At 61.7% G+C, this 54,642-nt stretch carries 57 protein-coding genes and 1 tRNA gene (1 of these 58 only partly in view); 30 read left to right on the forward strand and 28 right to left on the reverse strand.

Annotated elements, in window-relative coordinates:
- Positions 1-218: 218 nt before the first annotated feature.
- The 5 genes from ACGKZZ_RS10045 to ACGKZZ_RS10065 all read right to left on the reverse strand — a co-directional run bounded on the left by ACGKZZ_RS10045 (position 219) and on the right by ACGKZZ_RS10065 (position 5,471).
- Positions 219-974: an ABC transporter ATP-binding protein gene (locus tag ACGKZZ_RS10045; RefSeq protein WP_411223431.1), complete on the reverse strand. Its 756-nt coding sequence runs from the start codon at positions 972-974 to the stop codon at positions 219-221.
- A gap of 25 nt (positions 975-999) precedes the next feature.
- Positions 1,000-1,755 carry an ABC transporter ATP-binding protein gene (locus ACGKZZ_RS10050; protein ID WP_411223432.1) on the reverse strand — a complete coding sequence of 252 codons (756 nt, stop codon included), beginning with the start codon at positions 1,753-1,755 and terminating at the stop codon, positions 1,000-1,002.
- Between the two features lie 12 nt (positions 1,756-1,767).
- On the reverse strand, positions 1,768-2,967 hold the full coding sequence (locus ACGKZZ_RS10055; RefSeq protein WP_411223433.1) for a branched-chain amino acid ABC transporter permease: 1,200 nt from the start codon (positions 2,965-2,967) through the stop codon (positions 1,768-1,770).
- A gap of 4 nt (positions 2,968-2,971) precedes the next feature.
- Positions 2,972-4,003: a branched-chain amino acid ABC transporter permease gene (locus ACGKZZ_RS10060; RefSeq protein ID WP_411223434.1), complete on the reverse strand. Its 1,032-nt coding sequence runs from the start codon at positions 4,001-4,003 to the stop codon at positions 2,972-2,974.
- Positions 4,004-4,106: 103 nt separating this feature from the next.
- Positions 4,107-5,471 (reverse strand): substrate-binding protein, encoded by a 1,365-nt coding sequence (locus tag ACGKZZ_RS10065; RefSeq protein WP_411223435.1) that lies wholly within the window; start codon positions 5,469-5,471, stop codon positions 4,107-4,109.
- A gap of 215 nt (positions 5,472-5,686) precedes the next feature.
- Here ACGKZZ_RS10065 and ACGKZZ_RS10070 point away from each other — a divergent pair, with 215 nt between their 5' ends.
- From ACGKZZ_RS10070 to ACGKZZ_RS10090, 5 genes are all read left to right on the forward strand, one after another.
- On the forward strand, positions 5,687-7,003 hold the full coding sequence (locus tag ACGKZZ_RS10070) for a helix-turn-helix domain-containing protein (RefSeq protein WP_411223436.1): 1,317 nt from the start codon (positions 5,687-5,689) through the stop codon (positions 7,001-7,003).
- Between the two features lie 103 nt (positions 7,004-7,106).
- Positions 7,107-7,475, forward strand: a complete 369-nt coding sequence (locus tag ACGKZZ_RS10075) for a response regulator transcription factor (RefSeq protein WP_411223437.1) — start codon at positions 7,107-7,109, stop codon at positions 7,473-7,475.
- A complete protein-coding gene (locus tag ACGKZZ_RS10080) occupies positions 7,472-7,753 on the forward strand; it encodes a hypothetical protein (protein ID WP_411223438.1) in 282 nt (93 codons plus the stop codon). Before ACGKZZ_RS10075 ends, ACGKZZ_RS10080 begins: the two co-directional genes overlap by 4 nt.
- Positions 7,750-10,437: an ATP-binding protein gene (locus tag ACGKZZ_RS10085; RefSeq protein WP_411223439.1), complete on the forward strand. Its 2,688-nt coding sequence runs from the start codon at positions 7,750-7,752 to the stop codon at positions 10,435-10,437. The genes ACGKZZ_RS10080 and ACGKZZ_RS10085 overlap by 4 nt, the downstream gene beginning before the upstream one ends.
- 87 nt (positions 10,438-10,524) lie before the next feature.
- A complete protein-coding gene (locus tag ACGKZZ_RS10090) occupies positions 10,525-11,553 on the forward strand; it encodes a FliM/FliN family flagellar motor C-terminal domain-containing protein (protein WP_411223440.1) in 1,029 nt (342 codons plus the stop codon).
- A 2-nt stretch (positions 11,554-11,555) separates the two neighbouring features.
- On the opposite strand, the gene ACGKZZ_RS10095 is transcribed toward ACGKZZ_RS10090, so the two are convergent.
- The 4 genes from ACGKZZ_RS10095 to ACGKZZ_RS10110 are packed head-to-tail and all read right to left on the reverse strand — an operon-like array spanning position 11,556 to position 13,726.
- Entirely contained in the window at positions 11,556-11,990 is a 435-nt protein-coding gene (locus tag ACGKZZ_RS10095) for a TIGR01244 family sulfur transferase (protein WP_411223441.1), read from the reverse strand.
- Between the two features lie 9 nt (positions 11,991-11,999).
- On the reverse strand, positions 12,000-12,434 hold the full coding sequence (locus ACGKZZ_RS10100) for a DUF6691 family protein (protein WP_411223442.1): 435 nt from the start codon (positions 12,432-12,434) through the stop codon (positions 12,000-12,002).
- On the reverse strand, positions 12,434-12,859 hold the full coding sequence (locus tag ACGKZZ_RS10105) for a YeeE/YedE family protein (protein WP_411223443.1): 426 nt from the start codon (positions 12,857-12,859) through the stop codon (positions 12,434-12,436). The genes ACGKZZ_RS10100 and ACGKZZ_RS10105 overlap by 1 nt, the downstream gene beginning before the upstream one ends.
- Positions 12,860-12,862: 3 nt before the next feature.
- The gene (locus ACGKZZ_RS10110) at positions 12,863-13,726 is read right to left on the reverse strand and encodes an MBL fold metallo-hydrolase (RefSeq protein WP_411223444.1); all 864 of its coding nucleotides are present in this window, start codon (positions 13,724-13,726) and stop codon (positions 12,863-12,865) included.
- A 104-nt stretch (positions 13,727-13,830) separates the two neighbouring features.
- On the opposite strand from ACGKZZ_RS10110, the gene ACGKZZ_RS10115 reads away from it, so the two are divergent.
- Entirely contained in the window at positions 13,831-14,520 is a 690-nt protein-coding gene (locus tag ACGKZZ_RS10115) for a DUF1045 domain-containing protein (RefSeq protein ID WP_411223445.1), read from the forward strand.
- Here the strand turns inward: ACGKZZ_RS10115 and choV are convergent.
- The 3 genes from choV to choX all read right to left on the reverse strand — a co-directional run bounded on the left by choV (position 14,481) and on the right by choX (position 17,346).
- Positions 14,481-15,527, reverse strand: a complete 1,047-nt coding sequence (gene choV, locus ACGKZZ_RS10120) for a choline ABC transporter ATP-binding protein (RefSeq protein WP_411223446.1) — start codon at positions 15,525-15,527, stop codon at positions 14,481-14,483. The genes ACGKZZ_RS10115 and choV overlap by 40 nt on opposite strands.
- Positions 15,524-16,360, reverse strand: a complete 837-nt coding sequence (gene choW, locus ACGKZZ_RS10125; RefSeq protein WP_411223447.1) for a choline ABC transporter permease subunit — start codon at positions 16,358-16,360, stop codon at positions 15,524-15,526. The genes choV and choW overlap by 4 nt, the downstream gene beginning before the upstream one ends.
- Positions 16,361-16,422: 62 nt before the next feature.
- Positions 16,423-17,346, reverse strand: coding sequence for a choline ABC transporter substrate-binding protein (gene choX, locus ACGKZZ_RS10130; protein WP_411223448.1), 924 nt, complete (start codon positions 17,344-17,346; stop codon positions 16,423-16,425).
- 116 nt (positions 17,347-17,462) lie between these two features.
- Between choX and betI the strand changes: the two genes are divergently transcribed.
- The 9 genes from betI (at position 17,463) to mnmH (ending at position 26,834) form a co-directional block, all read left to right on the forward strand.
- Positions 17,463-18,044: a choline-responsive transcriptional repressor BetI gene (gene betI, locus ACGKZZ_RS10135; RefSeq protein ID WP_411223449.1), complete on the forward strand. Its 582-nt coding sequence runs from the start codon at positions 17,463-17,465 to the stop codon at positions 18,042-18,044.
- Positions 18,041-19,498: a betaine-aldehyde dehydrogenase gene (betB, locus tag ACGKZZ_RS10140; RefSeq protein ID WP_411223451.1), complete on the forward strand. Its 1,458-nt coding sequence runs from the start codon at positions 18,041-18,043 to the stop codon at positions 19,496-19,498. Before betI ends, betB begins: the two co-directional genes overlap by 4 nt.
- A 38-nt stretch (positions 19,499-19,536) precedes the next feature.
- A complete protein-coding gene (locus ACGKZZ_RS10145; protein WP_411223452.1) occupies positions 19,537-19,743 on the forward strand; it encodes a DUF6552 family protein in 207 nt (68 codons plus the stop codon).
- A complete protein-coding gene (betA, locus tag ACGKZZ_RS10150) occupies positions 19,736-21,403 on the forward strand; it encodes a choline dehydrogenase (protein WP_411223453.1) in 1,668 nt (555 codons plus the stop codon). The genes ACGKZZ_RS10145 and betA overlap by 8 nt, the downstream gene beginning before the upstream one ends.
- Positions 21,404-21,528: 125 nt before the next feature.
- Positions 21,529-22,131: a paraquat-inducible protein A gene (locus ACGKZZ_RS10155; RefSeq protein WP_411223454.1), complete on the forward strand. Its 603-nt coding sequence runs from the start codon at positions 21,529-21,531 to the stop codon at positions 22,129-22,131.
- On the forward strand, positions 22,098-22,730 hold the full coding sequence (locus ACGKZZ_RS10160) for a paraquat-inducible protein A (RefSeq protein WP_411223455.1): 633 nt from the start codon (positions 22,098-22,100) through the stop codon (positions 22,728-22,730). The genes ACGKZZ_RS10155 and ACGKZZ_RS10160 overlap by 34 nt, the downstream gene beginning before the upstream one ends.
- Positions 22,727-25,180, forward strand: a complete 2,454-nt coding sequence (locus ACGKZZ_RS10165; protein ID WP_411223456.1) for an MlaD family protein — start codon at positions 22,727-22,729, stop codon at positions 25,178-25,180. Before ACGKZZ_RS10160 ends, ACGKZZ_RS10165 begins: the two co-directional genes overlap by 4 nt.
- A 16-nt stretch (positions 25,181-25,196) precedes the next feature.
- Positions 25,197-25,772, forward strand: coding sequence for a membrane integrity-associated transporter subunit PqiC (locus tag ACGKZZ_RS10170; protein WP_411223457.1), 576 nt, complete (start codon positions 25,197-25,199; stop codon positions 25,770-25,772).
- A gap of 6 nt (positions 25,773-25,778) precedes the next feature.
- Positions 25,779-26,834: a tRNA 2-selenouridine(34) synthase MnmH gene (mnmH, locus tag ACGKZZ_RS10175; protein WP_411223458.1), complete on the forward strand. Its 1,056-nt coding sequence runs from the start codon at positions 25,779-25,781 to the stop codon at positions 26,832-26,834.
- Here mnmH and selD read toward each other — a convergent pair.
- Positions 26,816-28,984, reverse strand: a complete 2,169-nt coding sequence (gene selD / locus ACGKZZ_RS10180; RefSeq protein WP_411223459.1) for a selenide, water dikinase SelD — start codon at positions 28,982-28,984, stop codon at positions 26,816-26,818. The genes mnmH and selD overlap by 19 nt on opposite strands.
- A gap of 205 nt (positions 28,985-29,189) precedes the next feature.
- Between selD and ACGKZZ_RS10185 the strand changes: the two genes are divergently transcribed.
- The 6 genes from ACGKZZ_RS10185 (at position 29,190) to ACGKZZ_RS10210 (ending at position 37,416) form a co-directional block, all read left to right on the forward strand.
- Positions 29,190-29,921, forward strand: a complete 732-nt coding sequence (locus ACGKZZ_RS10185; protein WP_411223460.1) for an SDR family oxidoreductase — start codon at positions 29,190-29,192, stop codon at positions 29,919-29,921.
- Between the two features lie 94 nt (positions 29,922-30,015).
- Positions 30,016-31,044 carry a TRAP transporter substrate-binding protein gene (locus tag ACGKZZ_RS10190; RefSeq protein ID WP_411223461.1) on the forward strand — a complete coding sequence of 343 codons (1,029 nt, stop codon included), beginning with the start codon at positions 30,016-30,018 and terminating at the stop codon, positions 31,042-31,044.
- Between the two features lie 24 nt (positions 31,045-31,068).
- On the forward strand, positions 31,069-31,644 hold the full coding sequence (locus ACGKZZ_RS10195; RefSeq protein WP_411223462.1) for a TRAP transporter small permease: 576 nt from the start codon (positions 31,069-31,071) through the stop codon (positions 31,642-31,644).
- Positions 31,641-33,137 carry a TRAP transporter large permease gene (locus ACGKZZ_RS10200; RefSeq protein ID WP_411223463.1) on the forward strand — a complete coding sequence of 499 codons (1,497 nt, stop codon included), beginning with the start codon at positions 31,641-31,643 and terminating at the stop codon, positions 33,135-33,137. Before ACGKZZ_RS10195 ends, ACGKZZ_RS10200 begins: the two co-directional genes overlap by 4 nt.
- Before the next feature lie 201 nt (positions 33,138-33,338).
- Positions 33,339-34,370, forward strand: a complete 1,032-nt coding sequence (locus ACGKZZ_RS10205) for an efflux RND transporter periplasmic adaptor subunit (RefSeq protein WP_411223464.1) — start codon at positions 33,339-33,341, stop codon at positions 34,368-34,370.
- Positions 34,371-34,380: 10 nt separating this feature from the next.
- Positions 34,381-37,416 (forward strand): efflux RND transporter permease subunit, encoded by a 3,036-nt coding sequence (locus ACGKZZ_RS10210; RefSeq protein ID WP_411223465.1) that lies wholly within the window; start codon positions 34,381-34,383, stop codon positions 37,414-37,416.
- Here ACGKZZ_RS10210 and ACGKZZ_RS10215 read toward each other — a convergent pair.
- A complete protein-coding gene (locus ACGKZZ_RS10215; RefSeq protein ID WP_411223466.1) occupies positions 37,403-38,914 on the reverse strand; it encodes a malonate--CoA ligase in 1,512 nt (503 codons plus the stop codon). The two genes, ACGKZZ_RS10210 and ACGKZZ_RS10215, sit on opposite strands and share 14 nt — an antisense overlap.
- 93 nt (positions 38,915-39,007) lie before the next feature.
- Positions 39,008-39,083, reverse strand: a tRNA-Thr gene (locus ACGKZZ_RS10220).
- A gap of 147 nt (positions 39,084-39,230) precedes the next feature.
- Here ACGKZZ_RS10220 and ACGKZZ_RS10225 point away from each other — a divergent pair.
- Positions 39,231-40,112 carry a hypothetical protein gene (locus ACGKZZ_RS10225; protein ID WP_411223467.1) on the forward strand — a complete coding sequence of 294 codons (882 nt, stop codon included), beginning with the start codon at positions 39,231-39,233 and terminating at the stop codon, positions 40,110-40,112.
- Positions 40,113-40,136: 24 nt separating this feature from the next.
- Here ACGKZZ_RS10225 and ACGKZZ_RS10230 read toward each other — a convergent pair whose 3' ends face one another.
- Complete coding sequence (locus tag ACGKZZ_RS10230; protein ID WP_247080943.1) at positions 40,137-40,397, reverse strand: DUF2312 domain-containing protein; 261 nt, start codon at positions 40,395-40,397, stop codon at positions 40,137-40,139.
- Positions 40,398-40,517: 120 nt separating this feature from the next.
- Between ACGKZZ_RS10230 and ACGKZZ_RS10235 the strand changes: the two genes are divergently transcribed.
- Positions 40,518-40,733: a hypothetical protein gene (locus ACGKZZ_RS10235; protein ID WP_411223468.1), complete on the forward strand. Its 216-nt coding sequence runs from the start codon at positions 40,518-40,520 to the stop codon at positions 40,731-40,733.
- A gap of 20 nt (positions 40,734-40,753) precedes the next feature.
- Here the strand turns inward: ACGKZZ_RS10235 and metF are convergent, their stop codons facing one another.
- A complete protein-coding gene (gene metF, locus ACGKZZ_RS10240) occupies positions 40,754-41,620 on the reverse strand; it encodes a methylenetetrahydrofolate reductase [NAD(P)H] (protein WP_411223469.1) in 867 nt (288 codons plus the stop codon).
- A gap of 95 nt (positions 41,621-41,715) precedes the next feature.
- Between metF and ACGKZZ_RS10245 the strand changes: the two genes are divergently transcribed.
- Together ACGKZZ_RS10245 and ACGKZZ_RS10250 are read left to right on the forward strand one after the other, a co-directional pair.
- A complete protein-coding gene (locus tag ACGKZZ_RS10245; RefSeq protein ID WP_411223470.1) occupies positions 41,716-42,621 on the forward strand; it encodes a LysR family transcriptional regulator in 906 nt (301 codons plus the stop codon).
- Positions 42,622-42,638: 17 nt separating this feature from the next.
- Positions 42,639-42,953: an arsenate reductase family protein gene (locus tag ACGKZZ_RS10250; protein WP_411223471.1), complete on the forward strand. Its 315-nt coding sequence runs from the start codon at positions 42,639-42,641 to the stop codon at positions 42,951-42,953.
- On the opposite strand, the gene ACGKZZ_RS10255 is transcribed toward ACGKZZ_RS10250, so the two are convergent.
- Entirely contained in the window at positions 42,950-44,695 is a 1,746-nt protein-coding gene (locus tag ACGKZZ_RS10255; protein ID WP_411223472.1) for an ABC transporter ATP-binding protein, read from the reverse strand. The genes ACGKZZ_RS10250 and ACGKZZ_RS10255 overlap by 4 nt on opposite strands.
- Positions 44,692-45,408: a tyrosine-protein phosphatase gene (locus ACGKZZ_RS10260; protein WP_411223473.1), complete on the reverse strand. Its 717-nt coding sequence runs from the start codon at positions 45,406-45,408 to the stop codon at positions 44,692-44,694. The genes ACGKZZ_RS10255 and ACGKZZ_RS10260 overlap by 4 nt, the downstream gene beginning before the upstream one ends.
- Positions 45,409-45,553: 145 nt before the next feature.
- On the opposite strand from ACGKZZ_RS10260, the gene ACGKZZ_RS10265 reads away from it, so the two are divergent.
- Positions 45,554-46,750: a pyridoxal-phosphate-dependent aminotransferase family protein gene (locus ACGKZZ_RS10265; RefSeq protein ID WP_411223474.1), complete on the forward strand. Its 1,197-nt coding sequence runs from the start codon at positions 45,554-45,556 to the stop codon at positions 46,748-46,750.
- On the opposite strand, the gene ACGKZZ_RS10270 is transcribed toward ACGKZZ_RS10265, so the two are convergent.
- Together ACGKZZ_RS10270 and ACGKZZ_RS10275 are read right to left on the reverse strand one after the other, a co-directional pair.
- Positions 46,739-46,948 carry a histidinol phosphate aminotransferase gene (locus tag ACGKZZ_RS10270; RefSeq protein WP_411223475.1) on the reverse strand — a complete coding sequence of 70 codons (210 nt, stop codon included), beginning with the start codon at positions 46,946-46,948 and terminating at the stop codon, positions 46,739-46,741. The genes ACGKZZ_RS10265 and ACGKZZ_RS10270 overlap by 12 nt on opposite strands.
- A gap of 112 nt (positions 46,949-47,060) precedes the next feature.
- Positions 47,061-48,167, reverse strand: coding sequence for a pyridoxal phosphate-dependent aminotransferase (locus ACGKZZ_RS10275; RefSeq protein ID WP_411223476.1), 1,107 nt, complete (start codon positions 48,165-48,167; stop codon positions 47,061-47,063).
- 173 nt (positions 48,168-48,340) lie between these two features.
- Between ACGKZZ_RS10275 and ACGKZZ_RS10280 the strand changes: the two genes are divergently transcribed.
- From ACGKZZ_RS10280 to ACGKZZ_RS10290, 3 genes are all read left to right on the forward strand, one after another.
- Positions 48,341-49,627: a lipoprotein-releasing ABC transporter permease subunit gene (locus tag ACGKZZ_RS10280; RefSeq protein ID WP_411223477.1), complete on the forward strand. Its 1,287-nt coding sequence runs from the start codon at positions 48,341-48,343 to the stop codon at positions 49,625-49,627.
- Positions 49,620-50,318 (forward strand): ABC transporter ATP-binding protein, encoded by a 699-nt coding sequence (locus ACGKZZ_RS10285; RefSeq protein WP_411223478.1) that lies wholly within the window; start codon positions 49,620-49,622, stop codon positions 50,316-50,318. Before ACGKZZ_RS10280 ends, ACGKZZ_RS10285 begins: the two co-directional genes overlap by 8 nt.
- Positions 50,319-50,399: 81 nt before the next feature.
- Positions 50,400-51,041, forward strand: coding sequence for a DUF3047 domain-containing protein (locus tag ACGKZZ_RS10290; RefSeq protein ID WP_411223479.1), 642 nt, complete (start codon positions 50,400-50,402; stop codon positions 51,039-51,041).
- A 3-nt stretch (positions 51,042-51,044) separates the two neighbouring features.
- Here the strand turns inward: ACGKZZ_RS10290 and ACGKZZ_RS10295 are convergent, their stop codons facing one another.
- Positions 51,045-51,479: a DMT family transporter gene (locus ACGKZZ_RS10295; RefSeq protein ID WP_411223480.1), complete on the reverse strand. Its 435-nt coding sequence runs from the start codon at positions 51,477-51,479 to the stop codon at positions 51,045-51,047.
- Between the two features lie 149 nt (positions 51,480-51,628).
- On the opposite strand from ACGKZZ_RS10295, the gene ACGKZZ_RS10300 reads away from it, so the two are divergent.
- Positions 51,629-52,051, forward strand: a complete 423-nt coding sequence (locus ACGKZZ_RS10300) for a c-type cytochrome (RefSeq protein WP_411223481.1) — start codon at positions 51,629-51,631, stop codon at positions 52,049-52,051.
- Between the two features lie 46 nt (positions 52,052-52,097).
- On the opposite strand, the gene ACGKZZ_RS10305 is transcribed toward ACGKZZ_RS10300, so the two are convergent.
- From ACGKZZ_RS10305 to ACGKZZ_RS10330, 6 genes are all read right to left on the reverse strand, one after another.
- Positions 52,098-52,292, reverse strand: coding sequence for a PLDc N-terminal domain-containing protein (locus ACGKZZ_RS10305; protein ID WP_411223482.1), 195 nt, complete (start codon positions 52,290-52,292; stop codon positions 52,098-52,100).
- A gap of 35 nt (positions 52,293-52,327) precedes the next feature.
- Entirely contained in the window at positions 52,328-52,540 is a 213-nt protein-coding gene (locus ACGKZZ_RS10310) for a DUF2945 domain-containing protein (protein ID WP_411223483.1), read from the reverse strand.
- 4 nt (positions 52,541-52,544) lie between these two features.
- Positions 52,545-52,808 (reverse strand): Rho termination factor N-terminal domain-containing protein, encoded by a 264-nt coding sequence (locus ACGKZZ_RS10315; RefSeq protein ID WP_411223484.1) that lies wholly within the window; start codon positions 52,806-52,808, stop codon positions 52,545-52,547.
- 10 nt (positions 52,809-52,818) lie between these two features.
- Positions 52,819-53,007, reverse strand: coding sequence for a hypothetical protein (locus tag ACGKZZ_RS10320; protein ID WP_411223485.1), 189 nt, complete (start codon positions 53,005-53,007; stop codon positions 52,819-52,821).
- A gap of 103 nt (positions 53,008-53,110) precedes the next feature.
- A complete protein-coding gene (locus ACGKZZ_RS10325; protein WP_411223486.1) occupies positions 53,111-53,824 on the reverse strand; it encodes a gamma-glutamyl-gamma-aminobutyrate hydrolase family protein in 714 nt (237 codons plus the stop codon).
- Positions 53,809-54,642, reverse strand: partial view of an amidoligase family protein gene (locus ACGKZZ_RS10330; protein ID WP_411223487.1) — the 3' portion only. The gene runs 189 nt beyond the window's last position; 834 of the gene's 1,023 nt are visible here — the last part of the coding sequence; the start codon falls outside the window, past its right edge — the gene reads right to left on this strand; its stop codon occupies positions 53,809-53,811. The genes ACGKZZ_RS10325 and ACGKZZ_RS10330 overlap by 16 nt, the downstream gene beginning before the upstream one ends.

Below are 54,642 nucleotides of genomic sequence, written 5' to 3' on the forward strand. Positions count from 1 at the left end.
GCCGCCTCGGCCCAGAACGCCTCGGGCTCGGACACCGAACGCGCATACATCTCCTCGTACCGCGCCGCATCAACATGCGCGTTCGATACGATGTCCGCCGAAGGTGCATAGGTCTTGTCCGTCATTTCGTGATCCTCCTCTTTGACATAAAGAAAAACCGCCCACGCCTGAAAAGGCAAGGGCGGCTGTGGGCGCGGATCGTGAGCCGACGGTGGATGTCAGATCGCGAGATACTCCGCGCGCAGCGACTCGTTTTCCAGAACTTCGGCGGCGGTGCCGTCAAACACGATGGAGCCGGTGTCGAGGATGATGGCACGGTCGGCCAGTTGCAGCGCGCGGATCGCGTTTTGTTCAACGAGGATGGTGGTCATTCCCTGCTCCTTGATGTGGCGCAGGGTCTTTTCGATCTCGTCCACGATCACCGGAGCCAGCCCTTCATAGGGCTCGTCCAGCAACAGAACCTTGATGTCGCGCGCCAAGGCGCGGGCGATCGACAGCATCTGCTGCTCGCCGCCGGACAGCGTCACACCTTCCTGCTTGCGCCGCTCGCCAAGGCGGGGGAACAGATCGTACAGCCGTTCGATCGACCATCCGATCGGCGGGGCGATTTGTGCCAATTGCAGGTTTTCCTCGACCGTGAGACCGGGAATGATGCAGCGGTCCTCGGGAACGAGACCCAGACCAACCGCCGCGGCCTCGTAGCTTTTCATCCTGTGCAGCGGCTTGTGATCGAGCCAGATTTCGCCGTGATTGACCTGCGGGCTGTCCATCCGGGCAATCGAGCGCAATGTCGTCGTCTTGCCGGCGCCGTTGCGGCCCAGAAGCGCGAGGATTTCGCCTTCATGGACGTTAAAGCTGATGCCCTGCACGATATAGCTTTCACCATAGTAGCTGTGCATGTCCCAGACCGACAGAAAGGCCGGCGCGGTTTCGGCCATGTTGGCGTGTTTGGAAAAGTCGGGTTTGACGTTCATGATTGTGTCCTTTCGCGCGGTCCGGTCATGCGGCTTCGCCGAGATAGGCTTCCTTCACCTTCGGATGGCCCTTGATGTTTTCCGGCGTATCCTCGACCAGCGGCGTGCCCTGGGCCAGAACGGTGATGCGTTCGGCCAGCGAAAACACCACATGCATGTCGTGCTCGATGATCGCGATTGTGATGTTGCGCTTGTCCTTGATCTCTTTGAGCAGATCGATGGTGTTGTTGGTGTCGGCGCGCGCCATGCCCGCTGTCGGTTCGTCCAGCAGCAGGAGCTTGGGGTTCTGCACCAGGCACATCGCCATCTCGAGCCGCCGCTTGTCGCCGCGCGACATCGAGGCAGAATGCATATCCCGCTTGTCGAGCATATTGACGTCTTCCAGCATCTGCTCGGCCTGATCGCGCAACTCGCCTTCACTGACGACCGAGCGGATGCCGTGCAGTGCGAACGACCCGTCGCGCTTGGCAAAGCAGGGGATCATCATGTTTTCCATCACCGTGAGGTCGCTGAAGATCTCGGGCGTCTGAAAGACGCGGGAGATGCCCATCTGGTTGATTTCGAACGGCGTGCGGCCGAGCACGGACTGACCGTCGAACATGACCGACCCGGTGTCGGGAATGAGCTTGCCGACCAGGCAATTGAGCAGGGTCGACTTGCCGGCGCCATTCGGGCCGATGATGGCGTGGCAGGTGTTTTCCGCCACGCTCAGGTTGACGTTTCCCAGCGCCTGTAGCCCGCCGAACCGCTTGTTGACGTCTTTGACTTCAAGAATTCCCATCGGTCCTGATCCTTATTCTGCGGGTTCGGTGGAGGTGGAACTGGTCGCGCCGGTTTTTTTGCGACCGAACAACGTGGCGATTTTCTGGCCCCCCTGAACAAGCCCGCCGGGCAGGAAGATCACCACCAGCATGAACACGATGCCCAGCGTCAGGTGCCAGCCCTTGCCGATGAACGGATAGATCATTGCCACGACAAGGTCTTCGAGCCCGTCGGGCAGGAAGGCGAACCATGTGTGCAGGATATCGCCGTTGATCTTGGAGATGATGTTTTCCATGTATTTGATCATGCCGGCGCCCAGCACCGGTCCGATCAGCGTGCCGACGCCGCCAAGGATGGTCATCAGAACGACCTCGCCCGAGGCGGTCCAGAACATCCGCTCGGCCCCGGCCAGCGGGTCCATCGATGCCATCAGGCCGCCTGCAAGACCGGCGTACATGCCCGAGATCACAAAGGCCGCCAGCGTGTAGGGGCGCGGGTTGAGGCCGGTGTAGTTCAGGCGCTGCTGGTTCGATTTGATCGCCCGCAGCATCAGCCCGAAGGGCGAGCGGAAGATGCGGATCGAGAGGTAGAACGCGATCAGCATGATCAGGCCGCAGAAATAAAAGCCGAAGTTGAAGGTGAACACCCAGCTTCCCAACGCCCATTCGATGCTGTCGCGCATTTCGATGCCAAAGAGGCTCGGCACCGGGATGTTGCCGGCACTTGCGGATCCGCTGTCGAGGATGCGCGGATCATCAAGCGCCAGTTGCAACCCGGTCTCGCCGCCGGTGATCGGAGTCAGAACCGAGTAGGCGAGTGCGAAGGACATCTGCGCGAAGGCCAGTGTCAGGATTGAGAAATAGATGCCCGAGCGTCTCAGGCTGACATAGCCGATGATGAGCGCGAAGACACCGGCGGTGATGACCGCGAGGATGATCGCCGGGATCACGTTCATGCTGAGCAGCTTGAACATCCAGACGGCGGCATAGGAGCCGACACCGAGGAACGCGGCGTGGCCGAAGCTGAGATAGCCGGTCAATCCGAAGAGGATGTTGAACCCGATGGCGAAGATGCCGAAAATCACAAAGCGCTGCATCAGGTCGGGATAGCCCGCGTTGAACTGGGCCCAGCCCGAATTTTCGGGAAAGGGGTTCAGAAGGAATGGCGCAAAGACGATGAGGGCAGCCACGACCAGAAGGAGGGACGCGTCTTTTTTGTTCAGTCCGAACATTGGATCAGTCCTCCATCACGCCCTTGCGGCCCATCAGGCCACGCGGACGCGTCAATAGAATGATGATGGCAACAAGGTAGATGATGACCTGATTGATGCCGGGGATGATGTCGATCACTTCGCGCATCGAGGCAAAGCTCTCCAATATGCCGAGCAGGAACCCGGCCAGAACCGCGCCGGGCAGCGAACCCATGCCGCCGACCACCACCACGACAAAGCTCAGCACAAGGAAATCCATGCCCATGTGATAATTCGGCGAGTTGATCGGCGTGTACATCACGCCGGCCAGACCGGCGACCGCCGCCGCAAGGCCGAACATGATGGTGAACCGCTTGTCGATATTGATGCCAAGAAGGCCGACCGTTTCACGATCTGCCATGCCTGCGCGCACGACCATGCCGAATGTGGTGAATTGCAAAAAGGCAAACACGGCACCGATGATCAGCGCAGCAAAGGCGAAATAGACCAGACGCCAGTAGGGATAGATGATCGTTCCGGGGTCGAACCCGATCAGCGCGCCGAAATCGAACGACCCGCGAAAGGCATCGGGGGCAGGCGTCTGGATCGGGTTGGCGCCGTAGTAATACTTGATGATCTCTTGCAGTACGATGGCAAGGCCGAAGGTCACAAGGATCTGGTCGGCATGGGGGCGCTTGTAGAAATGCTTGATCAACCCGCGCTCCATGACGACACCGATCACGATCATCACCGGTATGGCGAACAGGATCGACAGGGGAACGGCCCAGTCAATGAGTGTTGCGCCCATGTTCTCGCCAAAGAGGTTGTAGATGTAGGGCACGTCGCGTGTTTGCGGATTGCCGAGGAAATCGACCTCTCCGGGAACGGCGACCTCGTGACTGAGGCTGAGCAGGCGCGACAGGGTGACGGCGCAGAACGCGCCGATCATGAACAGCGCACCATGCGCAAAGTTCACCACACCAAGCGTGCCGAAAATGAGTGTCAGGCCAAGCGCGATCAGCGCATAGGCAGAGCCCTTGTCGAGCCCGTTGAGAATTTGCAGGATTATGGCGTCCATTGCCCCCACCTTTTGCGGTCAGACGTGTGGAAGTGCAGGCGACCCGAGCATGTGGGCCGCAAAGGCGAAGGGTGGGCATATGCTGCCCACCCTCGAGATCGGCTCAAGCCCCGTTGTTGCAGGTTCCCAGCGCACCGCCCGAGAATTGCGGGTGATCGGGAGCATAGGTGACCTGATCCACCGGCGTGACTTCGACGATTTCCACAAGGTCGAACTCGTTTTCCGGGTTTTCCTTGCCGCGCACGACAACCACGTCCTTGAAGCACTGGTGATCGTCGGCGCGATAGAGCGTCGGGCCGCTGCCCAGACCGTCGAACTCGAACCCTTCGAGCGCCTCGACAACCGCGCAAGGTGCAAACGAGCCCGCACGCTCGACCGCGTCTGCGTAAAGCAGGGTCTGAACGTAGCAGGTATGGGCGGCCTGGCTGGGCGGGAAGCCGTATTTTTCGCCAAAGGATTTCACGAACGCGTTGGTGCCGCTGTACTTTGCACCGAGTTCGTTTTCCAGTTTCCAGTCCCAGTTCTGCGACCCGAGGATACCGGCGATGTTGGAGCCGGCACCGCGCGCCATCAGCTCGGAATAGAGCGGCACGACGATCTCGAACTGCTTGCCGTTGGCTTCGGCGGCACGCAGGCCGAACTGAACCGCGTTGGTCAGCGAGTTCACCATGTTTCCGCCGTAGTGGTTCAGAACCAGCACATCCGCGCCCGATTGCAGAACCGGCGTGATGTAGGACGAGAAGTCGGTCTGCGTGAGCGGTGTCTTGACCGCAGCGACCGTTTCCCAGCCAAGTGCTTCGGTCGAAGAGCGGATCGCTTCTTCGGTGGTGTAGCCCCAGTTGTAGTCCGCCGTCAGGTGATAGGCCTTGCGGTCGGCACCGTATTCCTTGGCCAGGATCGGCGCGAGCGCGGCGCCAGACATGTAGGAGTTGAAGAAGTGGCGGAAGCCGTTGGCCCGCTTGTCCTTGCCGGTCGTGTCGTTGGCATGGGTCAGACCGGCCATGAAGATCACGCCCGCTTCCTGACAGAGCGCCTGAACAGCAACCGCGACGCCCGAGGACGAGCCGCCGGTGATCATCACCGCGCCGTCTTTTTCGATCATCGACTTGGCAGACGCGCGCGCCGCATCCGATTTGGTTTGCGTATCGCCGGAAACGAACTCGACCTTCTTGCCAAGGATACCGTTGCCCTGAAGCGACTTGGAGCTGAACGTTTCCATCATGCCGTTGTCGGCACCGGTGCCGTTCAGATGCTCTACAGCCAGTTCGTAGGCGCGCAGCTCGTCAGCGCCCTCGTCAGCATACGGTCCCGACTGGGGTACGTTGAAGCCGAGCGTCACGGTCGAGCCGGTGGGCGCGTTGGTAAAGCCGCTGTCCTGTGCGGACAGATAGGTCGGCAGTGCCAGCCCCGCACCGGCGACGGCTCCGGTCTTGAGCACGCCGCGACGTGTCAGGTTCCCTTTGATCATAGTATCCTCCCAAAATTTCGTAGGCCGGCGGTTTTGATCACCGCCTGTAGCGCACTTATGTGCTGGGTGATTATCCGCTATGCGTTGAAAACATAGCAATAAGCGCTTTGCGTCGAACGATTTTTCTGTCAAAAAATCTACACTGCGATGCAGAGGTTTGTAAATTTATTGTTTTTGCACCGCAGAAAGCGCTTGAAAAAAATCAGGAAATGCCGATGTCCCGCGACACTCTGACAGGCAGCCGAATTCGCGAACGACGGGTGATGGCCGGCATCAAGCAGTCGGAATTGGCCAAACGGGCGAATATTTCGCCGTCCTATCTCAATCTCATTGAACACAACCGGCGCAGAATCGGCGGAAAATTGCTGGTCGATATCGCACATGCCCTGAAGGTCGAGCCGACCTCGCTGACCGAGGGTGCTGAGACCTCGCTTCTGGCTCATTTGCGCGAGGCCGCGACCGATACCAAACTGCCCGCTGCCGAATTGTCGCGGATCGAGGAATTCGCAGGTCGCTTCCCCGGCTGGGCGGCGCTTCTGGCTGACAACCAGCGCCGGGTCGAAACCCTCCAGCGCAGTGTCGAGGCGTTGACCGACCGTCTGACACATGACCCGCATCTGGCAGCGTCGTTGCACGAAATGTTGTCGACCGTGACAGCGATCCGGTCGGCGGCGTCGATCCTTGCAGAGCCGGGGGAAATCGAACCGGAATGGCAGCGCCGGTTCAACCGCAACATTTACGAAGACAGCGCGCGACTGGCCGATTCCAGCCGCAGCCTCGCGAAATATCTTGAGAAAGCGGACTCCGAAGCGTCCGAAACCAACGCGCCGCGAGACGAGGTGGATGCGGTGTTCCAGAGAACCGGCTTTCATCTGCCGGCGCTTGAAACTCCGGCCGCGCAGGTGGATGCGGTCATTGATGATCTGGGTCGCGGCCTGTCGCAATCCGCGCGCTGGCTTTTGCACCGCACGGTGACGCGTTATCGCGCGGATGCAGAGCTGATGCCCCTTGCGCGCTGCGCCGAGATCGTCGCGCAGACCGGGAGCGATCCGCTGGCGCTTGCGACGCAATTCGGAACCGATATCGCCAGCGCCATGCGCCGCTTGGCCCATTTGCCCGAAGACATCTTGAGTGAACCTGTCGGCCTAGCTATCTGTGACGGCTCGGGTGTGACGACGTTCCGCAAGCCGCTGCCGGAATTTCCGCTGCCGCGGCTCGGTGCGGGGTGCGCGCTCTGGCCGCTCTATCGCGCGCTGTCGCGTCCGATGATGGTGCACGCCGAACTGGTCGAACACTCTGCGCGCACGTCGGCCCGTCACCGTGCGATCGCCATCGCGCAACCGGTCGGACCGGCGAAGCTGGGGCAAGACGTCTTGTTCGAAAGCCATATGCTGATCGTGCCGGAACCCAAACGAGACACCACCGAGGCGATCCGCGAGGTCGGGCTGACCTGTCGCATCTGCCCGCATCCCAGGTGCGAAGCGCGGCGAGAGCCGTCGATCATGATCGCGACCGACACGCGGATGTTTTGACACATGTTTTGACACAATGGTCGCGACAGGTTTTAGTTGAACCAAGGCTGGCACACGAAAGCCCAAAGAGACCAGTCGGTTGCTGCACCGGAGGAGGGCGCGGATGTCAAAGCAGGTTCTGTTGATCGAGGATGAGCCGAATATTATCGAAGCAATCAGTTTCATCCTGTCGCGCGATGGCTGGGTTGTGAAAACCCACTCCAACGGGGCCGATGCGGTCAACGCGGTGCGCGATCGAAAGCCGGATGTGGTGATCCTCGATGTGATGCTGCCGGGGAAAAGCGGCTACGACATCCTGCGCGAACTGCGTGCCGACCCGATGACCGAGGCGCTGCCAGTGCTGATGCTGACCGCACGCGGGCAGACCAAGGACCGCGAAATCGCCGAACGTGCGGGCTGCGACGCGTTCATGAGCAAACCGTTTTCCAACGCCGACATGCTGGACACGGTGAGAGCCTTGGCGGCAAAATGACCGAAAGGTCGGACCGGCCCGGAACGCCAACCGTGTTTCGAGAAAAGCGCACCTACCGGCGCCGGCGCATGATCGACGCGGCGCGGCTTGCGCCACTGGTGGTCTTGTTCTTGTGGCTGCTGCCGATGGCCTGGCCTCAGGACGGGCTGGAACAGATCAGCAGTGCGACTGCCTTCATCTATATCTTCGGCATCTGGGCAGTGGTCATCATGTGCAACTGGGCCTTGTCGCGTGCCTTGCGGCACAGTCTGGATGACGGCGCGGACACCGACACATGAGCACGTTCAACATCCTTGTCGCCGTCTGCATCGGTTACGTCCTGTTTCTCTTTGCCGTGGCGTTTGCGGCAGATCGCCTGGCAATGCAGGGCCAGAAATCATGGCTGCGCTCGCCCTTGATCTATACGCTGTCGCTGTCGATCTATTGCACGGCCTGGACATTTTACGGCGCTGTCGGATCGGCGGCGCGCACCGGGTTCGAATACCTGACGATCTATCTCGGCCCGACCCTGGTGATGGTCAGCTGGTGGTGGTTGTTGCGCAAGCTGATCCGCATCGGGCGCACGCAGCGCATCACGTCGATCGCCGATCTGATCTCGTCGCGCTACGGCAAATCGAGCCTTCTGGCAGCCGGAGTCACGATCCTCGCGGTGATCGGCACGACGCCCTACATCGCCCTGCAATTGCAGTCCGTCACGTTGTCGTTTTCGGTGTTCGTGCCCGATACCACAACCTCGCCCGACGATCACGGCGGCACGCTGGCGCTGTATCTTTCCATCGGTCTGGCGGTCTTCACTGTTCTTTTCGGCACGCGAAACCTCGATGCAAAAGAGCGTCATGACGGTGTGGTCATGGCCATTGCCGTGGAGGCGGTGGTCAAGCTTGTGGCGCTGATGTCGGTGGGCATATTTGTCGTCTGGGGTTTGTCCGGCGGCGTGTCAGAGGCATTGGCGCGGATCGACGCGTCGGAATTTGGCGCTTGGCAGACCGACCGCAGCCGATGGGCCGGATTGATCTTTCTCTCGGCCGCCGCCTTTCTGTGCCTGCCGCGCACTTTTCAGGTTCTCGTCGTGGAAAACGGCGATGAAGGGCATCTGCGCACGGCGAGTTGGGCGTTTCCACTGTATCTCGGGCTGATGAGCCTGTTCGTCGTGCCGATTGCCGTTGCCGGTCTCGATCTGCTGCCCGACGATGCGAACCCGGATCTGTTCGTGCTGACCATTCCCTTGGCGTTCGGTCAGGACGGGCTGGCGATGCTGTCTTTTCTCGGCGGGTTCAGTTCGGCCACGTCGATGGTGATCGTCGCTGCGATCGCGCTGTCGACAATGGTGTCGAACCACATTGTCATGCCGATATGGCTGCGCTTCAGAACGCGCGGCGCCAGTGTGTCGGGCGATGTGCGCCACGCCGTCCTGATGGCGCGGCGGATCTCCATCGTCGCCGTTGTGATGCTGGGTTATCTATACTACCGCGTCTCCAGTGGCGGAGAGGCGCTGGCCGCCATCGGGCTTGTCGCGTTCTGCGGTCTGGCGCAGGTTCTTCCAGCCATGATGGGCGGCATCTTCTGGCGCGGTGCCACCCGGCTTGGCGCGTTCGCGGGATTGACCGCCGGGTTTGTGACCTGGCTTTACACCTTGTACCTGCCGAGCCTCGATGCAGGCGCGATCCTGCCGCTGTCGGTGATCGAGCAGGGACCGTTCGGTCTGACATGGCTCAAGCCGCATGCGTTGTTCGGAATTTCGGGCATCGACGAGCTTATGCACGCCCTGCTGTGGAGCATGACGTTCAATGTGGTGTCTTTCGTGGGTGTTTCGTTGCTCAGCTTCCCGTCGCCATTGGAGCGCTTGCAAGCGGCGCAATTCGTCAACATCTTCGAGCATTCGACCGATACGCGCCGCTGGTCGGGTGGTGTTGGCCAAACAGAGGATCTGCTGGTCATGGCGCAGCGCATCCTTGGTGCCGCGGAAGCGCAAACGCTGTTTGCCCGTTATGCCCGCCGCCAGGGCGCACGCGGCGCGTTGCCCTATCCGACCCCCGATTTCCTTCAGGCGCTTGAGCGCGAATTGGGAAGTTCCGTCGGCGCTGCAACGGCGCACGCGATGGTGGGCCAGATCACCGGCGGCATGACGGTGTCGGTCGAGGATCTGATGGCGGTGGCGGACGAGACGGCGCAGATGCTCGAATACTCCGCGCGCCTCAAGGAGCAATCCGAGGAGTTGAGCCGCACCGCGCTGGAATTGCGCAACGCGAACCAGAAGTTGACCCGGCTGTCGATCCAGAAAGATGCCTTTCTCAGTCAGATCAGCCACGAATTGCGCACGCCGATGACCTCGATCCGAGCGTTTTCGGAAATCCTGCGCGATACGGACAAGATGCAGCCCGCCGATCAGTCGCGCTACGCCTCCATCATCCATGACGAGGCACAGCGCCTGACCCGTCTGCTGGACGATCTGCTGGATCTGAGCGTGGTCGAGAACGGGCAGGTGAACCTCAATCTGCGACAGGGTTTGCTGAAAGACGTGCTGGACCGTGCGGTTTCCTCGGCAGCGATTGGCGAGGACGGTGCGCAGTTCGAGATCGAGCGGATACCCGACGACGAGGCCATCATGCTGCACACCGATCTTGACCGTCTATGTCAGGTGTTCATCAACCTCATCGCAAACGCGCGCAAATACTGCGACGCGCCGAACCCGCGACTGGTCATCCGGGTGCGCCAGACCGCCGAAAACGTGGTGATCGACTTCCAGGACAATGGCACTGGCATTTCCGCCGAGGCCGCCGACATGATCTTCGAGAAATTCGCCCGTGTCAGCGACCAGAAAGCAGGCGGAGCAGGATTGGGACTGGCGATTTGCCGTCAGGTGATGACGCGTCTGGGCGGGTCGGTCGACCACATTCCAGCCGCCAAAGGCGCGACATTCCGTGTCGTTTTGCCGAACCGTCTGGCACTGGCGGCACAATAATCTTCATCTCGACCGGATTTGCTAAACCCTTGGTAACCAATTCTCGCCATAACCGACCTGCGCGGTGAGAAGGGCTTTTGCGGAGATATGACAGTCGAGGCGTCGGACACGGTTCTGGAACGAAAGGCACGGGCACAGCGCAAGGCACGCAATGTCGGTGCGGTTTCGATACCCCGCGCCCTGGGTCGCGGATTGTCCATCGCAGCCGATGCGCTTTGGGGGCTTGGGCTTGGCGCCAGTTTGCACAAGGACGATACGCTTGAAACCGATGTGGCGCTTGACAGAGTGTCCGATGATCAACTGTTGATCGTCATCGAGTGCGAAAACCGCGCCGCCGGGCTTGTGGCAATCGACCGGGATCTTGTGACCGGCCTGATCGAGGTGCAGACCTTGGGAAAGGTGACGCGCTTTCCACTCGACAGCCGCGCCTTTACCCCGACCGACGCCGCGATGATGGCCCCGTTGATCGACGCCGCACTGCCACGCTTCGCGTCGATGCTGGCGGGACAGCCCGAGATGTCGCATCTGCAAGGCTACAGTTTCGGCGCGCTTGTCGAGGACCGTCAGACGGGTGGTCTTGCGCTTGATGCACCCAGTTATCAGGTCATCATGCTCGACATCTCGCTCGCGCAGGGAACACGCAAGGGGCGGATGGTGTTTCTGTTGCCCGAGGCTGAAAAACCCGCCGACGGCGATGACAAGCCGGGCAGCGAAGGCAGACACGCGGCGACGCTCAAACTGGTTCCGGCGCGGATGCAGGCGGTGCTGACGCGAATTCACATCCCGCTCGACAAGGCGCAATCGCTCAAACCCGGTGATGTGCTGGCGATCTCGCCCGAGGCGATCAATTCGGCAATGCTGGTCGTGAATGGCGGCCACATCGCGGCGCGTGGCAAGATGGGGCAGATGAACGGCTTTCGCGCCGTGCGCATCGGCGCGGCGAGCAGCCCCTTGCATCAGCCCGCGGCGCCGCAAAAAACCGACATGGTTTCAGCCCCCGACGACGTGCCGCAACAACCCCGCATCGCGCCACCGTCCCAGACCGAAAACATCGATTTCGGCATATCACTCGATACGCAACTCGACGACCTCGCCGCCAGCTTGTCCGACCCTTAGGATCAGGAGCGGGCGTGCGCGGCGGTCGCCTCGAGCGCCGGGCGCAATCCGGACAGGTCGTATCCGGCGCGTCTCGCGGTGTCCAAGATCGCATCGGTCGGCATAGCGCCCGCCTCGCTCAACGCCCAGACGACCGAGGATCGGGTTCCGGATGCGCAATAGGCCAGCACCGGACCGTCAGAGTCCTCAACAATGGCCGATTGGCGCGCAATGCGGTCGGGGGTCATGGTTTGATGGGTGATCGGCAGAACCTCAAAGCGCAGCCCGGCCGCCTCCATCGCGGTGCGAATGATTTCGGCGTGGTGCGACGGCGGCACTTCTTCGTCGGGCCGGTTGCAGATCACGGTGGTAAAGCCCGCAGATTTGATAGCGGCGGCATCCCCGGCGCTGATCTGCGGTGACACGCTATAGCGCTCTGTGATTGGTCGAATATCCATGAATGTGTCCTACTGCGCGGGCACAACTCTGTCCAGCCACGCCCGAACGGGGGGCATTCCCGCCATGCCGACCAGCATCGCCGCCAGAAAGATCAACCCTTCGCTGCCGCCATAGCTGAGCGACGCGATCGCCGGGCCGGGACACAAACCCACCAACCCCCATCCCATGCCGAACATCACCGACCCGATGACCAGGTTGCGGCCCAGCCTCGGCTCTGGAGGTGGCGGCATCGCGTCGCCAAGAAGCGCATAGCGCCGCCGCGCTGCAACCCTCCACGCAATCGCCATCGGTATGATCGCGCCACCCATGACGAAAGCCAGCGTCGGATCCCAATCGCCGAATATGTCAAGCCACCCCTGCACCTTGCGGGTGTCTGTCATACCCGACACGAGAAGCCCCGCGCCAAACAAGCCGCCGGACAGGAATGCGAACAGCGCGCGCATCAGATCACCCCCAAAACGTGACGGAAGACCACGACACAAAGGCCGCCTGCCAGAATATAGAACACCGTTGCCACCATGCCGCGCAGCGACAGCCGCGAGATCCCGCAAACCCCGTGGCCCGACGTACACCCGTTGGCCAGCCGTGTGCCAAACCCCACCAGCAGACCAGCGGCGATCAAGAGGACGACGTTGCCGGTGGCGTATGTGTCCTTCGGGCCGACAAGACCCAGCAGGGCAAACGGCACGAGCGCCACGCCCAGCAGAAAGCTGAGCTTTTCGAGCCGGGTTCCGACGCCGCTGCCATCGACAAGCGCGCCGATGATGCCACTGGCGCCCATGATCCGCCCGTTCGCCAACAGAAAGACAGCTCCGGCGGTGCCGATCAGCGCTCCGCCGATCAGCCCGTAAATCCAGTCCGGGTTCATCGGTTACAATCCGTTCACAGGCACTTTGAGGAAGACCTTTCCGTCGTCATCCGCAGGTGGCATTTGCCCGGCGCGCATGTTGACCTGCAACGACGGAATGATCAGTTTGGGCATCGCCAGTGTTGCGTCCCGGCGGTCTCGCATTTCGACAAAGGTCGATTTGGAGGCATTGCCGCCGACATGGACATTGCCCGCCTTTTGCGCCGCGACCGTGGTTTCCCAGGCAAAATCCTCGCGCCCCGGCGCCTTGTAGTCATGGCCGACAAAAATGCGGGTCTCGTCGGGCAGGGCCAGAATTTTTTGCACCGAATCGTAGAGTTCAGAGGATGAGCCGCCCGGAAAATCGCAGCGTGCGGTGCCGAAATCGGGCATGAACAACGTGTCACCCACAAAAGCGGCGTCGCCAATCACATATGTCAGGCACGCCGGCGTGTGGCCCGGCGTGTGCAGCACGTCAGCGCGCATCTGACCGATGTGGAAACTGTCGCCTTCCTTGAACAGCCTGTCGAACTGGCTGCCATCGCGTTGGAATTCCGATCCCTCGTTGAAGACCTTTCCGAACGTGTCCTGAACAACCTGAATGCGGTCGCCGATCCCGATCTTGCCGCCCAGAGCCTCTTGCAGATAGGGCGCGGCGCTGAGGTGGTCGGCGTGAACATGGGTTTCGAGCAGCCATTGCACATCCAGCCCGTGTTCGTTGACAAAGGCGATCACAGCATCGGCAGACTTGGTATCGGTGCGGCCCGACGAATAATCGAAATCAAGAACGCTATCGACAATCGCGCACGCACTGCCCTCGGGGTCGCGCACCACATACGAGATGGTATGTGTCGCGTCGTCAAAGAATGCGGTAATATCAGGTCTCATGGTCGGGCTCCTGTTTGCGCTTAACATATAAACATTGTTGAATACGTGGCAAGGGTGTCGGGAGGTGGCTTGTGTCATGGCCAGACCCCGAAGTAGGAGCGATCATGGCAACGCCTCGGTTTCACCGCTACGCGATCTATCATCTTCCGACCGGATCGCTCGGCCGGTTTGGCGCGGCGTGGTTGGGGTGGGATCCGGTGACGGCCCGTTACCGGCCAAATGACGAGACTTGTGAATGGACAGCAATACCGCGCCGTTACGGGTTTCATGCAACACTGAAAGCCCCGTTCGAGTTGCGCGAGAGCGCGACAGTCGATGCGCTTGACGCCGCGGCAGAGGCTTTGGCGCAGTCTCTTGCACCGGTGCACATCTCAGCACTTGAGCCGACTTGGCTGGGCAGATTTCTTGCGCTGGTCCCGTCGGCGCCGTCACCGGAGCTTTGCGCGCTGGCTGACCAGTGCGTGACGACACTCGATCCGTTCCGCAGGCCGACACCGGAAAAAGACCGCGAGAAATACGAGGCGCGCAACCTGAGCGCGGAGCTGCAGAGTAACCTTGCGACCTGGGGCTATCCCTATGTTCTCGACGCATTTCGCTTTCATCTGACGGTGACAGGACGGGTGCCGAAGGCGGCAAGACCGGCGGTCGAAACCGCCCTTGCCTCGCGGCTGCCTGACATGACGCAAGGCTACACGCTCGATAGGATCTCTCTGATGGGCGAAGATGCGGACGGCTGGTTTCACCAGATCAATGCCTATTCGCTGGCGGCGTGTCCCGCTGGGTCGGACAAATAGGCCAATACGTCATTCTTGCCGATCACCCCGATCTGCGCGCCTTGATCAATGACCGCGAGGTCGGTCGGGCTGCTGACAAGGGTTGTCATCACTTCTTGAACACGCGCATCGGCATCGACGCTGTCCGCACCCGAAACCGCCGTACCGGCCCGCATTACATCGCGGGCGCGCAGTACACCGAGGGGATTCATGTGTTGGACGAAGTCCGCCACGTAAGGGTTTGACGGATTTCTGAAAATATCCTGCGGGGTGCCGCATTGCACGATCCGTCCGCCTTCCATGATCGCGATGCGATTGCCGATCTTGAACGCTTCGTCCAGATCGTGGCTGACGAAGATGATGGTGCGCTGAAGCTTTTCCTGAAGCTCCAGCAGATCATCCTGTAGCTTTGTGCGGATCAGGGGGTCCAGCGCCGAGAATGGCTCGTCCATCAAAAGGATCGGCGCATCCGTCACAAACGCCCGCGCAAGCCCCACGCGCTGCTGCATTCCGCCCGACAATTCGGCCACCTTGCGATCCGCCCACTCGGCCAGACCCACCATTTCAAGCTGCGCCTCGACGCGCTCGGCACGTTCGGGCTTGTCCATTCCGCCAAGCTCCAGCCCAAGGCCCACGTTCTCGCGCACGCTGCGCCAGGGCAGCAGCCCGAATTGCTGAAACACCATCGCCACATGATGCAGCCGAATACGCCGCAAAGTCGCCTGATCGGCATGGGTCACGTCAACCATGCCAGAGCCGTCATGCACCCGCACAGAGCCGCGCGCGACAGGGTTCAAACCGTTGACCGCGCGAAGCAGCGTGGATTTGCCCGATCCGGAGAGGCCCATCAACACGAGGATTTCGCCCTCGGCCACATCGAGCGTGCAATCATGCACGCCCAGCACCTGACCGGTTGCGGCCTGAATTTCGCTTCTGCTCTGGCCCGCATCCATCAGCGGCAGCGCCAGTTCCGGTTTGTCGCCGAACACGATGGACACATTGTCGAATTCTACGCGATGACCGCTCATTTGGGACGCTCCATGCGCAACATGCGGTCAAGAATGATCGCCACGACCACGATGACGAACCCGCTTTCGAAGCCCTTGGCCGTGTTCACCTGATTGAGCGCGCGCACCACCGGCACACCCAGACCATCAGCCCCGACAAGCGCCGCGATCACCACCATCGACAGCGACAGCATGATCGTCTGGTTGAGTCCGGTCATGATCTGGGGCAGGGCCGAGGGCAGTTCGACCTTCCAGAGCAATTGCCGTCGTGTCGCGCCAAAGGCTTGTGCCGCCTCGATCAATGGCAGGGGCGTGGAACTCACCCCCAGATGGGTCAGACGGATCGGCGCGGGCAGCACGAAGATCACGGTGGCGATCAGCCCCGGCACCATGCCGATGCCGAAAAATACAATTGCCGGAATGAGATAGACGAAGGTTGGCAGGGTCTGCATGAGGTCCAGTACCGGCCGCATCCACGCATATAGGTTCGGCCGGTGCGCCACCGCGATGCCGATGGGTACACCAACTCCCATGCACACCACGCAGGCCGACAGCACCAGCGTCAGGCTTTCGGTCGTTTCCTCCCAATAGCCCTGGTTGATGATGAACAGAAATCCGAGAAAGACGAACAGGCTCACTTTCCAACTGCGCTGAAGCGCCCAGGTCAGAGCGACGAAGATCGCGACGATCACCAGCGGATGCGGCGTTTGCAGCAGCCACAGAAAGCCGTCGATCATCGCTTCCAGCCCGTCCGACAGCGCATCGAAAAAGAACGCGCCGTTGCGTTCGAGCCAATCAAAGCCATCCCCGGCGATCTGTCCCACCGGGATCTTGTTGTCCGTCAGCCAATCCATACCGCGGCCTTGTCGATTCAGAAATTACCGGCGCGACCTGTACCTGCCGCGCCGGACCGGGCTCAGTTCAGCAGAGCCTTGCTGGCCTGTTCGAACGCGTCGTCATCGCCCTCGACATCCTTGACCCCGTCCAGCCACGCTTTCAGCGTCTCGGGGTTCTTCTCGATCCAGAGCGCAGCGGCCTCGGCGGGCTCTTTCCCGTCATTGAGGATACCGCTCATGATTTCGTTCTCCATCGCCAGGCTGAATTCCAGATTGCCCAGCAGTTTGCCGACATTCGGGCATTCGTTCACATAGCCTGCGCGGGTGTTGGTGAACACGGTCGCACCGCCAAGATTGGGGCCGAACCAATCGTCGCCACCGGTCAGGTAGGACATCTCGAAATTGGCATTCATCGGGTGCGGCTCCCATCCCAGAAACACCACCGGCTCGCCGCGCTCGTCCGCCCGCGCGACCTGCGCCAGCATGCCTTGCTCGGAGCTTTCGACGACGTCAAAGCCTTTCAAACCAAAGGCATCGGCCTCGATCATGTCCATGATCAGGCGGTTGCCGTCATTGCCGGGCTCGATGCCGTAAATTTCGGACTCGAGCGCGTCTTTGTGGGTTGCGATGTCGCCAAAGCTGGTGACGCCAAGATCGGCGGCTGCCTTGTTCACGGCCAGCGTGTACTTCGCGCCTTCAAGGTTTGCGCGCACCACGTCCACGGTTCCCGCTTCGCGGTAGGGGGCGATATCGGCTTCCATCGTGGGCATCCAGTTGCCCAGAAAGACGTCGACATCCCCCTCGGCGAGCGCCGTGTAGGTGACCGGCACCGACAGCACCTTGATGTCGGTCTCATAGCCAAGAGCATCGAGGATGACCGTCGTTGCCGCTGTGGTCGCGGTGATATCGGTCCAGCCGACATCGGAAAAGACGACCGTGTCGCACTCGGCCGAGGCGACCGTGCCCGCACAGATCGCGGCGATGGAAAGTGTGGTCTTCAACATGATGTTCAATCTCCCTGTTGGATGCTCGCCATTTTTGTTGATTGACGAGTCAATAAAAAACGCCTTACCGTCCGGCTCCGATCCCCCTGACGGAGCAGAACGTGCCGAAACTTGGAATGGAACCTATACGCCGCGCGGCGCTGGTGAAAGCCACGATTGCAGAGATCGGCAAAACCGGCTCTCTGGACGTGACCGTGGCGCAAATTGCCCGCCGCGCCGGTATGTCATCTGCGCTGGCGCATCACTATTTCGGCGGCAAGACGCAAATCTTCCTTGCTGCAATGCGCCACACGCTTGGCGTCTACGGCGCCGAGGTGCGCGGTGCTCTGGCGATGGCGCATGGCCCGCGTGCCCGGACCGAAGCGATCATTCGTGCCGGTTTCACCCGGTCCAACTTCCGCCGCGAAACGGTTGCCGCGTGGCTGAACTTCTACGTCCTGGCGCAATCGAACGATGCAGCGCGGCGGCTTCTGACAGTCTATCAACGCCGCCTGCACTCCAATCTGGTCTTCAACCTTCGGCCTCTGGTCGGTGCGCGCGCGGGCGAGGTGGCGCTACGGCTCTCTGGGCTGATCGACGGGCTTTACCTGCGCGAAGCGCTGCGACAGGACGCGCCGTCGGGTGAGGATGCGACGCGCCAGGTGCTGACAGCGCTGGATCGCGAAATCGAATTTACGGGCAAGGATACCGCCACATGAGCTATGACACACAGCCCAAAGCCAGCCACTTCATCGACGGCGGGTATGTTGAGGACACGAGCGGCACTCCCATCGCGGTGATCTATCCCGCCACCGGCGAGCAGATCGCGACCGTTCACGCCGCCACGCCCGCCATCATCGAGCGCGCGCTCGCTTCGGCGCAGCGCGCGCAAAAGCAATGGGCGGCGATGACGGGCACAGAACGGGGCCGCATCCTGCGCCGCGCGGCCGATATCATGCGCGAGCGCAACCGCGACCTCTCGGTCTTGGAGACCTACGATACCGGCAAACCCTTGCAGGAAACGCTGGTCGCCGACGCCACCAGCGGTGCCGACGCGCTGGAGTATTTCGGCGGCTTGGCCGGCAGCCTGACCGGCGAGCATATCCAGTTGGGCGAGGACTGGGTCTACACCCGCCGCGAACCCCTTGGAGTTTGCGTCGGGATCGGCGCGTGGAACTACCCGACCCAGATCGCCTGCTGGAAGGCCGCGCCGGCCTTGGCCTGCGGCAATGCGATGGTGTTCAAGCCGTCCGAAACCACGCCGCTTTGTGCGCTGAAAGTGGCGGAAATCCTGCATGAGGCCGGAGCGCCCGCAGGAATATGCAACGTCGTGCAAGGCATGGGCGAGGTGGGCGCGTCCCTCGTCACCGATCCGCGCGTTGCCAAGGTGTCGCTCACCGGGTCGGTTCCGACGGGCAAGAAGGTCTATGCCGCGGCGGCAGCGCAGATGAAGCATGTCACGATGGAACTGGGGGGCAAATCGCCCCTGATCGTGTTTGACGACGCAAATCTCGAAAACGCCGTTGGCGGCGCGATCCTTGGCAACTTCTATTCCTCCGGACAGGTCTGTTCCAACGGCACGCGGGTGTTCGTGCAAAAAGGCATCAAGCAGGCGTTCCTCGACCGGCTGGCCGAACGCCTGAGCAACGCCGTAATTGGCGATCCGCTGGACGAGGCCACAAGCTTTGGCCCGATGGTCAGCGAGAAACAGTTGAATATCGTGCAGGATTACATCGCGACCGGCCAAGCCGAAGGCGCGCGGCTGGTCACTGGCGGCGAGCGTTTGCAGCGCGACGGGTTCTTCCTGCAACCGACCGTCTTTGCCGATGTGACAGACAACATGACCATCGCGCGCGAAGAGATCTTCGGCCCCGTGATGGCGGTGCTCGATTTTGACACCGAAGACGAGGCCATCTCCCGCGCCAACGATACCGAATACGGTCTGTCGGCCGGCGTCTTTACCAATGATGTCACGCGCGCCCATCGTGTTGTTGCGCAGTTGCAGGCCGGCACCTGTTTCATCAACTCCTACAACGACGCGCCGGTCGAAGCCCCATTTGGCGGCACCAAGATGTCGGGCGTCGGACGTGAGAATTCGCGCGAGGCGCTCAATCATTACAGCGAATTGAAATCCGTTTATGTCCGCATGGGCGATGTCGAGGCGCCGTTCTGATGTCACAGGCTCCAGATCTCAAACCCGCAAGAAAACCAGTGGATTTTATCAAATGGATCGCGACGATCGTTCAACTTGTGGGCTATGGACTCACCGGGTTGAATATCGTGCCATGGAACGTCTTTGCCTTTTTTGCCGGGATCATTCTGTGGTTCGCGGTCGGGTTCTTGTGGAAAGACAGGGCCATCATGGTGGTTCATCTCGGCGCATTCATTTCCTTGTTTGTCGGTTATCTGAATGCCTGAAAGGCAGGCCGATTACCTCATCGTCGGGGCAGGCTCGGCCGGGTGTGCCTTGGCCTATCGCTTGTCCGAGGCAGGGCGGTCGGTGATTGTCATCGAGCATGGCGGATCGGATGCGGGGCCGTTCATCCAGATGCCGGGCGCGCTCAGTTTTCCGATGAGCATGAGGCGTTATGACTGGGGCTTTCGCACCGATCCCGAGCCGCATCTGGGCGGGCGCAGAATGGCGTGTCCGCGTGGCAAGGTGGTTGGCGGGTCGTCGTCGATCAATGGCATGATCTATGTGCGCGGTCATCCGCAGGATTTCGATCACTGGCGCGATCATGGCGCAGCGGGCTGGGGCTATGCGGATGTTCTGCCCTATTTTCAACGGCTTGAGAATTGGCATGACGGCGGGCACGGGGGCGACCGGGATTGGCGCGGCTCCGAGGGTCCGGTGCACATCACGCGCGGATCGCGGGACAATCTGCTGACGCGCGCCTTTGTTCAGGCGGGCGAACAGGCCGGGTATGGCGTGACCGGCGATTACAACGGATACCGGCAGGAAGGCGTCGGGCCATTCGATATGACAGTCTGGCAAGGTCAGCGCTGGTCGGCGGCCAAAGCCTATTTGCGCCCCGCCCTGAAGCGGGATAATTGCAGCTTGGTCAATGCCTTGGCGCAACGTGTCATCGTCGAGAACGGGCGCGCTGTTGGCGTCGAGGTGATGCGCAAAGGACGGATCGAGGTGATCCGGGCCAGTCGCGAAGTGATCCTTGCGGCTTCGGCGATCAACTCTCCCAAGCTGTTGATGCTGTCTGGCATCGGGCCTGCCAAGCACTTGAAAGATCACGGGATTAACGTGGTCGCGGACCGGGCCGGGGTGGGGCAGAACCTTCAGGACCATCTGGAGGTCTATGTGCAGGCGGCGGCCAGCAAACCGGTGAGCCTGTTCAAGTATTGGAACCTGATGGGCAAAGCCTATGTGGGTGCGCGCTGGTTGCTGACGAAAACCGGACCTGGCGCGTCTAACCAGTTTGAAAGTGCTGGATTTATTCGCTCGCGCGCAGGGATCGACTATCCTGATTTGCAGATCCATTTCCTGCCCATCGCGGTGCGCTATGACGGGCAGACGGCGGCGGAAGGACATGGTTTTCAGGCCCATGTGGGGCCGATGCGGTCCAAATCGCGCGGCGCGGTAACGTTGCGGTCGGGCGATCCGGCGGACGACCCACGCATCCTGTTCAATTACATGAGCCATGACGACGATTGGACCGACTTCCGCCAAGCCATCAGGTTGGTGCGCGAAATCTTTGCACAAGAGGCCTTCGCGCCCTTTTACAAGCATGAAATTCAGCCCGGAGACAATGTGCAAAGCGATGAAATGCTTGACGATTTCATCCGCTCCCATGCCGAGAGTGCTTATCATCCCTGCGGCACCTGCAAGATGGGTGACCGGTCCGATCCGTCATCTGTCGTCGATCCCGAATGTCGGGTGATCGGGGTTGACGGGCTTCGGGTGGCCGACAGTTCGATCTTTCCACGTATCACCAATGGCAACCTCAACGCGCCGTCGATCATGGTTGGTGAGAAGGCGTCCGATCACATTCTGGGCCAATCGTGCTTGCCTGCGGACAATCGCGCACCTTGGGTTCACGCCGAATGGCGCACCAGACAGAGGTGAGCGGTACGGATCGTACGGTTGAACCGTACGGCAGACCGGTACGGGTCACGCGCGATCACGGATAAGTTCTGTAACCTCGCCCGACGATCCCTTATGTAGGCGAAATGGAAGACTCGCTCTCTAATATGATTGCCTGCCCCAAATGCGACGCGCTGCATTACCTGCCGCATGTCGAGATCGGGGAAAAGGCGCAATGCGTGCGCTGCGGCACAGTGCTCATGGCTCCCAAGGAAGGGGCGATGACGCAGATCGTGATGCTGTCGGCGACGGCGCTTGTTCTGATGATCGCGGCGGTGTTTTTTCCGTTTCTGGAACTGAGCACACACGGGCTGGGAAACAAGACATCGGTGTTTGACGCGATCCTGGCGTTTTCCCACGGGTTGATGTTGCCGCTGTCCTTTGCGGTGGCGGCGCTGATCGTGGTGTTGCCGATGACGCGGTTCATCGCGCAGATTTATGTCTTTGCGCCGATGGCGCTGGGCTGGGCTCCGGCGCCGCAGGCGGGCAAGGTGTTCCGGCTGGCCGAACGCATCCGCCCCTGGGCGATGGCCGAGGTGTTCATCATCGGCGTCGCCGTCGCGTTGGTCAAGGTGGCGGGGCTGGCGCAGGTGACGCTCGGGCCGGCCTTCTGGGCCTTTGTCGGGCTGGTGATCATTACAATTCTCAAAGACAGTTTCATGTGTCGGGTGACGGTATGGCAAACGCTGAACGCGCGCAGCCCGTCCTGACGGCGCGCGCCGCCGGGCTGGTGGGCTGTTCGCAATGCGGACGGGTGCACCCGCTGGGGACACAGACCTGTTCGGTGTGCGGAGCGCATCTGGAAAGCCGCGACACCGCGAGCCTGCAAAAGGTCTGGGCGTGGCTGTTCGCCGGAATCGTGGTTTATATCCCGGCCAACGTCTATCCGATGCTGCGCACCTCGACGCTGGGGCATACGACGGAAAGTACCATCGTGGGCGGTGTCTTCGATCTGCTGGATCACGGCGCGATCGGTATCGCGATCATCGTCTTTGTGGCCTCGGTCATCATTCCGGTGAGCAAGTTCATCTCGATCGCCTATCTGGCGTTCCGGGTGCAGCGCGGGTTGCCCGGAACGGCGGCGCATTTCCATCTGTACGAGGTGGTCGAGTTCATCGGGCGGTGGTCGATGATCGACGTGTTCGTCGTGGCGATCCTGTCGGCACTGGTGCAACTGAACTTCGTGGCGTCGATCAATCCGGGCATCGCCGCTATAAGTTTCGCCCTTTCGGTTGCATTCACGATGGTTTCCGCCAATAGCTTCGACCCGAAACTGATCTGGGACAGCCGGGAAGGACCCCACACGTGAGCGAACCCACTGTCGCAGAAATGAAAGTCACGCCGCCGCGTAAATCCATCTGGCGCAACCTGTCTTTTGTCTGGCTGGTGCCGATCATCGCGCTGGGCGTGTCTTTGGGCATTGCGTGGCAAAGCTTTGCGGATCGCGGCACCCTGATCGAGATTTCCTTTGGCAATGCATCCGGCGTTGTCGCGGGGGAAACCACGCTGCGCTACCGCGATGTGGTGATCGGGCAGGTCGAGGACGTGCGCTTTTCCGGCGATCTGGGCCGGGTGCTGGTTTATGTTCGCGTCGACAATGATGTGGTTCCCTTCATTGACGCGGATGCAGCATTCTGGGTGGTGCGCCCGGAGGTCTCAGCGCGCGGGATCAGCGGATTGTCGACCGTTCTGTCGGGCGTCTATATCGAGGGCGCGTGGGACAATGCACCCGGCACCGGAGCGCGCGAGTTCGAAGGCTCCGACGCGCCGCCACTGGTGCAGCCGGGGCGGGCGGGCAAGCGGATCACGCTGGCCACGGATGACGGCACGACGATTTCCAACGGATCACCGGTGCTGTTTCGCGGCGTCGAGGTGGGCCAGCTGGAAACGCCGCGCCTGTCGGCCGATGGGCGCACGGTGCTAGTCGATGCCTTTATCGAAGCGCCCCATGACGCGCGCCTGACGCAGGCGACGCGGTTCTGGGACACGTCGGGTTTCGAGCTGTCGTTCGGCACCTCGGGGTTTTCGGTCGATTTCGATTCCATCGCGTCGTTGCTGACCGGCGGCATCGTGTTCGACAACATCTATGACGACGGCGAAGAGATCTCACCGGGGTATGTGTTCACGCTGTTCAAGGACGAAACCGAGGCGCGGCGCAACCGGCTGGTGCGCGGGCCTGCGCAAGGGGTGGCGTTTTCGATCCGGTTTGACGAATCGGTGAACGGTTTGGAAGCGGGCGACGATGTCACCTATCAAGGGCTTGATGTCGGTGTCGTCACCGAATTGCGCTCGCGCGTGGTGGATACCGGGTATGGGCCGGAATTGTCGTTGCTGGTGGATGTGTCGATTGACCCGCAGCGCATGGGCTTGCCGCCCGAGGCCACGCCCGAGGAAACGGTGGAGTTCTTCCGCTTTGCGGTATCGACGGGAATGCGGGCGCGGTTGGCGACGCAAAGCCTTTTGAGCAGCGATTTGCGGGTCGAACTGGTTGTGCTCGACGATGCGGCGGCTGCCGAGTTGATCGAGGCGGACGGCGAAGCGCCGCGCCTGCCGAGCATCGAATCCAACCTGTCCGACTTTACTGCGACCGCCGAGGGCGTGCTGGAGCGGATCAATGCGTTGCCGGTCGAAGAGGTGATGCAGCAGGCCATCAGCCTGATGGACGCGGTCGAGAGCCTGGCGCGCAGTGAAGATTTGCAGCGCGTGCCAGGGTCGGCGGTGGCGTTGATTGACGACACCAGGGCGCTGGTGGGAAGCGAAGCCTTGCAGGCGATCCCGGCGCAGATCGAGGAGGCGGTGGCGGATGTGAGGCAGATGGTTGCGGATGTACGCTCCGGCGGCGCAATCGAGTCGCTCAACAGTGCGCTGGCCAGTCTGGACGAGGCGATGCTGGGCGTGAACGAAGCGTCGAAAAGTGCGCCCGCTCTGGCGCAGAACCTGGCAAAGCTGACCGAGGAGGACATTCCTGCGGTGTTGAGCGAATTGCAGGCGGTGGCGACAACGGCGAAAGAGCTTGATCTGGATGCGCTGGTGACGAGCGCGACGCAGACGCTGGACCGGATTGACGCGCTGATTGCAGACGAAGCGGTGCAGGCCATTCCAGAGGCGGTGACAGCGGCGATTGGCGATGTGCGTCAGGTGGTGGCGGATGTGCGCGCGGAAGGCGCGGTTCCGGCGCTGGGCAATGCCCTGCGCAATCTGGATCGCGCGATGGCCGATATCAGCGTGGCGTCGCAGGATGCGCCCGCGCTGACGGCCAACCTGCGCAAGATCACCGAAACCGACATTCCCGAATTGCTGGCCGAACTTGACGCGGTGGCGCAGACGGCCAAGGATCTGGAATTGCAGGCGCTGGTGGACAGCGCCACCGGGACTCTGACCCGTGTCGACGCGCTGATCGGCAGCGACGACACGATGGAAATGCCCGGAACGATCAATGACGCGCTGACCGAGATGCGGCTGGCGCTGGCCGAACTGCGCGAGGGCGGGGTGGTCGAAAACCTGAACGCGACGTTGCAATCGGCATCGGACGCCGCTGCGTCTGTGGCGACCTCGGTCGAGGATTTGCCGAACCTGACGGCCCGTCTGGAGCGTCTAGTGGCCGAGACCGAGAGCGTGATTTCGTCATATGGCGAGCGATCCGACTTCAACCAGCAGACGCTGTCTGCGCTGCGCGAGGTGAGAGATGCGGCCAGATCCATATCGGAACTGGCGCGTGCAATTGAACGCAGCCCCAATTCGCTGATTTTCGGGCGATGAGAAAGGAATTTTTAAGATGTTTCTGTTGAACTGGCGTGCGTTGGGACTGGTTGTGGTGTTGCCTCTGGCTGCTTGCGGATCGGCCGAGAAAGCAAGGTATCTGATCGACGCGCCGATGGTGGTGGCACCGGGCGAAACACGTGTATCGGTGCGCACGATCGAATTGCGCGATGTCCGCCTGCCGGGTCACGCGTCGGGATCGGACGTGTTGCTGATGGGCGAAGACGGCGCGTTGCGCCCCGTCGGCGATGCGATCTGGGCCGATGACCCCGAGCGCGCGGTGACCGGCACGTTGGCGCAATTGCTGGACGAGCGCAGCTCGGCGACGGTTGCGGCAGAGCCGTGGCCCTTGCGGGACGGGCCGTCGGCGCGAATGGATGTGCGGATCAACAAGATGATCGCGCGCGCGTCCGGCGTGTTCGAGGTGACGGGACAGGCGGCGGTCAGCGGCGTGGACGGACGCCCGCGCGAACGGGTCGAGCGGTTCGCCATCGCGGTGCCGGTGACCGAGATTTCGGCGGCGGCGATCACAGAGGCGCAGGGCCGCGCGCTGGCGGCGTTGGCGGATGAATTGATCGGTCTGCTGCGCTAGCGGGTCATGGCATGGGCCCCGACATCGCTGGCTGATCTGCTGGATCACACCTTTGACACGGTGATCGACGTGCGCAGCCCGGCGGAATTTGCCGAAGACCATGTGCCCGGCGCGATCAACCTGCCGGTGCTGGATGATGCAGAGCGCGCGCGCGTCGGCACGCTGTATACGCAGGTCAGCCCGTTTGACGCCCGCAAACTGGGCGCGGCGCTGGTGTTTCGCAATGCGGCCACGCATATCGAGGGCGCTTTGGCAGATCACGAAGGGGGCTGGAAGCCGCTGGTCTATTGCTGGCGCGGCGGCCAGCGGTCAGGATCGTTTGCGTGGCTGTTGTCGGAAATCGGCTGGCGGGCCGATCTGATCGAGGGCGGGTACAAGACCTACCGCCGGTTGGTTGTGGACATGCTGCACCGCGACGTGCTGGCGCACCGGATCGTGCAGCTTGGCGGCTATACCGGGACGGCCAAGACCGAGCTTTTGCCCCTGCTTGCAGCGCGCGGGGTTCAGGTGATCGACCTTGAGGGGCTTGCCAATCATCGCGGATCGTTGCTGGGCGATATGGGTGGCCAGCCGTCGCAAAAGGCGTTTGAAAGTGCCTTGGCCGGTCAGTTGTGCCGGCTTGACCCTGCGCGCCCGGTGCTGGTGGAAGCGGAAAGCAGCAAGATCGGTGATCTGTTGATTCCCCCCAGCCTTTGGGGCGCAATGAAGCGCGCGCCGTGGATTGAACTGTCGGCCCCGATCGCGGCGCGCACGGAATATCTGGTGCGGGCCTATGACGATATCCTGAGAGACGAGGCCGGGTTGCAGGCCAAACTGGCGCCGCTGAAGGCGCATCGCAGCGAGGCGCTGGTCGCGCGCTGGTCGGAATTGAGCGCGGCAGGCGACAGGCGCGGGCTGGTCCGGTCCTTGATGGAAGACCATTACGATCTGGCCTATGCCAAGTCGATGAAGGCGACCGCGCCGACCGTTCTGACGCGGATCGAGGCCGAAGGGTTGACGCCTGCGCATCTGGATCAAGTGGCCGAACAGATCGCCGAAGCGGTTCAGTCGATCGAAATGTGACCGGCCGGGCCGTCGTGCAGATGGCCGATGATCGCCGCATTTGGGTATCCGGTCTCTTGCAGCGCCGCGAGCAGGTGTTCTGACTGATCCGCTGGCACGGCGGCAAGCAAACCGCCGCCGGTTTGCGGATCAAACAGGGCGCGAGATCGGGGCGTGTCCTCGATATAGCCGAAAGCTGCGCGGTTGCTCGGATAGAGGGATGAGTGTTCGCCTTTCTCGGACAGCGCCTCTGCGCCGTCGAGCAGGGGGATTTGATCCAGCGTGAGCGTGCCGGCAAGGTTTGACGCGATGCAGATATTGGCGAGGTGGCCTGCGAGCCCAAAGCCGGTCACATCGGTCATCGCTTGTGCCGAGCCGCGCAGGATACGGGCGGCGGGGCCTTGGCCTTGTTGCATGGCGTCGAGCGCCGCTGCGACATGCGCGCCCTTGGCGTTGCCCGACATGGCGGCGGCCATGATGATGCCGGTTCCGATGGGTTTGGTCAGGATCAATGCGGCGCCGTCTTTTGCCCCCGAAAGGGTGATCGGGGCGGTGTCGCACAAGCCGGTGAGCGCCAGACCGATGGTCAATTCATCGCCGATGGTGCTGTGACCGCCGACGATATCCGCGCCCGCATCGCGCAGGATCTCTTCGGCGGAGGACAGGATCTCGGCCATCGTGCGACGGGCCAGCGTATCGGACAGCCGCGGCAGGGTGAGCGACAGCGTTGCGGCTTGCGGATTGGCCCCCATCGCCCAGATGTCGCCAAGCGCGTGATGCGTGGCAATGCGCGCCATCACGGCAGGGTCGGGCCAGAAACTACGCAGGTGGTCTGTGGTGAACACCTGTTTCGTGCCTCCCGTGGTGAGCAGGGCGGCATCGTCGCCGGGCAACATCGTCACATCGGCGCGGTGTGGCTGTGCAAGGGCTGACAGCGCATCGCCCAACGCGTCGCGCCCGAGCTTGGCACCGCAGCCGCCGCAGAGTGGTTTGGGGCCGAGGGCGTCGTCCATTCCCTGAGCTCGCGGCGAAGGGAGGGCGGGCGTCGGCATGGTTGGCAGGTCGTTGAATTTGCCCATGAACTTGCGGTCGATATGATCCTTCCAGCGCCAGACCCAAGCGCCGGTGAAGGTGAGCCCGAAGCGATCTCCGAGCGCGGTCTTGCTGCCGGTGGAAATGAGTTTCAGGTAGTCCTTTTGCGGGCTGTAGGAAGCCATTTTCCCCCCGGCAAGCGCGGCGCGCAGGTTTTTGGTCAGGACAGGTGCTTGGCGGACGGCGTAAACGCCCGCCTTGGGGCGCGGATCAAACGCGAGATGGGCGCAATCCCCGACGGCAAAGACACGCGGATCGCTGCTTTGCAGATGCGGGTCTACGGTGACGAAGCCGCGTTCGGTTTTCAGTCCGATATCAGAGAGCCAGCCATAGGGTCGCGCGCCAGCGGCTCCGGTGATGAATTCGGCGCTGAGCGCGGTGCCGTCGGCCAAGTGCAGAGAGGTGTCGCTCAGATGCGTGATGCGCGCATCTTCGTGCAGCGTCACATCGAGTGCGCCGAGCCGCGCGCGCAGGTGGGTCGCGCTTTTGGCAGGCAGGGTCGAGAGCGCTTTGCCGTTGTCGATCAGGTGCACCTCGGCTTCGCGGTTTCGGCTTTGCAAGGCGTGAGACATCGCCATCGCCAGTTCGGCCCCCGCAACACCGCCACCGATGACGGCAACCGATGCGCGGCCGCTCTTGCAGCGATATCTGTCCCAGCTTGCGGCGAAGGGTCCAAGCGGCTTGGCCGGGATCGCGTGTTCGGCGAAACCCGGCATGTCCGGCATGTCCGACGTGATGCCGATATCGATCGAGGCCACGTCAAAGCCGACCGGCGGGTGCCCGTCGACCGTGATTTCGCCGCGGTCGAGATCCATGCCGGTGGCAGCACCGATGATGAGGCGGGCGTTTGCGGCGCGGGCCAGTTGCACAAGGTCGATGTCGAGTTGGTCGCGGCTGTAATGGCCGGCGACAAAACCGGGCAACATGCCGGAATAGGGCGCCGTCGGTCCGGGATTGATCAGCGTCAGACGGGCGCCGGGCAGGGCGTTCATCGCCCATTTGCGCAGCACCAGAGCATGCGTGTGCCCGCCGCCGATCAGGACCAGATCGCGTGTGAGTGGCAGGGGGAGCTGGTGCATCTGTGACCTCCGGTGGTTCGCCACGGCTCTATCATGCGTCGCCACGCGATCCCATGTGACGTTGCGGCCGCGCCGGGGCTTGCCGTTCGCGGCGTGATTGTCCAGAACCTTTCTGAAGATGGAACGGGTTGGGGGCGCTGCCCCCGTCGCCGCGTGCGGCGACTCCCCCGGGATATTTCGGGCAAGAAGAAGGGCAGGGCGCGGCATGGGCAGGACGATCATCATCACCGGGGCGGGAAGCGGGATCGGCAAGGCCTGTGTGGAGGCGTTCTTGCAGGCCGGCTGGCGCGTCGGGCTGATCGGGCGTCGGGCGGAGCCGTTGGAGGCGGCTGCGGCCGGGCATGACGGTGCCCTGGTCTTGCCGTGCGACGTGAGCGATGAAGGCGCGGTCGATGCGGCGTTCGATGCGGTGAGCGCAACGTGGGGACGACTGGATGCGCTGTTTAACAACGCCGGGGTGGGGGTGTTCGGAGCTTTGATCGACGACCTCGCGGTGGCCGACTGGCGGCGTTGCGTGGATGTGAACCTGACGGGCAGTTTCATCTGCGCGCGCGCCGCATTTGCGCGGATGCGGCGGCAGGATCCGCAAGGTGGGCGGATCATCAACAACGGGTCGATCTCGGCCCATGTGCCGCGTTGGGGGTCCGCGCCCTATACGGCGACGAAACATGCGATCACCGGATTGACGCGGTCGATTTCCCTGGACGGACGGCCGTTCAATATTGCCTGCGGTCAGATCGACATCGGCAATGCCAGCACCGAGATCGTGGCGTCGCTGCGCAAGCAGGCGCAGGCGTCGGGTGCTGAGGTGGAACCGGTGATGGATGTGGCGCATGTAGCGTCGTCGGTGCTGCACATGGCAGGGCTTCCGCTGGACGCGAATGTGCAGTTCATGACGGTGATGGCGACAAAAATGCCTTATATTGGTCGCGGATAACCGCTTTTGGGTGCCAAGAGGGCCATTGTGCGTTTATACGCGCCACACGATTCTGCGCATTGCACATCGGCGCACACAGCAAGGAGACGGCAGGATGATCAAACGGGCCTTTTTGAAACTGGCGGGCATGTCCGCGCTGGCATGTCTGGCGGGGGGCGCGGTGGCGCAAGAGGTGACGTTGCGGATGCATCAGTTCCTGCCCGCACAAGCCAATGTGCCCAAGAACATCCTTCAGCCCTGGGCCGATCGGGTGATGGAGGAATCGGGCGGGCGGATCGAAATCCAGCATTTCCCGTCGATGCAGCTTGGCGGCACGCCGCCGCAGCTGATCGATCAGGCCATCGATGGCGTCGCCGATATCATCTGGACGGTGGCGGGATACACGCCGGGGCGGTTTCCGCGATCCGAAGTGTTCGAGCTGCCCTTTACCGTGAGCGACGCGGGTGCCGCGTCGGCGGCGTTTTGGGAGATGACGCAAGACGAGGACGTGCGGGCCGAATATGCCGATTTCAAATTGCTCGGTGTCTGGGTGCACGGGCCGGGTGTGATCCATTCCGAAGAGCCGATCACCGTCCCCGACGATATGCGCGGTGTCAAGCTGCGCGCGCCCACACGGGTGACCAACATGCTTTTGGGCAATTTGGGTGCCACGCCGGTGGGCATGCCGGTGCCTGCGCTGCCTGAAGCGCTGTCAAAGGGCGTGGTCGACGGCGCGGTGATCCCGTGGGAGGTGACGGGAGCGCTGAAAGCGGCGGAACTGGTTGACAACCACACGGAATTCGAAGGGCCGGCGCTCTACACGATGCCGTTCCTCTTTGCCATGAACCGGGCATCCTACGACGCTCTGCCCGAGGATCTGCGCGCTGTGATCGACGCCAATTCCGGCCTCGAGTTTTCGCGGCAGGCGGGTATCCAGATGGCGCTCGACGACGGGCCGGCACGCGAGGCGGCACTGGATCTGGGCAATCGCGTGATCACGATCAGCGGTGAGGACGCCGCGCTGTGGCACGATGCGTCGCAAAGCACCATTGCGCAGTGGAAAGGCGAAATGGCCGAGAAGGGCATTGATGCCGACGCGCTGATTGCGCGGGCGCAAGAGCTTGTCGCCAAGCACAGCGAGTGATCGACGGTCCGGAGCCTGCGCGACATGCATAGCGCGATCCATTTCTCGGCACGTGTCGCGGCTTTGATCGGCGGCATCGTTCTGGTGGGGCTGGTCGTGCTGACCTGCGTGTCGGTGCTTGGCCGGGGGCTTGTGACTCTGGGGTATTCCGACTGGCTGGGACAGGGGCTTGCGGATGCGCTGCTCTCCACCGGCGTCGGCCCGGTGAGTGGGGATTTCGAATTGGTGGAGGCCGGTGTGGCCTTTGCGATCTTTGCGTTTTTGCCGGTGTGCCAGTTGCATGGCGGGCATGCCACCGTGAACGTGTTCACCGACCGTTTGCCCTTGCGCGCCAATGCGTGGCTGGTGGCGTTCTGGGAAGGGCTGCTGGCGCTGGTGATCCTGCTCGTCACCTGGCGCTTAAGCGTTGGAATGATGGACAAATTCGCCAATCAGGAGACCACGTTCCTGCTGCAGTTTCCGGTCTGGTGGGCCTATGCGGCAAGCCTTGCGGCAGCGGTTGTGGCATCTGTGACGGCGATTTATTGTGCGTGGGGCAGGGTGGTTTTCGCGCTGACCGGACGGTCGATCCTGCCCGCAGGCGGGGCCGAAACTGGATGAGCATGCTTGAACTGGGGCTTTGGTCGTTTCCGGTGCTGCTTGTGCTGATCTTTCTGCGTGCGCCCATTGGGCTGGCGATGATGATGTGCGGCATGGGCGGCCTTTGGCTGGCGCTGGGCAGTCCTGATGTGGTGCTGGCCAAGCTCAAATCCGAGGTCTACTCGACCTTTTCGAATTACTCGCTGTCGATCATTCCGATGTTCCTGCTGATGGGGCAGTTTGCGACCCTGTCTGGCCTGTCGCAGGCGCTCTTCAAGGCGGCGGAAAGCTGGCTCGGGCACCGCCGCGGCGGCGTTGCGATGGCGTCGGTCGGGGCCTGCGCCGGGTTTGGAGCGATCTGCGGATCCTCTCTGGCCACGGCGGCAACGATGAGCCGGGTAGCCCTGCCGGAACTGCGCCGGAACGGGTATTCGGGCGGGTTTTCGACGGCCACGCTGGCGGCGGGTGGCACTTTGGGTATTCTGATCCCGCCCTCGGTGATCCTTGTCATCTATGCCATTCTGACCGAGCAGAACATCGCCACGCTCTTTTTGGCCGCAGTGCTTCCCGGAGTGCTGGCCGCGTTGGGATACATGCTGACGATCGCGCTTTATGTGCGCCGTCATCCAGAAGAGGCAGGCCGGCGCGCGGCCACGCCATACGGTGAGCGTTGGCGCGCCACGTCGCGGGTCTGGCCGGTTCTGGTGGTCTTTGCGCTTGTCGTGGGCGGCATCTATGCGGGTTGGTTCACGCCGACCGAAGGCGCGGCTGTCGGGGCGGCGGGAACGGGGATGATTGCGTTGATCTCGGGCAGCCTTGACTGGCCGCGCTTTTCCCAAAGCCTGATCGCCACCGCAATCAGCACCGCAATGATCTTTTTCATCGTTCTGGGAGCGGCGTTCTATAACGGGTTTCTGGCGTTGACGCAGGTGCCGCAAGCCCTCGCGCAATGGGTTGTGGAGATGCAGTTTGCGCCATTGACGGTTCTGACCCTCATCCTGCTGTTTTATCTGGTGTTCGGCTGTCTGATGGACAGCCTGTCGATGATCCTGTTGACCGTGCCGATCTTCTTTCCGGTGATCTCCATGTTGGATTTCGGCTTTGTCGATCTGGCGGTGATGCAGGCGGATGCGGCCCGCGAGGTGCTGGCGAACGGGGTTCCGACGGGTTTGGGACAGGACATGCTGGCCAGCATCGAGCGCGCGATTGCGGCGGGTGCCGAGCTCAGCCGTGCCCAGATGGACGCGCTTGGGATACGGGTGAGTCAGGCCATGGCCGAGCGTGCAGAGGCCGAACGGGTGGCGATCTGGTTCGGGATTCTTGTGCTGATCGTCGTCGAGGTGGGCCTGATCACGCCGCCGGTGGGGATGAACCTGTTCATCATCAATTCGATGGACCGCCACACGCCGATGACGGCAACCTATAAAGCGGTGCTTTGGTTTGTTGCCTCTGATGTCGTTCGGGTGATCCTGCTGGTTCTCTTTCCCGCGATCACATTGGTCTGGATGGTCTAGGTTTTTTCAGCCGAATTGACGAAGCGTCAACCTTTTGCGTGCCATCAAGCACGGCAGCTTTGCACAAAAGGGGGCATATGACGCACAGTTTTTAGGGGGTGTAACCTGACCCGATTGCTTTATATCGGCGCTCGATTGCATCACTGCGGGCGGCGTCTTGGTTGGTTCGCCCGCATTTGCGAGGATAACCGGAGAATGTTCATGTTCCGCATCATCGGAGTGCTGTTTTTGCTGGCTGTGCCCGGGCTGTCACAGGCCCAGGACATGCGGCTCGCCAAGATCATCGAAGTGCAGCCGGTGAACGGCGACGTCACGCGCCAGTTTTTCGGTAACGCGGTCGCGAAAGAGACGGTGGATCTGGCGTTTCAGGTGGCGGGGCAGATCGTTGAATTGCCCGTGATCGAAGGTGAGAGAATTGCGAAAGGGACGGTTGTGGCGCAGCTTGATCTTGAGCCGTTCGAACTGGCGCTCGAGCAGGCGCGTGTGCAGAAAGAACAGGCCGAACGCAACCTCGAGCGGCTGGAGAAATTGAGCGGCAGCACGGTCAGCCAAGTGTCTGTGGATGATGCGGTCACGGCGGCCAAGCTGGCTGAAATTGCGGTGCAGACGGCGGAACGGTCGCTGAGAAACGCCACACTTCATGCGCCCTTCGATGCGCTTGTCGCGTCGCGCAATGTTGCGAATTTTTCGACCATCGCTGCCGGAACGCCGGTTGTCCGGCTCCATGACATGTCCGACCTTCGGATCGAAATCGACGTGCCCGAAATCCTGTTTCAATCGGCCGGGCGCAACGCCGGAACCGAGCTTTGGGCGCAATTTCCCACAAGCGACGAACGGTTTGCGGTGCGCCCGCGCGAATACAAGGCGGAAACATCCAATATCGGACAGACCTTTCGCATCACTCTGGGCATGACCCCGCCGGAGGATCACGACGTATTGCCCGGATCGTCCATCACCGTGTTTGCCAAGGTCGATCGTGGCGCGTCGGAGTTGCAGATACCGGCCTCGGCGGTGGTGACCGGCAATGATGGCAGCACATACGTGATGCTGTTTGAACCCGTGGGCGCGTCGGACGGGACCGTGACGCGACACGCCATCAAGATCGCTCCGGGGCTTTCGGGACAGGTGCGTGTGATCGAGGGGCTGGAGCCGGGTCAGGAGATCGTCGCCAGCGGGGCGACTCAATTGGCGGATGGAGACCGCGTTCAGCGGTTCTCGGGCTTTGCGAATTGAGTGATCTGACATGAACATCGCCAAAGCCTCGATCGACCGCCCCATCGTCACATGGCTCATCATCCTCGGCGCTCTTCTGGGCGGGATCTGGGCCTTCTTTTCGCTGGGACGTCTGGAAGATCCTGCGTTCACGATCAAGACCGCGGTTGTGATCACCGAGTACCCGGGCGCCGAAGCACAGCAGGTCGCGCGCGAAGTCTCGGATCCGATCGAGTCGGAAATCCAGAAGATGTCCGAGGTCAAGGAAGTGCGGTCCATGAACCAGCCGGGGCTGTCCTGGATCACGGTTGACATGAAGGATCAGTTCGATGGTTCCGAACTGCCTCAGATCTGGACAAAATTGCGCAATCGGGTGAACAGCGCGAGACTGCCCGTCGGGGTGGGAAAGCCGTTTGTCAACGATGGGTTCGGCGACGTGTTCGGCATTTACTATGCGGTGACGGCACCGGGGTTCACGGATGCCGAGATCAACAACCTTGCCACATTTCTGCGGCGCGAGTTGCTGACGGTGCCGGGCGTCGCTGATGTCAGTCTGTCGGGGGTGCCCAACGAGGTGGTTTTCGTCGAACCGGACCTTGTGTTGAGCACAAACCTGAACGTGCCGCCGGTGGCCATTCAGGCGGCCTTGGCCAATGCCAATTCGGTGGTCGACGGCGGCTCTCTCCAGAGCGTTGAGGGGCGCACCCTGATCCAGGGGCCCAAAGGCAGCGACAGCGTTCAGGAGATCGCGGGATTGACCGTCGGGGTGGGCGGGGAAGTGCTCAACCTGTTCGATTTCGCCAATGTGTTCCGCGCCCGCGAGGAGACGCCGGACCTGATCATCCGGCACAACGGGGTGGAAGCGTTTACCGTCGGCATCGCCGGGATCGCAGCGGAGAACATTGTCGATGTCGGCAAACGCGCGGATGCGAAACTGGCTGAACTGGCGTCGCGAATCCCGATCGGAATCGCATTGCAACCGATCTACCAGCAGCATGTGGTTGTCGAGGAGGCATCGAACGCCTTCATGCTGAACCTTGCAATGTCGGTGACGATTGTGGTGGTGGTTCTGGCGCTTTTCATGGGCTGGCGCGCGGCGATTGTGGTGGGTGTCACGCTTTTGCTGACAGTGATGGGCACATTGTTGTTCATGGCGCTGTTCGCGATCGAAATGGAGCGCATTTCACTTGGCGCATTGATCATCGCGATGGGCATGCTGGTGGACAACGCCATCGTGGTGGCCGAGGGCATGCAGATCGCGATGTTGCGGGGCAAACCCTCGCGCGCGGCGGCCGATGAAGCGGCGAGCAAAACCCAAATCCCGTTGCTCGGTGCGACGGTGATCGGGATCATGGCATTTGCAGGCATCGGGCTGAGCCCGGATGCAACCGGGGAATTTCTGTTCTCGCTTTTCGCGGTGATCGGCATTTCGCTGCTCTTGTCGTGGATTCTGGCGCTGACGGTGACGCCGCTTTTGGGGCATTACTTTTTCAAGCAAGGCGCGGAAGGCGGCATCGACGCCTATGGTGGCCCGTTGTTTCGACTTTATGCGCGGGTGCTGCGCATCGCGTTGCGGGCCTGGTGGGCGGTCATCCTTGGCCTTGTCGCAATCACGCTGGTGTGTTTCATGCTGTTCGGCCAGATCAAGCAACAGTTTTTTCCCGACAGCAATACGCCGCTCTTTTTCGTCCATTACAAACTCGAGCAGGGTGCCTCCATCTCCGAAACGTCGCGCGATCTTGCGGTGATCGAGCGCTGGCTGGCAGAGCAGGAGGATGTGGTGTCATCGACGGCCTTCGTGGGCCAGGGCGCGGACCGGTTCATGCTGACCTACCAGTCCGAAGACCCCAACCCGAGCTATGGCCATGTCATCGTGCGCACGCAGACTATCGAGCAGATCGCGCCGCTGATCGCCGGGCTTGAGACCTTTGCCGCGCAAACCCTGCCGCACGGCGAATTCCGCGCCAAGCGGCTCGCATTCGGCCCCGGTGGCGGGGATCCGATCCAGGCGCGGTTTTCGGGGCAGGACCCGGAAGTGCTGCGCGATCTGGCCGATCAGGCGATGGCGCGCCTTGAGGCGGCGTCGGACAACATCGTGGCGCCGCGCATTGACTGGCGCGAACAGGAACAGGTGCTGCGCCCCGTCTATGCGACGGACCGGGCGCAAGAGGCCGGGATCACCCGCGATGACATCACCACCATTCTGCGCTTTGCAACGACCGGGATCAATGCCGGCGTTTACCGCGAAGGCGAACGCCAGATTCCGATCATCCTGCGCGCCGATCCCAACGCGGATCTCGCGCTGACCGATCACGTCGTGTATTCGCAGAACGCGCAAAGTTTCGTGCCGCTGGAACAGGTGACGAACGGTCTTACCTTTGATTCGCAAAACACGCTGCTGATGCGCCGCGACCGGCTTTTGACGATCACCGTCGGCGCGGATATCGCGAAAGGTATGACCGCGGCGCAGGTTCAGGCAGAAGTGCAGGATGCGATCGAAACGATGCCCCTGCCGGCGGGATACAAGATGGAATGGGGCGGCGAACTCGAAAGCTCGACCGATGCGCAAGCGAGCCTTGGGCGGCAGTTGCCGCTCAGCCTGCTGGTCATGGTGCTGATCTCGATCCTGCTGTTCAACGCGTTGCGCCAGCCGCTGATCATCTGGCTGCTGGTGCCAATGTCGGTCAACGGTGTGAGCCTGGCGTTGCTGGGCAGCGGCCTGCCGTTTACCTTTACCGCGCTGCTGGGGCTGTTGTCGCTCTCGGGGATGCTCATCAAGAACGGCATCGTGCTGGTTGAAGAGATCGACATCGTGCGTGCTGAAAAGCCCGGACAATCGCTAATCGATTCGATCGTGGAGGCATCCACATCGCGTTTGCGCCCCGTGATCCTCGCTGCGGCAACGACCATTCTGGGGATGCTGCCGCTCATTTGGGATGCGTTCTTTCAGTCGATGGCGGTGACCATCATGGGCGGATTGGCCTTTGCATCGGTGCTGACATTGGTGGCGGCCCCGGTGTTCTATTACGCATTTTTCATGCGCGGCGCGCAGACTACTGCCGCTTAGCGGACTGCCCGGCGCGCAACAGGTTCTTTTGCACTTTGCCCATCGTGTTGCGCGGCAGGGCATCCAGCATGTCATAGCGGCGCGGGTGCTTGAACCGCGCAAGGCGGGGTTCGATCTGCGCCGCGAGGTCTTGCGGCGTCAGCGCGCTGTCGGGTTCCAGCACCACGGCAGCGACAACGCTTTCGCCGAATTCTGCATGTGGCACACCATAGACGGCACTCTCAAGCACGCCATCCACGGCGTTGATAACGTCCTCGATTTCCTTGGGGTAAATGTTGTAACCGCCCGAAATAATGAGGTCTTTCTGGCGTCCGACGATGCTCAGCCGTCCGTCTTGCGACATCACACCAAGATCTCCGGTGATGAAATACCCGCTATCGCGGAGTTCCTGCGCCGTCTTGTCAGGCAGGTTCCAATAGCCCTGAAACACGTTTTCGCCGCACACTTCGATCATGCCGATTGTACCCGTCGGCACGGGGGCACCGGTGTCGGGATCGGTGATTGCAACCTCCGTGCCCGGCAGCGCGTACCCGACAGTGCCGGCGATCCGATCCCCGTCATAGGGGTTTGAGGTGATCATGTTGGTTTCCGTCATGCCATAGCGCTCCAGAATTTGATGGCCGGTGCGCGTCTGAAACGCGATGTGGGTGTCCGCCAGAAGCGGTGCGCTGCCCGAAATGAACAGGCGAAAGTTGCGCGTCAGATCCTGGTTGAACCGCGGATCGTTCAACAGGCGGGTGTAAAAGGTTGGCACGCCCATCATGAGCGTGGATTTCGGCACCTCCTGCAGGATCATTTCCAGATCGAAACGCTCCATGAAGCGCACTTCGGCTCCCGCGAGAAAACTGGTATTGATCGCAACGAACAATCCGTGGGTATGAAAAATCGGCAGCGCGTGGATCAGCCGATCATCCTTGGTGATTTGCCAGAGATCCACGAGCGCGGTCGCGTTGCTGAGCAGGTTCCTGTGCGACATCATCGCACCTTTCGAGCGCCCGGTGGTGCCCGAGGTGTAGAGGAGCCCGGCCAGATCGTCCGGTCCACGCGGCACGGTTTCGAACACGCTCTGTTGCGTATCTGCGGCGCGAGACAGGCTGCCGGTTCCATCGCCCGCGAGTGTCAGGACCGTGGCGCCGGCCGCCGATGGCAAGGCGGCGATCATGGCCTCGTCGCGTGCATCACAGACGATGAGGGCCGGAGCAGCGTCGGTGATGAAATAGTCGAGCTCTGTCTGGGTGTAGCCGGTGTTGAGCGGCAGATAGACCGCCCCTGCCTGAACCGCGGCGCCATAGAGCGCGAGCGTGTCGAGCAGTTTCGGCGCTTGGACCAGAACCCTGTCACCGGGCGAAACCCCGTGTGCCGTCACCACCTGCGCAATCTGCGCCGTCCGTTGCACAAACTGCGCATAAGTCACGACCGAGCCATCATCCTGAACCAGAAACGCGGCGTCATTCGTCGCATGTGGCGCAATCAGAGCGTCATAAAGGATATTGGTCACGCGGCAGCCTCCTGATCCTGGAACCGGGATAGCGCGGCCGCCGACAGGTGCAACCCGATTTACAGGAGCGCGGACCGGATAATGATTAAGAGATGGTGCCCCCACACGGACTCGAACCGCGGACCTACTGATTACAAATCAGTTGCTCTACCAGCTGAGCTATAGGGGCTTCGGCGGTGTGATTACTGAGTGTGGCGCGTCTGTGCAAGAGGCAATCTGGTGAAAATCCTGATTTCGGGCGTCGAGGTAAAGGCGGTTTGCATCGCTCGCGCCGCGCTTGTATTGGGGCGAGACTTGCAGGAAAGTTCGAAGCCGGATGCAAATCGCCTTACACACAGGCCTTCACGAGACCGATGCCGATCGCCTTCTGCGGACACTGTTGCGCAATCGGGAGGGACTGCGACCCTTGGGTGTGGCGATTCCCGGACCCGGAAAATACCGCAAACTGATGTCGGAGATGCTGAACGCGCTGGGCGGTGGGATGCCCGCGCCGGGTGCGGGTGATGTTCTTCTGGACGCGGTGCTGGACGAGGATGTCGGGCATGTGGATCGCCTGATCCTGTCGCATGAGAACCTGTTTTCGGTTCCGAAGATCGCGTTTCAGGGCGGCGTGGCCTATCGCAAGGCGGAGCAACGGCTGCGAACCTTGCGCCAGATGTTCGCCGAGGACGAGCTGGAGGTGTTCATCGCGGTGCGCAATCCGGCGACGTTTCTGCCGGCGCTGCTGCACTCGACGCCGCACGCGCAGCTCGAGGATGTTCTGCACGGGATGGGTCCGGCGGAGTTGCGCTGGTCGGATTTGATCGCTCGGATTGCCGATGCCGTGCCGGGTGTTCCGATCACCGTCTGGTGCGATGAGGACAGTCCGTTGATCTGGGGGCAGTTGGTGCGCGACATCACCGGGCTTGATGCGACCCGCCCGATCATCGGCGCATATTCGCGGCTCGCCGATATCATGACGCAAGAGGGGATGGACCGGTTTCGCACCTATCTGGCAGATCGGCCCGACATGACGGAGATCCAGATCCGGCGCATTATGGTGGCGTTTCTGGATAAATATGTCGACGAGAGCAAGGTCGAGGATGAGCTGGATTTGCCCGGCTGGGACGAAGAATATGTGCAGGAGATGAGCGATCGCTATGACGACGACATGTTCGCTGTCGCCCGGATGCCGGGTGTGACCGTGATCACACCCTGAAAGCTGCGGGATCGCACACCGCGATCATTGCATTCCGAGAGCTTCTTTATACATGTCGAGCACGGCTTCCTCTTCGGCGATGTCGTCAGGCTCGCGCTTGCGCAACGCGATCACCTTGCGCATGACCTTGGTGTCATAGCCACGGCCCTTGGCTTCGGCCATCACCTCTTTTTGCTGCTCGGCGATGTCTTTCTTCTCGGCGTCCAGCCGTTCGATCCGTTCGATGAACTGGCGCAGTTCATCTGCGGTGACGCGGTAGTTGGCTTCGATTGCGCTGTCGTCCATCTGGATGCTCCTTGAGGTTTGAGCGATGTCGTAGCGGCGGGCGCGGGCGCCTTCAAGGGCTTGTCACGGCGCGGGCGATGAATTACCGCCGCGTGAAACCCAAAGGCTTGGAGGCCGCGAATGGACTTACTGATCTGGTCGGGCGCGACGCTGTCGTTTCTGGGGCTTTGCGGTCTGGTCTATTGCATCTTTCGCGTCGCCAGGGCGCGCAAGGCGGGATTGAGCGACGACGCGTTGCGTGCCGCCGTTCAAAAGGTCATGCCGATCAATCTCGCATCGCTGTTTATCTCGGTGCTCGGCCTGATGATGGTGATTCTGGGCATCTTCCTGGGCTAGGCGCGTTCAGGCAAATCCCGTCAGGCGACGTTCTTGAGGCCGACCTTCGGTGTGACTCCCAAGGCATGGCACACATCGCGCGTCAGTTCGGGGCGATTGAGCGTGTAGAAATGCAGGCTGTCAACGTCACCGTCGATCAGGTCCGAGCACAGCTCGGTGCAGATCGCGGTTGCCAGGAGATCTTCGCGGCCATCCCGCTCTGCCTTTTCGAACGCATCGACTACCCAATCCGGAATGTGGGTGCCGCAACTCTTGGCAAAGCGCGCAGCGCCTTTCCAGTTTTCGATCGGCAGGATGCCCGGAATGACGGGCGCGTCGATGCCGGCTTTTTCGCACGCATCGCGAAAGCGGAAAAACGTCTCGGCCTCAAAGAAGAACTGGGTCAGGGCTTCGGACGCACCGGCGTCGAACTTGCGCTTGAGATAGGTCACATCGGCTTGCGCGTCTTTGGCTTCGGGGTGAATGTCTGGGTAGGCTCCGACCCGGATGTTGAAATCGCCGGCGTCGCGCAGGGCTTCGATAAGCTCGATGCTCGACGCGAACCCGTCGGGGTGAGCGACAAAGCCATCAGAGCCTTTGGGCGGGTCGCCGCGCAGGGCAACGATGTCTTTTACACCCGCCGCCGCGAAATCGCGGGCGATTCCAAGAGTTTCTTCGCGGGTTGCATCAACGCATGTCAGGTGCGCGGCAACCGGCAGGCCGGAGGATTTGTGCAATGTCGCAACGGCATCGCGGGTCAGGTCACGGGTGGTGCCACCGGCGCCATAGGTCACCGATACGAAGCGGGGTTGCAACGGGGCCAGAGCCTGAACCGTGTCCCACAGGCGGAACGAGGCCGCCAGAGATTGCGGGGGGAAGAATTCGAATGAGATGGCCGGTGCTGTCATTTTCGCAGTCCTTGGTGGTGTTCTCACTCTTGTTGCATGTGCAGCATTGTGAGACAAACTCATAAATCTAATCACCAATATGAGAGCGGTTGATAATGCACATCGAATTTCGTCATCTCCGCACGATCAAGGCCATTCACGACTATGGTGGCGTGGCACGGGCGGCTGACCAGTTGAACATCACGCAATCCGCGCTCAGCCATCAGATCAAGGCGCTTGAGGATCAGGCTGGCGTTGAACTCTTTGTGCGGCGATCCAAGCCGATGCGGCTTTCGGCGGCGGGAATGCGGCTTTTGCGGCTGGCCAATCAGGTGCTGCCTCAGGTCGAGGCGCTGGCGGCAGAGTTCGACGGGCTGCGCGGCGGATCGTCGGGGCGGATGCACATCGCCATCGAATGTCACGCCTGTTTCGAGTGGCTGTTTCCGGTGCTGGAGGCGTTTCGCAAAAGCTGGCCGGATGTGGATGTGGATATCCGTCCGGGCCTTGCCTTTGACGCGCTGCCAGCCTTGCAAAAAGAGGAAGTGGACCTTGTGGTGTCCTCTGACCCCGAGGATCTTCCCGGCGTCACCTTCAGTGATCTCTTTGATTACAATGCGGTTTTCGTTGCAGCATCGTCACATCCCCTGGCAGCGAAACCTTTTGTCGAGGCCGAGGATTTTCGCGCCGAAACGCTCATCACCTATCCAGTGGAACGTGCGCGGCTCGATGTGTTCAGCCAGCTTTTGATTCCTGCCAAGGTAGAGCCCGCTTCCGTGCGGCAGGTCGAATTGACGGCGGTGATTCTGCTTTTGGTGGCGTCGAACCGGGGCGTGTCGGTTTTGCCTGATTGGGTTGTGCGCGAGGTCAAATACAACTCGGATTATGTCACCCGCCCATTGACGAAGAGCGGCATCACGCGGAGCCTCTATGCTGCTACGCGCAGCGCGGACACCGAAAAGCCCTTTGTCGCCGATCTCATCCGCCTGGCCCGCCAAGAGGCGCAGCGGTTGCAGGCGGCATAATCAGGAAAGGACAGGCATTGATTCTCTATGGGCTGAAAAACTGTGATACCTGCCGCAAAGCAGTGAAAGCATTGCCGGACGCGCAATTGCGCGACGTGTCGGTAACACCGGTGCCGCCAGACATCCTTCGCCGGGCATATGCACAGTTCGGCGACGCGCTGGTGAACAAACAGTCGACGACATGGCGCGGCTTGGACGCCGACGAGCGCGATCAGGACGCCAGAACGCTGTTGAGCGCGTACCCGAAACTGATGAAACGGCCGTTGATCGTGAATGGTTACGCGCTTCACCTTGGCTGGAGCGCAGCGACGCAGTCCAAGCTGGGAATTTAGTCGCGCATCTGCATCTGGTGCAGGGCGGCATAGATTCCGCGCTGCGCCAGCAGGCTGTCATGGCTTCCCTGTTCCACGACGCGTCCCTGATCCATGACAACGATCTTGTGTGCGTCGCGGATGGTGGACAGGCGGTGCGCGATCACCAGCGTGGTGCGGCCTTTCGACAATTCGTCCAACGCCGCCTGAACCTTGGCTTCCGACCCGGTGTCGAGCGCTGATGTCGCCTCGTCTAGCAACAGGATCGGGCGGTTGCGCAACAGGGCGCGTGCAATTGCGACGCGCTGGCGTTGGCCGCCGGACAGGGCCGAACCGCGAGGACCGACAGGCGTGTTCAATCCGCTCGACAGGTGCGGCAGGAAATCCGACACATGCGCGGCGTCCAGCGCATCTTTCAACTCCCGCTCGGAGACATCGTCCTGCCCCAGGAGGATGTTTTCCAGAACCGTGTCATCGAACAGGAGCGCCTCCTGCGACACCACCGAGAACATGCCGCGCAGGGCCGCCAGGTCCATGTCGGCGACCGGCACACCCGCGATCTGCACCGAGCCTGTATCGGGATCAACAAGGCGGGTCAGAACGTTGAAAATGGTGGATTTGCCGGCGCCTGACGGGCCGACAAGCGCCGTGGTGCATCCGGCGTCTGCGGTGAATGAACACTCATTCAAAATCCTTTTATCACCGTAGTTTAGCGAAACACCTTCAAGTACCACATCAGGTATGCCGGATGGTGGCGCCTTGGGGCTGGCGGGGCTGCGCAGTTCGGGTTCGGTTTCCAGGATCTGGCGAATACGCTCGATCCCCGCCGCGGCGACCTGCCAGACGCCCGCAACGTTTCCAAGCCGGCGCAGCGGTTCGAAGGCAAGACCGATGGCAGTGAAAAAGGCCATGAAATCTCCGACGGTCTTTTCACCCGACAGGATCTCGTTGCCGCCATAAAACAACACGCCCATGAAACCGAGACCGGCCATGATGTCGATCATGCCGGGGATCGTTGCCTGACCCAGAGCGGTGCGTGTCTCGACCCGCACACGCTCGTCGGTGAGGGTTCGGTAGCGCTCGGATTGATACCGCTCCAGCGCGTTCAACTTGACCGGAACGATGCCGTGAAACGCCTCGTTCAGACGTACCGACAGATTGGCGGCCACGTCCCGCGCGCGGCGGGCCTTTTTGCGCACGTAGCGCTGCAGGATGATCGACGGCGCGATCAGAACTGGCGCGCCGATAAGTGCCACAAGTGTCCAGCGCCAATCGACGGTGATCGCGACTGCGAACAATGACAGCAGGGCGATCACATCGCGTCCGGCACCGGTGATGATGGTGCGCCAGACCTTGCTGATCGCGTCCACGTCACCCTCGACCCGCTGCATGAGATATCCCGGCGAATGGGTCTGGTGATAGCTCGTGTCGAGTACCATCAGATGCGCCAGCAGATCCTGGCGGATGTCGGCGACCGAGTGCTGCGAAATCTGCGTCAGAAGCACTTTTTGCACGACGCTGGCGACTGCACGCACCATGAAGATGGCCAGAAAGATCAACCCGACCCAGACAATCGCATCCGATTGCCCACCGACGAACACGCGGTCGAACATCGGCTTCATCATGTAGGAAAGCGCGCCGAACATGCTGCCTTCCATCGCCATGAAAAGCATCGCGACAATCAACAGCCGCCAGTGTTTCGACAGGTAGCCGCGCCAGACCCAGACCAGCAGACCGCGCGGATTGATGGCTGTGTCGCTCACGATGCCTCGGGCGCGGGCAACGTCAGCTGCGCCGCCGGAGTGCGCCGGTCAAAGCCCGCCTGTATGGCCTTGGCGTCGTATTCGGTGCGAATCCAGTTTTCGAACCCGATCGGGTCGCGGGCGGTGCGGGCGGCGTAGACGTCAAGGATATAATCCTGCACGCCCGTCGCGGTGAAATCGAGGTGAATGTATTTCAGCGACAACTGTTTGCGCGCCACTTCGACGGGCTGGTTTTCGAACACCATCAGATACATCGCGGCCACGAATCCCGCGCGGTCCGCGCCTGATTTGCAGTGAAACACCAAAGGCTTGTCCGCCTGTCTCAGCGTGTCGATGACATGCACGATCCGCTTGCGGCTGGCGGCATTGCGCGCCCAGAGCTTGGCGTTGAGCAGGGTCAGCCCCAAGGCTTCGCAGGTTTCCTTCTCAAACAGGTAATGGGCGTATTTGTCTTCGCCGCGCAGGTTCACCACGGTGTCGATGCCCATCGCCTTGTACTTGGCAAATCGCGCATGGGTCGGCTGGTTCGAGCGGTAGACACCCGGCGCGATCTCAAAGAAATTGGTCCAGAAGGTGCGCAGAAACGCGTGATCGAAGACATGATAGTGAAACCGCGACCAGCGACGCTGGCCGGGATCGGTGATGTCTTTCCCGAACGACCGGCGCAGCTTGCGCTCCGCAGTTTCAATCTTAGTCCAAAGCCGTCCCAGCATCCGGTCCCCTTCACGTCTCGCGCGGATGTAGAGATTGCGGCGCGTGCTGGCAAGCGCCGTGGCTTATTGACGGCGCGGCGCAGGCGGGTAGGGTCCGCGTGTCCTGTCACGGCGGCGGGGCATTCCCAGCCTGTTGAGGTTTTCCATGTCGCTTGCAAATGGTCGCACCTATCTTGCCATTCCCGGCCCTTCGGTGGTGCCGGACGCGGTGTTGCGGGCGATGCATCGCGCCTCGCCCAACATCTACGAGGGCGAGCTGCCCGACATGATGGAGGGGATTGTCGCCGATCTCAAACGGGTCGCGCGCACGGATCAGAACGTGGCGATCTATATCTGCAACGGCCACGGCGCGTGGGAGGCCGCGTTGGCCAACACCGTTGCGGCCGGTGAGAAGGTGCTGATCCTTGCGACCGGGTTTTTCGCCCTCGGCTGGGCGCGCATTGCCCAGACCATGGGGATCAAGGCGGATGTCCTGAATTTCGGCAATGGTGGGCCCATTGATCTGGCGCGCGTGGCGGACAAGCTGAAGGCGGATACGGCGCACTCCTACAAGGCGGTGATGGCGGTGCATGTGGATACGTCCAGTTCCAACCGCAATGATTTCGGGCCGCTGCGCACGCTGCTTGACGATCTGGGGCATCCGGCCTTGCTCATGGCCGATTGCATCGCTGGACTGGGCTGTGACCGCTTCGAGATGGATGCAAGCGGTGTCGATGTGGCGGTTGCGGCGTCGCAGAAGGGGCTGATGTGTCCGCCGGGGCTGGGGTTCGTTTTCTTCAACGACCGTGCTGCCGACATCCGCAAGGGGATGCGCCATGTCAGTGCGTACTGGGACTGGAGCGCGCGGGCCGCGCCGGATGCGTTTTACCAGTATTTCGGTGGCACCGCACCCACGCATCATCTTTATGGATTACGCGCCGCCCTTGAGATGATCCACGCCGAGGGGATCGAGGCGGTCTGGACCCGCCACGCGACGCTGGCCCGCGCGATCTGGGCGGCGTGCGAGCATTGGGGTCAGGACGGCCCGTTGCGGCTCAACATCTCTGATCCCGCATCGCGCAGCCACGCCGTCACTGCGGTGACGATTGGCAAGCCGTTGGGAACCCAACTGCGCCGCTGGTGCGCTGAAGAGGCGGGCGTGACGCTGGGCATCGGGCTTGGCATGGGAACCAAGGATGATCCCGCCAGCGACGGGTTCTTCCGCTTCGGGCATATGGGCCATGTCAATGCACATATGGTTCTGGGCGTCTTGGGTGTGGTCGAGGCGGGGCTGGGCGCGCTTGACATTGCGCATCGCCAAGGGGGCGTGGCGCAAGCGGCCAAGGTGATTTCAGGCGTCTGACGGCCAGCGTATTTCGCGACGAGCGCGGTAGGTTTGCAGCCAGGTGATCAACTGGTTCAGCACCCAACCGGTCAGGATCACTGCCAGCAGCCCAAACAGCGCCCAGATCAAGAGAAACATCCAGAGCAGGTTTATAAGGATCAGCATCAAACTGGCCGTGGTGTAATCTTCAACCCGGCGGGGGGTGCGATGTCTCATGGTCGCCTCCGCGAAAACCTCACGTTTGCATGAGGGCATGATAGCGCAGAAAACCGGTTCGTCAGGCACAATTATCCAAAAGGGGCGGAATGGCGCAGCCGGATTAGGCAGATTAACGCCGAGCGTTCGCCAAAGCGCGCGGCAGCGCGTCTGCGAGAATATCAAGGTCTTGCGGCGTTCCGGTTCCAATCCGGATGGCGCGGTCTTCGGGCGCGACAAACGGCATGCGCACGAACACACCGTCGTCAACCAGCGCGTCCAGAACCGCCTTGGCAAATGCGCTGTCGCCGCCGCAGTCCACTGTTACGAAGTTGGTCGCCGAGGGGAGCGGTGTCAGGCCGTTGGCCCGCGCGATTTCACCAATCCGGTCGCGTGCACCTGCGACCAGAGCGATCACCTTGTTCAACCAGTCCTCGTCTTGCAGCGCGGCCAGCGCTCCGGCTTGCGAGATGCGCGACAGGCCGAAATGGTTGCGCACCTTGTCAAAGCTCTTGATGAGATCGGGTGCGGCAATGGCATATCCCACCCGCGCGCCTGCCATGCCGTAGGCTTTGGAAAACGTGCGCAACCGGATCACGCGCGGATCGTCGGGGTCGATCTCGGGCTTGGTGCCATCGGGTGCAAATTCGATATAGGCCTCGTCCAGCACCAGCAACGTGCCATCGGGCAGGGCGCCGAGCGCCTTTTCGATTGTCGCGCCGCTGTGCCAACTGCCCATCGGATTATCGGGATTGGCCAGATACACTATCTTGGCGTCCACCTCGCGCGCCCTCTCCATCAGCGCATCGAGGTCTTCGTGGTCATCCTTGTACGGGACTTTGTGCAGCACGCCGCCAAAACCGGTGACGTGGTAGTTGAAGGTCGGATAGGCGCCGTTGGATGTGACGACCGGATCTCCGGGTGCCACGAGAAGCCGCACCAGATAACCCAGCAACCCGTCGATGCCTTCGCCGACAACAAGGTTGTCGGGGCGCACGCCGGTCTTGGCCGAGAGCGCCTGCCGCAGATCATAACTGGCGGAATCGCCGTATTTCCAACACTGCGCCGCGCCGTCCTGCATGGCCGCGATGGCCTTGGGCGACGGCCCGAACACGTTTTCATTGGCACCTAGCCGGGCGCGAAAGGCTTTGCCGCGTTGGCGTTCCTGCACTTCGGGGCCGACAAACGGCACGGAGGAGGGAAGCTGCGCGATCAGGGCGGGGTATCTGGGTCCGGTCATGCCTTTGTCTATGCCGGGTGCAGATGTGCAGGGCAAGAGGCACGTAAAGGGCAGGAAGGCTGACCTGTTGTTTCGCATGCGAAACATTGGGGCCGTTCCGGACCTTTCGGCGGAGTGCTTGACCCCGAAGCCGCCAGCCTCCACTTATCGCGCGCATAGTTGGAAAGACCCGCATGGCCCAGACCCCACCGCCCTTTGCCCCGTTCGAATGGATGATCGCCTGGCGCTACCTGCGGGCGCGCCGCGCCGAGGGGGGCGTGAGCGTGATGACGTGGATCAGCCTGATCGGCATCACCCTGGCGGTGTTTGCGCTGATCGCGACGCTTGCCGTGAGATCCGGCTTTCGCGCCGAATTCGTCGATACGATCCTTGGCGCCAATGCGCATGTCACCGTCTATTACAGCGCGCAAACCGATGATGCGGGGCGCGTGTCGCGCACCATTCCGGACTATGCAGAACTGGCCGAACGGGTCGCCGCCGTTCCCGGCGTCACCCGCGCCGCGCCCTTGGTGAAAGGGCAGGTGATGGCGACCGCCAACAGCCGCAACGCGGGCGTCGAGGTGTTCGGCATTGCGGCCGACGATCTGGCCACCATTCCCCGGATCGCCGATCCCGAGACGGCGCTGGGCGATATCGGACGGTTCGGCGATGGTATCGCCATCGGGTCGGGGGTTGCGCGTGAATTGGGGCTTGGCGTTGGCGACACACTGAAACTGATCTCCCCCGACGGGGTGCGCACCGCCTTTGGCACCAGCCCGCGCGTCAAGGCCTACGAGGTGGTCTATGTCTTCACCGCCGGGCGCTATGACATCGACCGCACGCGCGTCTACATGCCGTTCGAGGAAGCGCAGCTTTACTTCAACCGGGACGGCGCCGCCGATGAAATCGAGGTCATGGTGGCCGATCCCGACGCGGTTGAGAATATGACCCTGCCCATCGTTCAGGCGGCAGGCCAGCGGGCCTTGGTATGGACGTGGCAGGACGCGAGCGGAGGGTTCCTGCGGGCGCTGGAGATCGAGGACAACGTGATGTTCATCATCCTGTCGATCCTCGTGCTGATTGCAGCGATGAACATCGTCTCGGGGTTGATCATGCTGGTCAAGAACAAGGGCCGCGATATCGGCATCCTGCGCACGATGGGTCTGACAGAAGGGTCGGTTCTGCGGGTGTTTTTCATCTGTGGCGCGTTTACCGGAATCCTTGGCACCATTGCGGGCGTCGTGCTCGGGTGTCTGTTTGCACTTTATATCGACCCGATCTTTTCTTTTGTGAATTACGTCGCCGGCGGCGGCGTCTGGGATCCGGCGGTGCGCGGCATCTATCAACTTCCGGCGAAGTTGCAGCTTGGCGATGTTCTGAGCGCGGTGGCGTTGTCGCTGGGGCTGAGTTTCATCGTGACGATCTTTCCCGCCCGACGTGCGGCGCGGATGAACCCGGTGGAGGCGCTGCGCTATGAGTGATGTATCGCTGAAACTGACCGGGATCACCAAGACCTACAACGCCGGATCGCCCGCCGCCGTCGAGGTGCTGCGCGGTATCGACGTGACCTTGCAGCGCGGCGAGGTGGTGGCGCTGGTGGCGCCGTCGGGGGCAGGCAAATCGACCTTGCTGCACATCGCGGGGCTGTTGGATACACCCGACGAAGGCACAGTCGAGATCGCAGGCGCGCAGGTGACGGGACAGTCGGATCGCAGGCGCACCGTGATGCGGCGGGATGAGGTGGGGTTTGTGTACCAGTTCCATCATCTTTTGCCCGAATTCAGTGCGCTCGAGAATATCGTGCTGCCGCAACTGGCCGCTGGCAAGGCGCGGTCGCAGGCAAATGCGCGGGCGCAGGAGCTGCTGGAGATTGTCGGCATTGCCTCGCGTGCGCAGCATCGCCCGGCTGAGCTTTCGGGCGGCGAACAGCAGCGTGTGGCGTTCTGTCGGGCCTTGGCGAACGGACCCTCGGTGTTGTTGGCGGACGAACCGACGGGCAACCTTGATCCGGCAACGTCTGATACGGTGTTTGAAACCTTGATGACACTGGTGCGCGAGACCGGACTTTCGGCGCTGATTGCAACCCATAACATGGCGCTGGCGGCGCGCATGGACCGCCAGGTGCATCTGGATCAGGGGCGGTTGGTGACAGGGCAGGGCACCCGGCGCTGACGCGCGCTTCACGCGAACGTTTGATGCATGAGCCGCATCGGGATTGCTAGGAAGGTGACCTGTCATCAAGAGACGCCAGCAATGTTCCGTATTCTTTCCGCCGCCGCACTATCCTTGGCCACCGCGCCGGTTCTCGCAGCACCCGTGTCCTTTGACGGGGCGTGGAAAACGCAGAAATTCTCGTTGTTCTCGTCAAACTCCTACGGGTTCAACGGCGCGTCCGTCAGCGTGGCATCGGATGGCGCGGTGTCGCTCGCCTATCGTGCGCTGGATGCCTCGTTTCGCGACGCGACGTCTGCACGTTGGTCTTGGCAGGTCAGCGAAGGAGTGCCGCCAACGGATCTGCGCCGCAAGGGCGGCGATGACCGCAACCTCGCGCTTTATTTCGTATTCGTCCCCGCCGCGCAGGAAGACAGCCTGAAGGGTGCCAGTGTGCGCCGGTTGCTGACCAATGACGCCGCGCGGGTGCTTGTCTATGTCTGGGGCGGGGCGCACAAACGGGGCGCGGTTCTTGACAGCCCCTATCTTGGCAGCCGCGGCAAGACGGTCGTTCTGCGCGGTTCGGGAACCGGCAGTGCCAGCGAGACGGTCAACCTGTCGCGGGATTTTGCCAACGCTTTTGGCGGGCCGGCAACCGCGCTGGTGGGGGTGGCCGTGTCGGGTGACAGCGACGATACCGACAGCCGTATTCGGGCCTCGATCAGCGGATTGCAGATCAATTGACGCTCAGGCGCGCTGGGTGATCCAGACACCTGCCGCCATGACCGCGATGCCGGTGGCGCGGGTCAGGCCGAGCGGGCTGATGCGCGCGCCGAACAAGCCGTAATGGTCGATCAGCGCGGCCGAGATCAACTGCCCGAGCAAGACGAAGAACACTGCGTTTCCAACTCCGAAATGCGGCGCGATATAGGTGATCGACAGGACGTAGAACGCCACCAGAAGCCCGGCCAGAAACAGATGCTTTGGCGCCGCCGGAACGCCAGAGATCGCCTTTACCCCGGTCAGGGCCGTCACGATAACCGCGGCTGCCAAGGCGACGCAGAACAGCACGAGCGCCGCCGCCGCCGGAGAGCCGAGGCGCACGCCAAGCGCGGCGTTGAGGGCCGCAAGTACCGGAATGCCGATCCCGGCGGCGAGCATTGTCAAAGCATAGAGCGGCATGGCGCATGTCCTGTCGGGGTGTTTTGGCAGAGTGTGCGTCGCACGGCTGGGATTGTCACCCCGGCACCGCTCGGTCCGGCGGCGCAAGCGTGGTTGCGCGGCGGCTGAAAGACAGGCACTCTGGCGTCAAAAGAGCTCAGGAGGCCATGATGCGAGCACAGAGATTCAGCCTGGTTGTTGCAAGTGCTTCGGCAATGCTGCTGGCGGCCTGCACGCCAGAAGAAATGCCCCAAGCCAGCGACGGGCGCGCCCTGTTCGTGGAAAATTGCGCCGTGTGTCATGGCGCGGATGGCAAGGGCAACGGTTCGATGGCGCGCGCGATGCGCAAAGCTCCCCCCGACCTGACGCTGATTTCGCTGCGCAACCGCAACACGTTTCCCAAGGCCAAGGTTCTGTCAACCATCGACGGTTATACGCGCACTGACATGATGGGACCGGGTATGCCCGAGTTCGGCGCCTTGCTGGAAGGCGATCTGGTGCCGCTGGATACCGGCGACGGCGTCTTGACGCCGACGCCGCGCAAGCTGGTGGCTTTGCTGGAATATATCGAGAGTATCCAGCGAACGCGCTGAGGAGCGGCAGGAACGGAAAAACCCCGCGAGACGCGGGGTTGGTTGGTCATGCGCTTGATTTTGACGATCGCGGCCCTGCGATAAGCCAGATGATGAAGCCGAGCAGCGGCAACAGCAGGACTAGCAGGCACCACAACACCTTTGATCCGGTGGATTTGTTTGATCCGATGATGGACACAAACGCCCAGATGTCGAGAACCAGGAGGATGAAGCCTCCGATGCCGGTGATTTCAATATCCATGAATACCTTCCTGTGGCGTAATCAGGGTGTCGCGCTCACACAGAGCTGAGTTCGCTCTGGCTTTTCAGCACTTCGTCGCCATCGTCTTGTTCGATGAGATAGGCAGGCTCGTCTTCGCTGGCGTCGCGGGTGACCTCGGAGCCCTTTATCTTTTTCGTGATCTTCTGAGTGTAAACCTTGGTGACTGTCCCGCTGCCGGTTCCATTGCCCCAATCCCACTTGACCTTGCTACCTTCGGAATACGCCATGCTTTTACCTGTCTCTCAACGCTTTGATCAGTTCGGATTTCGACATGTCCGAGCGGCCCTCGATGTCGAGCTCCTGAGCGCGGTCGTATAGCTCGTCCTTCGTCCAATCCTCATAAGGTGGCGCTTTGCCGCCCTTACTGGACGGGTCTTGATCGTCGTTTGCCTGAGCGTTGGCGATGCGAGCCGCCGATTCCTTGCTGTAACCTTCGTCACGCAAAGCCTCGTAGGTGTCGTCGTCCTTGATGGAGGGGCCGTGATCTTTTGTCATGTCAGCACACTCAGTCCGTTGCGGTGACGTTGGGTTCGATGACGGTTTCGGGCTCACCGGGCGTCTCGCCTTCGGCGACAAGGAACGTCACATAGACGAAATATCCCAATGCAACGAGCAGCGCGACGGCCGCCATGCCCCAAAGCGCGGGGCGGTGACGTTTTTCTTGCTTTTCCAGATTTGTTTTCGGGGCGGACATTGGCACCTCTTTTGCGATTTGCTTATAGGCGGAACGCAGCATAGCGCAAAAAGTTCCCGCCGCCCCGAGAGTGCGGCGGATGATCGTACGGGGGAAATGTGGCTCAGGCCATTTGGTCACGCATGGCATTGGTTTGGTTGCGGTTCGTGCGGTACGCGGTGGCCGAGGTGACCAGAGCGCGGAAAAGCGCGCGCTGGCGGTGGGCGTAGAACAGGTATTCGGGATGCCATTGCACCCCCAAGGCAAACGGATCGCGGATGCGCTCGATGGCCTGCACCATGCCGTGCGTGTCGCGTGCCGACACCCGCAGACCAGAGCCAAGACGATCGACGGCCTGGGAGTGGAGCGCGTTCACGAGCATGGGCGCGGTGCCGGAAATGAGCGACAGGTGGCTGTCGGTCTCGATGCACACCTCGCGCTTGGGTAGGACCGTGGTGATTTTCCGGTCGGGCCCGTAGGTGTCCCACGCGGATTGATCCAGCGTGCCGCCCAATGCCACGTTCAGCATTTGCGCCCCACGACAGATCCCGAGGACGGGGATGTTCTGCTCCAGCGCGGCCTCTGCCAGACGTCGCTCCAACGCGTCGCGCCTGGAATCGATGCGTGCCGACACTCCCAGCGTGCCGCCGTAAAGCTCTGGTCCGATATCGTCACCGCCGCCGATGATCAGGCCGTCGACATGCTCCAGATCGGAAATCCGGCCCACCCCCCAACGCGTTCCACGCCCGCCGCTCAACCAGAGATTAAGGTTGATAAAGGGAAAAACCCGCCAGCCGGTGCGTTGCGACGTGGTCACTGCGATCAGGGGGCGGGGCATTGTTCTACCTTTACGTCATGCGTGTCCAGAAGATGGTCAACCGTATCGACCCAAACGGATTTGCGCTCGAACCACGCGGCGTCATGGTCGCTCCATCCGACGGCAAGATCTTGCATCAGGGGCGCGTTTGCCGCCACCAGTTCGACCTGACGCCAAAGCTGCCAGGGTTGCAACAAGGACCAGTCCGGCTCGTCGATGCGGCTGTCGGGAAGGCGAAAGTGAAACGTCGGGCGCGCAGAGGTTTTGTCGGTCTCTGCGAAAAGTTTGCTGAACAGCGCCGGTTCGGCGTGTTTGAACAGCGGCAGCAGATCAAGGCTTTGGTTGCGGCTTTTGATGTAATCTGCGGCCAGATGCATCAGAGCGGGCACGTCGGTGAAGGTGGTTGTTGCGAGTTGCGAAACAAATGCATTCGGCCACGCGCCGACGAACGGCATCATGCGCCGGGTCGGATCAACGCCCTCGCGCGCGCGCAACCAGGGTTCGAGGAACCCGTATGCGCGGATCGTTTCGAACGTATGACGATCGTCCGGCGCGACCACATCAGGGTTCAGGTGCACGCCAAACCCGTGCAGCACGCCTTTTCGGGACCCCATCGCGCCGATGTCGCGCAGGCTGCGGCACACCGCATTGAACTCAGCCATTTGCCTTCGATCCAGGGGAGCAGTGACCACCTCGACAGGGATCAGGCCTCGAAAGAGATCAAGACCTTCGTTGAGAAACGGCACATCATCACGTTTGCGCAGCGTGATGTCGAGTTCGACGAATATATCTCCGAACACTGTGTTCTTGATGGTGACGCCATGTTGTCCGTCGCTACT

This window comes from Marivita sp. S2033, assembly GCF_046592965.1.
Lineage (GTDB): Bacteria > Pseudomonadota > Alphaproteobacteria > Rhodobacterales > Rhodobacteraceae > Marivita.

Coding starts and splice junctions, on each gene's coding strand:
- ACGKZZ_RS10045 (WP_411223431.1), bottom strand. CDS start 974: ATGAACGTCAAACCCGACTTTTCCAAACACGCCAACATGGCCGAAACC.
- ACGKZZ_RS10050 (WP_411223432.1), bottom strand. CDS start 1,755: ATGGGAATTCTTGAAGTCAAAGACGTCAACAAGCGGTTCGGCGGGCTA.
- ACGKZZ_RS10055 (WP_411223433.1), bottom strand. CDS start 2,967: ATGTTCGGACTGAACAAAAAAGACGCGTCCCTCCTTCTGGTCGTGGCT.
- ACGKZZ_RS10060 (WP_411223434.1), bottom strand. CDS start 4,003: ATGGACGCCATAATCCTGCAAATTCTCAACGGGCTCGACAAGGGCTCT.
- ACGKZZ_RS10065 (WP_411223435.1), bottom strand. CDS start 5,471: ATGATCAAAGGGAACCTGACACGTCGCGGCGTGCTCAAGACCGGAGCC.
- ACGKZZ_RS10070 (WP_411223436.1), top strand. CDS start 5,687: ATGTCCCGCGACACTCTGACAGGCAGCCGAATTCGCGAACGACGGGTG.
- ACGKZZ_RS10075 (WP_411223437.1), top strand. CDS start 7,107: ATGTCAAAGCAGGTTCTGTTGATCGAGGATGAGCCGAATATTATCGAA.
- ACGKZZ_RS10080 (WP_411223438.1), top strand. CDS start 7,472: ATGACCGAAAGGTCGGACCGGCCCGGAACGCCAACCGTGTTTCGAGAA.
- ACGKZZ_RS10085 (WP_411223439.1), top strand. CDS start 7,750: ATGAGCACGTTCAACATCCTTGTCGCCGTCTGCATCGGTTACGTCCTG.
- ACGKZZ_RS10090 (WP_411223440.1), top strand. CDS start 10,525: ATGACAGTCGAGGCGTCGGACACGGTTCTGGAACGAAAGGCACGGGCA.
- ACGKZZ_RS10095 (WP_411223441.1), bottom strand. CDS start 11,990: ATGGATATTCGACCAATCACAGAGCGCTATAGCGTGTCACCGCAGATC.
- ACGKZZ_RS10100 (WP_411223442.1), bottom strand. CDS start 12,434: ATGCGCGCGCTGTTCGCATTCCTGTCCGGCGGCTTGTTTGGCGCGGGG.
- ACGKZZ_RS10105 (WP_411223443.1), bottom strand. CDS start 12,859: ATGAACCCGGACTGGATTTACGGGCTGATCGGCGGAGCGCTGATCGGC.
- ACGKZZ_RS10110 (WP_411223444.1), bottom strand. CDS start 13,726: ATGAGACCTGATATTACCGCATTCTTTGACGACGCGACACATACCATC.
- ACGKZZ_RS10115 (WP_411223445.1), top strand. CDS start 13,831: ATGGCAACGCCTCGGTTTCACCGCTACGCGATCTATCATCTTCCGACC.
- choV (WP_411223446.1), bottom strand. CDS start 15,527: ATGAGCGGTCATCGCGTAGAATTCGACAATGTGTCCATCGTGTTCGGC.
- choW (WP_411223447.1), bottom strand. CDS start 16,360: ATGGATTGGCTGACGGACAACAAGATCCCGGTGGGACAGATCGCCGGG.
- choX (WP_411223448.1), bottom strand. CDS start 17,346: ATGTTGAAGACCACACTTTCCATCGCCGCGATCTGTGCGGGCACGGTC.
- betI (WP_411223449.1), top strand. CDS start 17,463: ATGGAACCTATACGCCGCGCGGCGCTGGTGAAAGCCACGATTGCAGAG.
- betB (WP_411223451.1), top strand. CDS start 18,041: ATGAGCTATGACACACAGCCCAAAGCCAGCCACTTCATCGACGGCGGG.
- betA (WP_411223453.1), top strand. CDS start 19,736: ATGCCTGAAAGGCAGGCCGATTACCTCATCGTCGGGGCAGGCTCGGCC.
- ACGKZZ_RS10155 (WP_411223454.1), top strand. CDS start 21,529: ATGATTGCCTGCCCCAAATGCGACGCGCTGCATTACCTGCCGCATGTC.
- ACGKZZ_RS10160 (WP_411223455.1), top strand. CDS start 22,098: ATGGCAAACGCTGAACGCGCGCAGCCCGTCCTGACGGCGCGCGCCGCC.
- ACGKZZ_RS10170 (WP_411223457.1), top strand. CDS start 25,197: ATGTTTCTGTTGAACTGGCGTGCGTTGGGACTGGTTGTGGTGTTGCCT.
- mnmH (WP_411223458.1), top strand. CDS start 25,779: ATGGCATGGGCCCCGACATCGCTGGCTGATCTGCTGGATCACACCTTT.
- selD (WP_411223459.1), bottom strand. CDS start 28,984: ATGCACCAGCTCCCCCTGCCACTCACACGCGATCTGGTCCTGATCGGC.
- ACGKZZ_RS10185 (WP_411223460.1), top strand. CDS start 29,190: ATGGGCAGGACGATCATCATCACCGGGGCGGGAAGCGGGATCGGCAAG.
- ACGKZZ_RS10190 (WP_411223461.1), top strand. CDS start 30,016: ATGATCAAACGGGCCTTTTTGAAACTGGCGGGCATGTCCGCGCTGGCA.
- ACGKZZ_RS10195 (WP_411223462.1), top strand. CDS start 31,069: ATGCATAGCGCGATCCATTTCTCGGCACGTGTCGCGGCTTTGATCGGC.
- ACGKZZ_RS10200 (WP_411223463.1), top strand. CDS start 31,641: ATGAGCATGCTTGAACTGGGGCTTTGGTCGTTTCCGGTGCTGCTTGTG.
- ACGKZZ_RS10205 (WP_411223464.1), top strand. CDS start 33,339: ATGTTCCGCATCATCGGAGTGCTGTTTTTGCTGGCTGTGCCCGGGCTG.
- ACGKZZ_RS10210 (WP_411223465.1), top strand. CDS start 34,381: ATGAACATCGCCAAAGCCTCGATCGACCGCCCCATCGTCACATGGCTC.
- ACGKZZ_RS10225 (WP_411223467.1), top strand. CDS start 39,231: ATGCAAATCGCCTTACACACAGGCCTTCACGAGACCGATGCCGATCGC.
- ACGKZZ_RS10230 (WP_247080943.1), bottom strand. CDS start 40,397: ATGGACGACAGCGCAATCGAAGCCAACTACCGCGTCACCGCAGATGAA.
- ACGKZZ_RS10235 (WP_411223468.1), top strand. CDS start 40,518: ATGGACTTACTGATCTGGTCGGGCGCGACGCTGTCGTTTCTGGGGCTT.
- metF (WP_411223469.1), bottom strand. CDS start 41,620: ATGACAGCACCGGCCATCTCATTCGAATTCTTCCCCCCGCAATCTCTG.
- ACGKZZ_RS10245 (WP_411223470.1), top strand. CDS start 41,716: ATGCACATCGAATTTCGTCATCTCCGCACGATCAAGGCCATTCACGAC.
- ACGKZZ_RS10260 (WP_411223473.1), bottom strand. CDS start 45,408: ATGCTGGGACGGCTTTGGACTAAGATTGAAACTGCGGAGCGCAAGCTG.
- ACGKZZ_RS10265 (WP_411223474.1), top strand. CDS start 45,554: ATGTCGCTTGCAAATGGTCGCACCTATCTTGCCATTCCCGGCCCTTCG.
- ACGKZZ_RS10270 (WP_411223475.1), bottom strand. CDS start 46,948: ATGAGACATCGCACCCCCCGCCGGGTTGAAGATTACACCACGGCCAGT.
- ACGKZZ_RS10275 (WP_411223476.1), bottom strand. CDS start 48,167: ATGACCGGACCCAGATACCCCGCCCTGATCGCGCAGCTTCCCTCCTCC.
- ACGKZZ_RS10280 (WP_411223477.1), top strand. CDS start 48,341: ATGGCCCAGACCCCACCGCCCTTTGCCCCGTTCGAATGGATGATCGCC.
- ACGKZZ_RS10285 (WP_411223478.1), top strand. CDS start 49,620: ATGAGTGATGTATCGCTGAAACTGACCGGGATCACCAAGACCTACAAC.
- ACGKZZ_RS10290 (WP_411223479.1), top strand. CDS start 50,400: ATGTTCCGTATTCTTTCCGCCGCCGCACTATCCTTGGCCACCGCGCCG.
- ACGKZZ_RS10295 (WP_411223480.1), bottom strand. CDS start 51,479: ATGCCGCTCTATGCTTTGACAATGCTCGCCGCCGGGATCGGCATTCCG.
- ACGKZZ_RS10300 (WP_411223481.1), top strand. CDS start 51,629: ATGCGAGCACAGAGATTCAGCCTGGTTGTTGCAAGTGCTTCGGCAATG.
- ACGKZZ_RS10305 (WP_411223482.1), bottom strand. CDS start 52,292: ATGGATATTGAAATCACCGGCATCGGAGGCTTCATCCTCCTGGTTCTC.
- ACGKZZ_RS10310 (WP_411223483.1), bottom strand. CDS start 52,540: ATGGCGTATTCCGAAGGTAGCAAGGTCAAGTGGGATTGGGGCAATGGA.
- ACGKZZ_RS10315 (WP_411223484.1), bottom strand. CDS start 52,808: ATGACAAAAGATCACGGCCCCTCCATCAAGGACGACGACACCTACGAG.
- ACGKZZ_RS10320 (WP_411223485.1), bottom strand. CDS start 53,007: ATGTCCGCCCCGAAAACAAATCTGGAAAAGCAAGAAAAACGTCACCGC.
- ACGKZZ_RS10325 (WP_411223486.1), bottom strand. CDS start 53,824: ATGCCCCGCCCCCTGATCGCAGTGACCACGTCGCAACGCACCGGCTGG.